Here is a 57,671-nt window from a genome sequence, read left to right on the forward strand (position 1 = left end):
GGCGGCGCCCCCCCCCCCCCCCCCGCCGACGCGGCACTAGCCGAGGTGCGCGGGCCCGAACGCCTGCGGCAGCATCTCGTCGAGCGTGCGGAAGCCGTCCGGCGTCTCCAGGACGAGTTCCGGTCCGCCGAACTCGTACAGCAGCTGCCGGCACCTGCCGCACGGCACCAGGACGTCGCCCGCCCCGTCCACACAGGTGAAGTGGGTCAGGCGGCCCCCGCCGGTGGCGTGCAGTTGGGAGACCAGTCCGCACTCGGCGCACAGCCCGATGCCGTACGAGGCGTTCTCGACGTTGCAGCCGACGATCGTGCGGCCGTCGTCGACGCGGGCGGCGACACCGACCGGGTAGCCCGAGTACGGGGCGTACGCCCGGGCCATCGCGTCCCGGGCGGCCGTACGCAGCGCCTCCCAGTCGGCCGGGGCCATGACGCCCGCGGTCACTTGCCCTCGCCCTTGCGGTACGGCACACCGTCCGCCTTGGGCATCCGCAGGCGCTGCGACGAGAGCGCGAGCACGAGCAGCGTGGTGACGTACGGGGCGGCGTCGACGAACTGGCTGGGGACCTGGTCCGTGAGCGCGTACCAGGTGAACAGCAGGGCGGAGCAGGCCGCCGAGATCACCGCGGCCACGTACTTCTTCCGGTACAGCTGCCAGAAGGCGACGATCACCAGCAGGATCGCCAGGAGCAGCAGCATGGCGTGGACGTTCTCCGCGCCGCCGCGCAGCTTGAGGCTGTCGGTGAAGCCGAAGAGTCCGGCGCCCAGGGCCATGCCGCCGGGCATCCAGTTACCGAAGATCATCGCGGCGAGACCGATGTAGCCGCGCCCGCCGGTCTGGCCCTCCTGGTAGATGCTGGTGGCGACGATGGAGAGGAAGGCACCGCCGAGGCCGGCGAGGCCGCCGGAGATGGTGACGGCGATGTACTTGTACTTGTAGACGTTCACGCCGAGGGTCTCGGCGGCCACCGGGCTCTCGCCGCAGGAGCGCAGCCGCAGACCGAACGCCGTGCGCCACAGCACCCACCAGGTGATGGGGATCAGCAGCAGGGCGACGACGGTCAGGAGCGACAGGCCGGTGACGAGCCCGCCGATGATGCCGGCGAGGTCGGAGACGAAGAACCAGTGGTGTTGCTGGAGGTCCTGCAACCAGTCGGAGAGCCCCGGGATGGTGATCTTGTCGATCTCCTCCAGACGGGGGGACTGCTTGGAGGAGCCGCCCGGGTCGTTGGCGAAGGTGAAGTTCGAGAGGTAGCGGGTGACGCCGACGGCGAGGATGTTGATGGCCACACCGGAGACGATGTGGTTCACGCCGAAGGTGACCGTCATGACCGCGTGCAGCAGACCGCCGAGCGCACCGCCGATGATGCCGAACAGGACGCCCACCCACGGGCCCCACTGGAATCCGGCCCAGGCACCGAACCAGGTGCCGAGGATCATCATGCCTTCGAGCCCGATGTTGACGACACCGGCCCGCTCGGCCCACAGACCGCCGAGGCCGGCGAGGCCGATGGGAACGGCCAGTTCCAGGGCGCCCGAGACCTGGCCGACGGAGGTCACGTCGTTCGCGCCGCTGATCAGCCGGACCAGCGAGACGAGCGCGAGCGCGCCAGCCACGATCAGCAGGACGACAGGCACGGAGAGCTTGCGGCGGCCGCCCCTCTTGGGGGCGACGCGTGCGGCGGAGACTTTGCTGGTGCTCACAGGGCCGCCTCCTTCTCGGTCGTGAGGGCGTGGCCGGCGGCGAGCTCTTCGCCGACCTTCTGCTGCTGACGGCGGGTCCCGTAACGGCGGACCAGTTCGTAGCTGATGACGACGGAGATCACGATCAGGCCCTGCATGATCGTGGCGATCTCCTTCTCGAACCCGAACTGGTCGAGCGGGGAGGACGCCTTGTCCAGGAACGCGATCAGCAGGGCGCTGAGGGCGATGCCCACCGGGTGGTTCCGCCCGAGCAGCGCGATGGTGATGCCGGTGAAGCCGATGCCGACCGGGAAGTCGAGGCTGTACGTGTGGGTGTCGCCGAGCAGCGTCGGCATGCCCGCCAGGCCTGCGACCGCGCCGGAGATCAGCATCGAGGTGAGGATCATCCTCTTGGCGTCCACGCCGGACGCCTGGGCGGCGCTCTCACTGGCACCGGTGGCCCGCAGGTCGAAACCGAAGCGGGTGCGGTTGAGGACGAACCAGTACACGAGTCCGCAGCCGGCTGCGACGAAGGTGAAGCCGTAGATCTCTCCGGACTCGGCCCCCAGGGACAGCCCCGGGAACCAGCCGGACTCGTGGATCTCGCCCGTCGTCAGGTTGTTGGAACCGGCCGCCTGGTCACCGAAGTTCTTCGGCAGGATCAGCCACGCGATCAGCGAGGTCGCGATGGAGTTGAGCATGATCGTCGAGACGACCTCGCTCACTCCCCGGGTGGTCTTGAGGATGCCCGCGATGCCCGCCCAGAACGCGCCCACCAGCATCGCCACGACGACGATCAGGGCGATCTGGAGCGGTCCGGGGAGGCTGACGCTCGCGCCGACGAGGGCGGCCATCATCGCCGCGAGGCGGTACTGGCCGTCGACGCCGATGTTGAAGAGGTTCATGCGGAAGCCGACCGCGACCGCGAGAGCGGCGAGGTAGTACGTACCGGCCTGATTGATGATCAGTACCTGTACGTCGGAGTACGACGCCTGCTCGAACAGCAGCCGGTACAGCTCGAACGGATCGCGGTTCGACACGAGCAGCACCAGGGTGCTGAGCGCGAACGCGACGACGAGGGCGAGTGCCGGCCCGGCGAAGCCGAGGATCAGCCGGTCCTTGTCGAGTTTCTTCATCAGGCCTCGTCCTCCGGTGCTGCTTCGAGGTGACCTGCGGCGGCTCCGGTCATGGCCGAGCCCAGTTCCTCGGGGGTGATGGTGGCGGGGTCGGCGTCCGCGACGAACTGTCCGCGGTACATGACGCGCAGGGTGTCGGAGAGCCCGATGAGCTCGTCCAGGTCCGCCGAGATGAGCAGGACGGCGAGTCCTTCACGGCGGGCGTCGCGGATCTGGTCCCAGATCTGCGCCTGTGCGCCGACGTCCACGCCACGGGTGGGGTGGGCGGCGATCAGGAGCTTGGGCGCGTGGCTCATCTCGCGGCCGACGATCAGCTTCTGCTGGTTGCCGCCGGACAGGGAGCCGGCCGTGACCTCGATGCCGGGGGTGCGGACGTCGTACTCGCGCACGATCCGCACGGTGTCGTGGCGGGCCGCCTTGGGGTCCAGCAGGAAGCCGCGGCTGTTCGGCTTCTCGGTGACGTGGCCGAGGATGCGGTTCTCCCACAGCGGAGCGTCCAGCAGGACTCCGTGGCGGTGCCGGTCCTCGGGGATGTATCCGATGCCGCTCTCGCGCCGCTTGCGGGTGGGCACGCGGGAGATGTCCTCGTCGCCCAGGGTGATCACTCCGCTGTCCGCGGCCTTCATCCCGATGAGTGCGTCGATCAGCTCGGTCTGGCCGTTGCCCTCGACGCCCGCGATGCCGAGGACTTCGCCCTTGTGGATGGTGAAGCCGACATCGGACAGGACGTCGCGGACGACTCCGTCCGGGTCCGTCATGGTCAGGGAGAGGCCCTCGACGCGGAGCATCGGCACATCCGTCACCGTGGACTCACGGGTCTCGGGCGACGGCAGTTCGCTGCCGACCATGAGCTCGGCGAGCTGCTTGGTCGTGGTGTGTGCCGGATCGGCGGTGCCCACGGTCGTACCGCGCCGGATCACCGTGATGTCGTCGGCGACGGAGAGGACCTCGCCGAGCTTGTGCGAGATGAAGATGACGGTGAGGCCCTCGGCCTTGAGCTCGCGGAGGTTCGCGAAGAGCGCGTCCACCTCCTGCGGGACGAGCACCGCGGTCGGCTCGTCGAGGATGAGGATGCGGGCGCCCCGGTAGAGGACCTTGAGGATCTCCACCCGCTGCCGGTCGGCTACCCCGAGGTCCTCCACGAGCGCGTCGGGCCGGACACCCAGGCCGTACGCGTCGGAGATCTCCTTGATCTTCTTCCGTGCGGCGGAACCGATGCCGTGCAGCTTCTCGCCGCCGAGAACGACGTTCTCCAGGACGGTGAAGTTGTCGGCGAGCATGAAGTGCTGGTGCACCATGCCGATGCCGCGCGCGATGGCGTCGCCCGGATTGCCGAACGAGACCTGCTCGCCGTCCACGGCGATGGTCCCCTCGTCCGGCTTCTGCATGCCGTAGAGGATCTTCATCAGGGTCGACTTGCCGGCACCGTTCTCGCCGACGAGGGCGTGCACCGTGCCCTTGCGGACGGTGATGCCGATGTCGTGGTTGGCGACGACGCCGGGGAAACGCTTGGTGATGCCGTGCAGTTCTACGGCGGGGGGACTGCTGGACGCGTTGATGACGCACTCTCCTTGGCCGGACAGGAGCGGGAGCGGAGGGGCAGGGGGTGTCCCTGGGGGCGGGGTGAAGTTATCGCGCCTGAAGGCTGTCTACACGCGTAGCGTTGCCGAATCGTCAAACGCATGTGCACAGCGCGGCCCGAACGCCGGGTTCGAGGCCTGTCCGAGAGGGCAGTGCAACGGGCGGAACTACTTCGCGGAGTACCCCGCGGGCCCGGAGCAGCGACGCTGCGCGCTCCGGGCCCACGGAAATACAGCCGTACGACCGGGGTCGTTACGGGGTGGTCTTGACGGTGATCTTGCCGTCGATGATCTCCTGCTTGGCCTTGTTCACGGCGTCGACGACATCGGTCATCGCGGTGAACTTCGGGTTCGACATGGCCAGGCCGACGCCGTCCTTGTCGAGGCCGTAGCGGATCTCACCGGTCTGCGGCTTGCCGTCCACCACGGACTTGATCAGGTTGAAGACCGAGTCCTCGACGTCCTTGGTGACCGAGGTCAGGATGGACTCCTTGTAGGCGGCGAGGCCCTTCTGGTTGTACTGGTCGGAGTCGACGCCGATGTTCCACTTGCCGGCCTTGGAGACGGCCTCGATCGCACCGGAACCGGCCAGACCGGCCGCCGAGTAGATCACGTCGGCGCCCTTGTCGAGCTGCCCCTGGGCCGCGGCCTTGCCGAGGTCGGGCTTGGAGAAGCCGTCGAAGTTCGGCGGCTGGGTCAGGTACTGGGGGATCACCTTCACCGCGGAGTTGGTGTCCTTGACGCCCTGCGTGAAGCCCGCCTCGAACTTCTTGATCAGCGGGGTCTCGACACCACCGATGAAGCCGACCGTCTTGGTCTTGGTGACCTTGGCGGCGGCGACACCCGCGAGGTAGGAGCCCTGCTCCTCGTTGAAGACGATGTTGGCGATGTTGGGGCCGGTCACCGAGGCGTCGTCGATGATGCCGAAGGTGATCTTCGGGAACTTCGGCGCGACCTTCTTGATGGCGGGCGCGTACGCGAAGCCGACACCGATGACCGGGTTGTTCCCGGCGCGGGCCAGGGACGTGAGGCGCTGGACCTTGTCCGCGTCCGACTCACCGTCGGAGGGCTCGGCCTCGGTGCCCTTGACCCCGAGCTCCTTCTCGGCCTTGGCCAGACCTGCGTACGCGGCGTCGTTGAACGACTGGTCGCCGCGGCCGCCGATGTCGTACGCGAGGGCGGTCTTCTTTTCCTTCGAGTCGGAGCTGCTGCTCGACGAGGAGGACGAGTCGCCACACGCTGTAACGCTGAGCGCGAGTGCCGCGGACATGACGCCCACAGCGGCAATCCTAGTGATCCGGCGCAAGGGAAGGCTCCTTCAAACCTGACCGAAGCGCCTCTTCCGGCGCTGGTTTCGCCGCGATCGTAACGCGCGTAGATGTCAGATAAAGCCCTGTACGGAAGCCGTTATCGGATCGTCGTGAACCGGGGGCGACCTGTCCGGTTACGGATGGTTGCCGTGGAGCAGAGCGGAAGCGGTGAAGAGTTCCACCCCTACGGTGATCGCCTCCTCGTCCGCGTCGAAGTTGCCACGGTGCAGGTCGAGCCCGCGCGTGTCGCCGGGCGTGCGCACACCGAGGCGCGCCATCGCGCCCGGCACGTGCTCCAGGTACCAGGAGAAGTCCTCCCCGCCCAGGCTCTGTTCGGTGTCCTCGATCGCATACGAACCGCGGCGGGCGGCCATCGCGCCACCGAGCAGGTCGATCGCGGCCGCGTCATTGACCACGGGCGGAACGCCCCGGATGTAGTTGATCACCGTCTTGGCCCCGTACATTCCGGCCACCTCGTCGATCGCGGCGTGCACCAGGTCCGGCGCGTCGCGCCACGCCGCCAGATCCAGGCAGCGAACCGTGCCCGACAGCTCGGCGTGTTGCGGGATCACATTGCACGCGTGACCGGTCTCCAGGCGCCCCCAGGTCACCGCGAGCCCGGCCCGGGCGTCGACCCGGCGGGACAGCAGCGCGGGCACCTCCGTGACGACCCTGGCGGCGGCGGTGACCAGGTCCGTGGTCAGGTGCGGGCGGGCGGTGTGGCCACCGGGGCCGTCCAGGGACAGCTCCAGGCGGTCGCAGGCGGAGGTGATCGCCCCGACCCGCAGCCCGATCCGGCCCGCGTCGACCTTCGGGTCGCAGTGCACCCCGATGATCCGGCCGACGCCCTCCAGCACCCCGGACTCGATCGCGTCGGGCGCCCCGCCGGGCAGCACCTCCTCGGCCGGCTGGAAGATCAGCCGCACCGGGTCGGGCAGCATCCCCTGCCGGTCGAGCTCGGCGAGCACGAGGCCGGCGCCCAGGACGGTGGTGGTGTGCACGTCATGCCCACAGGCGTGCGCACGGTCGGGCACGGTGGAGCGGTACGGGACGCCCGCCTTGGTGTCCGGGATCGGCAGCGCGTCGATGTCGGCCCGCAGCGCCAGCATGGGCCGCGTGCCCTCGCGCCGGGTCCCGACGTCACACATGAGGCCGGTCCCGGAGGCGAGCACCCGCGGCTCGAGGCCGGCCTGTTCCAGCCGGGCCTTGATGGCCGCGGTGGTGCGGAACTCCTGGTTGCCGAGCTCGGGGTGCATGTGGAGATCGCGGCGGAACGCGATGAGCTCGGCGCGCAAGGACGCGGACAGCGTGCCGGGCAGGGCCTCTCCGGGGAGGGGGCGGTCTTCGCGGTCGCGGGGCGTCGAGTGGTTCACTGGTGAAGGGTAAGTCCGTTCCCCCTCCAACTGACCATGAAACAAGAAAAGTTCAGCCACATAGACGAATAAATGACTGCGTTACGGCGTGTGGGGTAGGCGCGGGGTGGGTAAACTCGCCGCCCGACTGGGCCGGCACCCGCGGCCGGCACTGCGGCGCACGCTCGTCCCCGTCGGCGATCAGCGGGCCGCCCAGGCTCCGGCACGACCTCGGCCGATGCCTACGGGGTGCGCTGCCGGGGTCCGTTCCCGGCCCCGACGACACTCCGCCCACGTCCGCCCCCGCCCTCACGCCTCCGTCGTCACCGCCGTAACGCGCCACGGTGCCAGCCGCTGGACGTCGCGGGCCGTCTCCGTGACGCCCGCCAGGAAGCCCTGCGCCCTCGGGGACGCCGTTTCGCGGAGCCATTCCGGGGCGATGTCGCAGACCGCGACCTTGACCTCGGTGCCGACCAGGGCCAGGGGGAGGGTGTGGACCACCGTGGAGGGGAAGCTCAGGACCGTGCGGCCGATGGGCCCGCGGCGGGCGATGAGTTCCAGGGGGAGGTCGGGGCGGACGATCTCCAGGCCGGTGGCCGCCTCCAGGGCGTGGAGCTTCTCGGTGGACTCGCGGCGGTGGGCGAAGTAGCGCCTGGCGCCGTGCGTACGGGCCAGGGCCGCGACCGCCTCCAGGTAGGGCGCGCGCTCGACGACGCCCGTCTCGACCAGCGAGGTGCCGACCATGTCCGCGCCCTTGGTGAGCAGCGGCGGGCCGAACCGGGAGCGGGTCCAGGAGAAGGTGTTGGGGATGAGGGTGATGCCGGGCGGCGGGACGACCGGCATCGCGGTGAAGAGCTCGACCTCACGCGCCGCGGACGGTGTGAAGCGGCGGCGCGCGGTGGCGGTGACCGGGGCCAGGGCCAGGTCGCGCGGGCCGGAGCCGCCGCGGCGGTGCCAGCGCACCAGGCGCTCGCCGTGCGTCAGCAGGGCGACGAACTCCATGGTGGCGGTGCCGTCGTCGACCACGGTGAGCCGACGGGGGCGGACCAGGGAGAGCAGGAGCTGTACGTAGCGGGAGAACGGGTCCCCGATGACGATGTGGTCGGCGTTGCGCACGAGCCCGGTGAGGGCGCGCAGCGACTTCAGGGGCGTCCCCGAGTCGCCGCGCGCCTCCTGCCAGCGCACGGTGATGCCCTCGTCGCGGGCCAGCTCCGCCATCCGGCGCAGCTGACCGCGCGACATCGGGTCGACCGGAGGGAGGACGACGACGGTGACGTCCGCGACGACACGGCCGCCGCCTCCCTCTGTGTAGGCCCACTCCAGGACGTTCAGGAGCTGGACCGGGCTCTCGACGAAGGCGAGGTTCACCGGTCTGCCCGTCAGACCGCGACCGGCTCGGCGGCCTGGGCCGTCTCGCCGCTCTCTGCCACGACGCCCGGGACCCGGCGGAGCTTCTTCATCGGGCCGAGCTCCGACTCGTACACCTTCTTGACGCCGTCGCCGAGGGACGCCTCGATGGTGCGGATGTCGCGGACCAGGCGGGTCAGGCCCTGGGGCTCGACGGACGCGGCCTGGTCGGAGCCCCACATGGCACGGTCGAGCGTGATGTGGCGCTCGACGAACGCGGCGCCGAGCGCGACGGCGGCGAGGGTGGTCTGCAGGCCCGTCTCGTGGCCGCTGTAGCCGATCGGGACGTTGGGGTACTCCTGCTGGAGGGTGTTGATGACGCGGAGGTTCAGCTCCTCGGCCTTGGCAGGGTACGTCGACGTGGCGTGGCAGAGCAGGATGTTGTCCGAGCCGAGGACCTCGACGGCGTGCCGGATCTGGCGCGGGGTCGACATGCCGGTGGAGAGGATCACCGTGCGGCCGGTGGCGCGCAGGGAGCGCAGGAGCTCGTCGTCGGTGAGCGAGGCGGAGGCGACCTTGTGTGCGGGGACGTCGAACTTCTCCAGGAAGGCGACGGCCTCGGTGTCCCACGGGGAGGCGAACCAGTCGATGCCGCGCCCGGCGCAGTGCTCGGAGATGGCGCGGTACTCGGTCTCGCCGAACTCGACACGGTGGCGGTAGTCGATGTACGTCATGCGGCCCCAGGGGGTGTCGCGCTCGATGTCCCACTGGTCGCGCGGGGTGCAGATCTCCGGGGTGCGCTTCTGGAACTTGACGGCGTCGCAGCCGGCATCGGCGGCCACGTCGATGAGCGCGATCGCGTTGTCGAGGTCGCCGTTGTGGTTGATGCCGATCTCGCCGGTGACGTAGACGGGGTGGCCGGGGCCCGCGGTGCGGTCGCCGAGGGTGCGCAGTCGGGAGGTGCTCATGGTGCGTTTCCTTACTTGGGGAGGGGGGTGTTGACGGTGAGGGTGGGGCCCAGCAGCCAGGCCGCGATCTCGCGGATGGCCCCGAAGCCGCCGGGGGTGGTCGTCACGGCGCGCGCCGCGGCGCGTACCGAGTCGTGCGCGCTCGCGACGGCCACGGGCCATCCGGCGAGTGCGAAGCAGGGGAGGTCGTTGACGTCGTTGCCGACGTACAGGACCCGTTCGGGGGCGATGGACTGCTCGTCGCACCACTGCTTGAGCGCCAGGTCCTTGCGGTCGATGCCGTGCAGGACGGGGACGCGGAGCTTGTGGGCGCGGGCGGCGACGACCGGGTTCTGTTCCGTGGAGAGGATCAGCAGCGGCAGTCCCGCCCTGCGAAGGGCGGCGATGCCGAGCCCGTCGCCGCGGTGGACGGCGACGGTCTCGCGGCCGTCGGAGTCGATGAGGACCCGGTCGTCGGTCTGGGTGCCGTCGAAGTCGAGGACGACCGCGTCGATGTCGTCGCGGGTGGGCAGCGGTGCCGGGTCCAGGAGCGGGGCCAGGGCGCGGGCGCGGGCCAGGTCGTGCGGGTCGTCGATCTCCAGGACGCGGGCCGGGTCGGTGCGCACCAGCGCGGTGTGGCCGAAGAAGCGGTGGCGGTGGGTGCGGAATCCTGCCGCGTCCATCGCGTAGGCGGCGCCGGTCTCCAGGAGGTCCTCCGGGCGGTCCTGGCGGCGAGGTCGGACGGCCTTGTCGTGGTTGACGCCGTAGTTGTGGTCCTCGACGGCGCTGCCGTCGCGCCACAGGAAGCCGTGGAACGGGGCCACGGTGACGGCCGTGTCGGCGCCTTCCCGGGCAACCGCGGCGGCGACACCGTCGATGTCCTCGCGGGTGATGAAGGGGCTGGTGCACTGGACGAGCAGGACCACGTCCACGGTCCGGCCGTGTTCCGCCTCGTACGTGTCCAGCGCGTGCAGGACGGCGGCCTCGCTGGTCGCGGTGTCGCCCGCGATGGCTTCGGGGCGCTGGACGCAGTGCAGCCGGCCGGTCTCGCCGAGCGCGTCGCCCGCTGCCCGGGCCGTCTCCGCGACGGCCGGGGCGTCGGTCGTCACGACCACGTCCGTCACCTCGCTCGACGCGAGGCAGGCGCGGACCGCGCGCACGACGAGCGGTACGCCGCCAACCTGGGCGAGGTTCTTGGCGGGTACGCCCTTGGATCCGCCGCGGGCGGGGATCACGGCGAGCACGGTGGGCTGCGTCATCGCTGCTCCAGGAGGGGTTGGGGTGGTGGTGTTCACAGCTCGCCCATCCGTCGGATGACCGGGGCGACCCGCTGGACGCCGTGGCGGTACGCACCCCGGGCGGCGTCGCGGACCGCCTCGCGCACCGCTCCCCTGACCCGGCCGGCCTCCTTGGGCGCGGCGGCGCCCGGGAGCGGGTGGCCGTCGGGGGCCAGGTGGTGGCGGGCGAGGATGCCGGGGAGGTAGCCGGGGGCGGTGGCGGGTGTGTAGTAGGGCGCGAGGTGCGGCAGCCGGTCCTGGGCCAGCAGGGCGGCGACCCGGGCCCGGGCGGTGTCGTAGGCCGAGTCGTACGTGCCGTCGGCGGCGACGCCCTGTCCGGCCAGCCACTCGGCGTCGGGCTCCGGGTGGGCGCCGCCGTCGAGGTGGTCCCAGGAGGTGAGCAGGCCGGAGCCGATGAAGTGGTGGTTGCCGAGGGTCTCGCGCACCCCGAGGTCGGTGAGGACGGCGGTGGGGATGCGCCGGTGCAGGGACTCCAGGGCGGCGGTCGAGGAGACGGTGACCAGCAGGTCGGTGCGGTCCAGGACCTCGCCCATGTGCCCGTACACGAGGTGGAAGTTGGGCGGGAGGCCGCCGGGCAGCTTCTCGGCGAGGCGCTGGTACGGGAGTTCCTCGATGTGCGTGGTGTGCTCACCGGGCTTGGAGCGCAGCTTGAGGAGCACCTCGCGCCGCGGGTGCAGCCGGGCGTGTTCGACGAGCCTGCGCAGCAGGTACGTACGGTCGGCGCGGGAGGCCGGTACGGAGGGCTGGGCGGCGAAGACGACGGTGTCGCGGCCCGGTTCGGGGCGGTGCGGGGCACCGCCGAGGAACGGCAGCGCGGCCTCCGCGACGGCCGAGGCGTCGGCGCCCACTCCCCCGTACACGGCACGGAAACGCTCCGCGTCGTGGCGGGAGTTGGCGAGGACGACGTCGGCACCGTGCCGCAGCAGCAGTCCGTCGGCGAGCTTCTCGTAGACGACGCCGACGTAGCCGGTGACGACGGCGGGCCGGGCCGGCAGCCGGAGCGCGGCGAGGCCGTGCAGCATCGCCTGGACGGCACCGCCGACGAGGGCGAGGACCACGAGGTCGTATCCCTCGTCGCGCACGGTGTCGAGGAACTCGAGTGCCGTCACCTCGCGGACGCGTTCGGTGTCGATACCGACGTCGCCGACCTCGGCGAGCTGGCGGGGCGTCGGTGTCGCCCGGCCGCGCAGCAGCAGTCCGCTGATCTCCGCGCGGGGCATGGATGCGCCGCCGTCACCCGTGGTCAGCCGGCGCGCGGTGAGCGCGCCCCACTTCCATCGGGTGTCGGAGTCGGCGAGCACGGCTACCCGGAGGGCGGTCGTCTTTTCGGTACGTGGGGGCACGTCCCAAAACTTAGGAAGGCATTCGGATTCGCAGCCCAACGTGGCGGCAACAGCGGGTTAACAGCCCGCCGACGCTTGGCGAATCACCCTCACAAATGCCCCACTTACGGCGAGGAATGGACCTGGTTCATCACTTCGCCATTCTTCGTTCACCTGCTGTCCCCGTCGGGGCCAGGGCAAATGCCGGACCTCCGCCTAGCGTGTGACGCGTGGTTAAGCTCTCCGTCATCGTGCCGTTCTACAACGTACGGGCCTATGCCCCCGATACCTTGCGAAGTCTGCGGGCCAATGCCCGTGATGATTTCGAATTCATCTTCGTCGACGACTGTTCGACCGACGGGACTCTGGAGATCCTCCAGCGCGCCGAGCGCGAGATCCCGGGTGCCGTCCTGGTCCGGCATGAGAGGAACGGGGGCCTGGCCACCGCACGCAACACGGGTATCGATGCGGCGCGCGGCGAGTACCTCACCTTCCTCGACGGCGACGACTGGGTCGTTCCCGGCCACTACGAACGGCTGCTGGCCGCCATCACGGGGCTGGGGTGCGACTTCGTCCGTACGGACCATGTGCAGTTCACGGACCGGGTGCGCACCGTGCACCGGGTCCCGCACGGTCTGCGGGACACCGTCCTGCGCCCGCGCGACGTGATCCTGCCCTCCGACCGGTCGACGCCGGTGGACTACGCGTACGCGTGGGCCGGCGCCTATCACCGCAGGCTCGCGGACTCGGGGCTGCTGCGGTTCCGGGACGGGCTGCGCACGGCGGAGGACCGGCCCTGGATCTGGCGTCTGCACCGGGAGGCCGAATCGTTCGCGGTGGTGGGCCTGCCGGGCGTCTTCTACCGGCGCGGGGTCGCGTCCTCGCTCACCCAGATCGGCGATGTGCGCCAGCTCGACTTCATCCGGGCCTTCGACCAGGTTCTCGAAGAAACGTCCCGGGACCCGGAGGCCGACCGTCTGCTGCCGAAGGCGGTGCGCACCTATTGCGCGGTCATGGCCCATCATCTGGAATCCATCGAAAGGTTCGAACCCGCAGTGGCACGGAAATTGCGCTCCATGAGCGCGGCTTCCCTGCGGCGCATGCCTCAGGAAGTTCTCGCCGATACGCTGAATTCGCTGGGCGACCGCCGCGCGGGCCAGCTGCGGCGGGTACGCCGCCGCTCCGTCTCCCGGGAGGTCGCGGCCTGATGCCCGGCACGTACACCGCGCCGGTCGGCCGGTCCACCACTCAGATCTTCTCGGCGTGCACGCAGTACGCCGCTGCCACACTGGTCGCCGCCCTGCGCGCGGGACAGTTCGGTCCGCGCGACGAACACCGGCGCATCCTCGTCGTGAGCGACACCTCTCCCTCGCCGGAGCTGGGCACGCCGCTCCACCGGAGGCCGGGATTCGGTGCGCTGGCGGCCGAGTTCGACACGGTGCGGTCCTGGAACGATTTCATCCGGCCGTTCCACCCGGCGGGCTGGTCTCCCAGGGATCAGGACGCCTCCCTGTGGGAGCGGGCCGTACGCCAGGCCTGGGACCTCGGCGACGAACCGGTCGAGATCGCCTGCGAGTCCATCCAGGCCAACCCCGCCCAGGCCCTCACCGTGATCTTCGGCAGCAGCCCGGTGCACATCTACGCCGACGGGCTGATGAGCTACGGCCCGACCCGCAGCCGGCTCGACCAGTTGGTCGGCACCCGCATCCGCCGGCTGCTCCACCTCGACCTGGTGCCGGGTCTGCGGCCGCTGCTGCTCACCGAGTTCGGCGTCGAGTCGGAGATCGTGCCGACCGAGGCCTTCCTGAAGGTGCTGGGCGAGCTCGCCGGTTCCGTGGACCTCCCCGATGCCCCCGGCGGGCCCGGGCCGGCGCTGCTGCTCGGCCAGTACCTGTCCACGCTGGGCATTCTCACGCCGCGGCAGGAGGAGGACCAGCACGCACGGATGCTGCGCGGGGCGGTCGCCCTCGGGCACACCCGGATCGTCTTCAAGCCGCACCCCAGCGCACCGGCCCACTGGGCCCGTTCGCTGGAGCAGGAGGCGGAACGGCTCGGCGCGGACCTCACCGTGCTCGACAGCCCGGTCCTCGCCGAGACGCTGTTCGAAACGATGCGCCCCGCCCTGGTCGTCGGCTGCTTCTCCACCGCGCTGCTGACCGCCGCCTCGTTCTACGGGCTCCCGGTCGCCCGCGTCGGCACCGGCCCTCTGCTGGAGCAGCTCACCCCGTACCAGAACAGCAACCGCATCCCCCTGACGATCGTCGACGCGCTGCTGCCCGATCTGGAGGACCCGTCCGCGGTCACCGGCTGGTCGCTGCCGTCCGCGGAAGAGGTCCGGGGTGAGCCCACCGCTCTCGTCGCCGCAGTCGGCTACGCCATGCAGCCGCAGATCCAGGCCGCCCTGCGCCCCGACGCCGAGCGCTACCTCAGCCGGCAGCGCGACACCCTCTGGCGGTACTTCAAGAGGCGCCGGCTGACCGCGCTGGGGCTGCCCGGCGCCGTTCCCGCACAGCTCGCGTTCATCCCGCGCAACGCGACGGTCCGCCGCCTCGCCCGCAGGGCCCGGACGCTGAAACGGGCTGCGGCGGGCTGAGCCCCTGGCCGCGCACGGGCCGTCCACCGGCCCCGGGGCACGCCCCTGCGGGTGGCCCCGGGGCGGGGGCACGGGCCCGTGCGTTCGCGCGTCCGGGGAGGGGGAGGCCCAAGGCCTCCGCGCCCACGGCCGCACGGTCCGCAGGCCGCTCACCGGGAGACCCGTGCCGGACGGCCGTCACAGCCCGCCGGCGAAACGGCGGACGCGCTCCTGATGGTCGGCGATCCAGCCCTCTTCGAGGGCGATCGGGATGCGGACGATCACCATGGAGATCGATTCGTCCTCCACCACGACCTCGGGACAGTCCCGCTCGCCTTCCAGCTGGACGCTCACCGTGGGTCCGCGGTCGGGTTGCATCCACGTGACGTCCTCGCCCAGGGCGAGTCGTTCCAGCGCCCGGTCCCACGCCTCCAGCTTGGCGCGGGACAGTACGAGGAGGGTGCTGCCCTTGACGAACAGGCTGGTGACTGCGATCTCCGCCTCCCAGAACGCGGAGTCGATCGCCGACAGCACCGTGATCCTGACCTCGTTCTCGTCGTCGGTCAGTCGTACCAGTTCGAAGGGGAGCACGTCCTTCGACACCTTTCAGTCGACGAGGAATTGAGCAGCGGTGGACCAGCCGTTGTCGTCGTAGGCGTGGATGTCCACTCTGAAGGGGACGTTCGACCCTTCCAGGTACCGTGGCGTCGCCTGGAAGAGCACGGTGTTGCCCTTGGCCACATGGGCGGCTATCGAGTCACCGAACGTCGCCATGGCCCCATTGTCCACCTTGGAGTTGGTGCGGACGATGTTCGCCTCGACCTTGCCGTCACCGCCCAGGGACTGCGGGAGGAGATGCCCCCTCGTATGGCCGGGGGAGTTCTTCACGAAGCCGGGGGGCAGGATCCTGCGGCCGGCCTTGGTCCCCTTGGTGAAGCCCGGGGAGACGATGGCCGTCACTCCCGTGCGGCGCCCACCGGGAAGCACCTTGCCGTAGTCGACGTCACCGCAGTTGTGCACCAGGACCGGAGTGGCGCCCGCTGCCACGAAGTACGTGTGCGCCCGGGCGACGCTCAGGTTGTAGACCGCCGCCTGCTGTGTCCAGGCGCGGACCGCCGCCACCTGGACGCGGGTGCCCGAGCCGGTCTCCAGCCACTGGCCCGGCTTCAGTTCCCCGGCGGTGAGCCACTTGCGCGCGGACGGGACCCAGAACGGGTGGCCGGCGGTCGCGGTCAGGGTGTCGGTGGCGTCGCCCTTGTCACCGTCCGTGTCGATGGTGACCCGGACCAGCTTCTTCAGGCCCTTGCCCTTGACCGTGGCCGTGACCTCCTGCGTGGATGTCCTGCCGGTGGTGGGGTCGGTGGCCCGGACCTCGTCGCCGGGTTCGACCTGTTCGATCGGCTGCCGGCTGCCGTCGGCCATCACCACTTCGGTGCCGGGCACGAAGCTGTTGCCCACCAGGTCGGAGGCGAGCTGGACGCATTCGACCGCCGACTCGACCCGGTCGAGAGTGTCGTCGGCCTTCTTGGCGGCCTTCGCGATGTCGTCCGCGTACTTCGCGGCCTTCGTCGCCATCCGGCCCGCCTTGGCGGCCCGGACCGCGCCCGCGCCGACCCCGCCGAGGGCCACGCCCGCGACCGTCGCGACGGCCCAGGCGCAGGCCTCCATGTCACCGGTGGTGACGCAGTCCCTGATGTCGTTGAAGCCGGTGACATCGCCGACGACGTCACCGACCGTCTTGACGCCCTCCCACACCGCGCCCCAGTCGACGGAGTCGCGGACCGTCTCGACGACGGCCCCGACCTGTTCGACCACGGCCTCGCGAATCGCGTCCGTCGCCTTCGCCACGTCCGCGATCACGTCGCGGGCCGCGCCGACAAGGATCGCCGGCAGGTTGGGATCGGCCGTCACGATCGCCTTGGCCACCGCCATGAGCGGCCGGGCCGCGGCCACGATGTCGGGGATCGGGTTGTGCTTGGCGACGAACGCGGCCGCCTCCCGCGCCTTGCGGCTGACCGCGGCCCGGGTCTCGTGGTAGATCCTGCGGGCCTCGGCCGCCTTCTCCCGGGCCCATTGGGTGGCCCCGGTACTGCGTCCGACGCTCTTCGCGATCCGCACGCCGGCGTCGACGATCGTCTTGAGCCCGGACTTGCGGTAGACGTAGCTCGCCACCTTGCCCGCGTAGCTGAGGGCCTTCTTCAGTGCGGACACCGGGTGGCGGACGGTGTAGACGACCGCCTTGGCGATGTTCTTGGCGGTCTTGACGGCGGCACGGACGTACTTGTTCTTCTTGATCTTGTTGTACGCCTTCTTGCACCAGCCGCAGCTGGGCCAGTGGCCGTCCGGGTCCGTGTAGTCCATCGGGGATCCCGCCCCGTAGGTGTACCGGTTCGCGAGGATCGAGGCTCCGGAGGCGTACGAGTAGGAGTCACGGGAGTCGAAGGCACCGGTGCCCGGGTCGTACCAGCGTGCCCCCATGTTCACCTGCTCGGTGTCGGGGTCGGTCCAGTCGCCCTGGTAGCCGGCGTTGCCCGCCGTGCCCGGCTGCGCCTCGCTCGCCGCGGACGGCTGCCCGAACGGGTCGAACGCCGTGGATCCGGTGAGCGCGGTGGCCGCCCCGTCCGTCGCCGACAGGTCCCCGACCACGTCGCCGTGCTTGTCCGTCACCGTCAGCTGCGCGGCCCCCGTGCCCTCGGCGACGGACAGCAGTTCGTCCGAAGCGCCTCTGCCGTAGGTGGAGTTGTTGTCCTGGACCGGGTCGGGGGCCAGGCCCGCGTAGCTGAAGTCGGCCCCGTTGCGGGAAGCCACCCGGTCCAGCGAGTCGTAGGTGTACTCGGTCCCCGACTCCCCCGCCTTCGTCAGCCGGTCGAAGGCGTCGAAGGTGAAGTCCTCCGTCATGCCGGAGCTGGTGCGACTGGCCAGGGTGCCGCGCGCCGTGTGGTCGTAGGTGTAGTCCCCGTCGGACAGCAGCCGGTTGCGTTCGTCGAAGGAAGCGGCCTTGTCCCCGTTCCTGACGCGGTTGCCGCTCTTGTCCCAGGCGTACGCGGTGGTGGCGCCGTTCTCCGTCCAGGAGGTGAGGCGTCCCGCGTCGTCGTACCCGTAGGCGTTGTCACCGGCCCCGGCGGTTCCGGTGGTCTTCTTGGAGGTGAGGTGGTCGTCGGAGTCGTACCCGTAGTCGGTCGCCGCGATCGTGGCGCCGCCGCTGCTCGTGACCGTGTCCGCGTCGATCCGGCCCAGGTCGTCGTAGGCGAAGGTGCGCGACTGGCCGGCGGCGTAGTCGATCTGCTCGACGGAGCCCGCCCCGTCGTAGCGGTAGGTCTGGGCGGCGCCGGTGAGCGGGTCGGTGGCGGAGGTCAGCTGTCCGCGGGCGTAGCCGAAGTTCGCCGTTCCCGCCGCGTCGGTGCGGGAGGTGAGCAGACCGTCCGCGTCGTACGTGTACGTCGCGTCGCCGGACGGCCCCTTCGCCTCGGTCAGCGAGCCGCGGTCGTTGTACGCGTAGGTGTTGTCGCCCTCGGGGGACGACGCCCGGGTCAGCCGCCCCGCCAGGTCGTAGCCGAAGTCCTTCTCCGCGGTGGCGGCCTCGGCGCCGCTGCCGGTCTCACGGACGAGCAGGCCGGCCCGGTCGTAGCCGCGTTCGCGCACGACGCCGCCGGGCGCCGTGAGCCTGACCGCCTGGCCCGCGGTGTCGTACGCGGTGGTCCAGGTGCGGTCCTGCGGGGCGGGGTCGCGGCTGGTCTCCGGTTCGACGACGGACTCGGGCAGGCCGAGGGTGTTGACCGTGTAGAGGGTCCGGTTGCCGCGGCCGTCGGTGTAGCGGGTGCGGTTGCCCACCGCGTCGTATCCGAAGGAGGTGGTGATCGACTCGGTGGCGGAGACCGGTTCGGTCTGTCCGGTGAGTCTGCCGAGCGGGTCGTACGCGTAGTGCGTGGTGCGGCCCAGCGGGTCGGTGGAGGTGGTGAGGTTGCCGGCCGTGTCGTAGCCGTAGTCGACCGCGCGCAGGGGGCTGTTGTCGGCGTCCAGGTCGGAGTCGCGGACCAGTTGACCGAAGGCGTCGAAGAGCTTGGCCGAGGTCCGGCCCATGCCGTCGGTGCTGCGGACCTCGCGGCCGCTCATGTCGTAGCCGAACTGGGTGACCACGCCGCCCGGGTCGGTCGCCCGGGTGAGCTGACCCAGGGCGTCGTAGCCGTACAGGCTGACGCCGCCGCCGGGTTCGGTCTGCCTGACCACGTTGCCCGCGTCGTCGTACTCGCTGCGGGAGGTGAACGCGGCGGGCAGCGGCTCGCGTTCGATGCGGGTGGTCGTGACGGGCCGGTCGAGGTCGTCGTAGGTGCTCTCGGCGCGGGCGCCGTTCGGGTCGGTGACCGAGAGGAGTTCACCGGTCCGGGTGTAGGTGTACGACCACCGGGCGTGCTCGTCGTCCTCGCCGACGGGAACGTCCTTGGTGGTGAGCCGGTTCTGCCGGTCGTAGCCGAACGCGGAGACCCGGCCGAGCGCGTCCGTCTCGGTGACCACGTTGCCCAGCGCGTCGTAGCTCCGGGAGGTCGTCGGGGTGACGGTCGTGGTGGCGCCGGGTGCCCGGTAGGCGGGCGCGGTCGCGGTGAGGGCGCGGCCCAGCCGGTCGTAGGTGGTGCGGTTGGTGTTGCCGAGCGCGTCGACGGATTCGGTGACCGCGCCGAAGGTGTCGTAGCCGGTGTAGGTGGTGGGGCGGGAGCTGACGGGGGCGGCGCCGCCGGACTCGGTCGCCACGGGGGGCGAGGTCGCCGACAGCGGCCGGCCGACCTCGTCGTAGGCGTAGTCGGTGCGGTTGCCCGCCGGGTCCGTGCGGGAGGTGACGAGGCCGCGCTGGTCGTACCCGTAGACCGTGGCGCGGCTCTCCGCGCCGTTCTGGACGATCTCCTGCTCGGCGTTGCCCGCGTTGTCGTAGACGTACCGGACGGTCTCGGGGGTGGCGCTCGTGGGCCACGGCACGTTGGACGGGGCCCCGTTGGACGTGGTGGTCTCCACGTTGCCCGCGAGGTCGTAGCTGTACGTGGTGCGGCGGGCGAGTCCGGCCGGATCGGTGACCTCGGACCTGGTGCGGCCGACGGCGTCGTAGGTGTAGTCGGTGACGAGCTCGCCGTTGTTCGCCTTCTCGGTCAGGACGTTGCCGGCGCCGTCGTAGGTGGTGGACTCGATGACGAGGTCGCGCCGGGTGCCGTCGGGGTTGTGGAAGCCCTTGAGCGTGAGGGACTTGAGCAGGTCGTCGCCGTAGTACTCGTAGACGAGGTCGCGTCCCATGGCGTCGGTGTTGCGGACGACGCGGCCGCCCATGTCGTAGGCGTAGGACTGCACCACGGTGTAGTCGGGGTCCCCGCCGTCGTCGTCCCAGTCGCGCATCCGGGTCTCTGCCATCATGTTGCGCGCCGTGTACACGTAGTCGAAGTGGTTGCCGTTGGCGTCGACCATCGAGGTCTTGTTGCCGAGGGAGTCGTAGCCGTACGTGGTCTCGCTGCCCTCGGCGTCCGTCACCTTCTCCGGCCGTCCGTAGGCGTCGTGCTCGAAGGTCATCACGCGTGAGGCGTCGCCCCCGAGCACGTCGGTGACCTCGGTGCGCACGGTGTTGCCGTCGGCGTCGTAGCCGGTGACGGTCCGCTGCTGGTGCCGGGAGAGGGTGACGACGTTGGTGGCGGCCGGTTCGGTGGTGGAGACGAGCCGGGACAGCTTGTCGTAGGCGAGGGTGACGGTGGCGCCGTCGGGCTGGGCGTCCGAGACGGCGGTCTCGGTGAGTCTGCGGCCCAGCGCGTCGTAGGTGAACTTCGTGACGAGGCCGGAGGGTTCGGTCACCTGGGCGAGATCGCCGCTGGTGAAGTACAGGTAGCGGGTGACCTTGCCGCGCGGGTCGGTGGAGGTCAGCGGGAGCCCGGTGGGGGTGTTGCCGCCGTTGACGGCCGGCTCGGCGCCGGTGGTGTACGTGTTCTTGACGGTGCCGCCGTCGGCTGCCGTCTGCAGGGTGAGCAGCCCTCGGGAGTCGTACTGGTACTGGGTGCGGAAGCGGGTGTCGGTGGGACCCGAGGACCGGCCGTCGAGGGTCTGCGAGGGCTGGTCGGCGCGCAGGTCGATGTCGCCGGCGGGGGCCGGATAGGTGGTGTACGTGGTCTGGCAGTCGTCCTTGGCCCGGCAGGTGGTCCGGGTGGTGACGTTGCCCCGGTCGTCGTATCCGAGGGTGACGCGGTCGCCGTTCTCGCTGGTGATGCCGGTCTGGAAGCCCCTGTCGTCGTAGCCGAAGAGGCGGATGGCCACACCGTCGGCGGGGTGCCGGACGAAGTCCGGTTCACCGCCCCCGTCGCCGGGCGGGTTGGTGCAGAACGCCGGGTCGCCCGGGTCGGGCTCGGTGCAGACCTCCTGCGGCGGGTCGGTGTCCGAGGGGCTCGGCGAGGGGCCGGAGTCGCGGGCGCCGAGCGCCATCGGCTCGCCGTAGCGCAGCATCCGGGAGGTCAGCCCGTCGTACTCGTAGAAGTACGGGGAGTCCACCGGGTCGTGGACCTCGACGGTGCGCCGCAGGTCGGTGTCGTCGCCGAAGACCGCGGGGGCGCCGATCTTCCAGGTGCCGCCGTTGCGGTCGGTGTACTCCTGGACGCGGTCGCGGGCGGTGTCGTACGCGACCTCGGAGGCGATGCGGCCGGAGGGCAGCGTCGTCCGGGTCAGCACGTCCGCGGTCCGGGTGCCCTCGCGGTAGTGGGCGGCGACGGCCGTGGCGCCCAGCGGGTGGTGGTAGACGGCGACGTCGTCGAGGGTGCCGGCGAAGGAGCGGGCCGCGGCGGCGCCCCAGCCGGGCCAGGAGGCCGGGGAGGTGGCGTGTGCGGCGCCTATCTGGTTGTAGGTCAGGTCGCCGGCGGCGAGCTGCTTCCCGGTGAGGGTGCCGGAGAGCTTCCCGTCCAGGTAGAGGCTCTGTGTGGAGCCCGAGGCGGAGAGCACGGCGTGGTGCCACTTGCCGTCGTTGACGTTCTTGGTGATGTCGGTGACCGGTGCGACGGTCCCGGTCCAGAACTGGCCGCGCAGCTTGCCGTCGTTGCCGACGTAGAGGGCGGGCACGCCGGTGCCGGGGGCGGTGCCCCAGGCCTTGTCCTGGTAGCCGAGGAGCGGACCGCCGACGCCGGAGGCCGGCGTCTTGAACCACACCTCGACGGCCGCGTCGCGGCTCTTCTTGAGCGTTCCGGTGGGCAGTACGACGCGGGAGGTGCTGCCGTTGAAACCGGCCGCGGTCCCCGGGTCGCCGGGGATCGCGCCGGCCGCACCGAGGGTGACGTCGGTGGAGACGCCGCGGTCCTTGGCGAGGTTGGCCTCGACGGCGCTGTCGGCCGCCGTGCCCTCGGCCTCACCCAGCTTCCAGTAGGACTCGGGGTGGGAGTCGAGCACGGTGGTGCCGTAGTGGCTGCCTGCCCCGTACGCGTACCGGGTGCAGCCGCCCGTCGGGTCGCAGACCTTGTCGAGCAGATCCCCGGTGTAGGTGTACGACCAGGTGAGCGGGGCGCCGGCGACCGGGTTCGTCGAGACGGCGGTGACGTGGGCGCCGGTCCAGGTGAAGGTCAGCGAGCGGCCGCTGCGGGGGTGCGCGGCGCTCTGGATCTTCCCGCCGGACCAGGTGTGGGCGACCACGTTGGACGAGGCGTCCGTGATCTTCGCGAGCATCCCGCCGGTGCTGAAGTCGTAGCTGGTGCCGGACTTGTCCTGGAGCCGGTACGTGGAGGTCGTGGGGTCGAGGGTGAGCTTGGCGTAGCGGCCGGGCGGCGGGGCGAAGGTGCCGTCCGGGTTCCTGCCGAAGCGGACGTCCTGGCCGTCGGGGTAGCGGATGACGACGTTGCCGCTGCCGTCGTCGTCGGGGGTGAGCCGCATGTCGTACCGGGTCGACCAGCCCGCGCCGAACGCCAGGTCGCGGCGGGGGTCGAGGCTGTTGTACGTGCGGACCAGGGTCAGGTCGGGCCCGGTCGTGGTCAGGGACGCGTCGATCGCGGAGGAGGTGAAGTTGCCGACGTTCGGGTCGAACTCCTTGCCCGGCGCTTCGGACAGCCGTGAGGTGATCTCGGGTTGCGGCACGGCCGCGACCAGTGCGGTCTGCGCGGTGGGGACCTCGTTGGACGCGTCCTTGACGAAGCCGCGCCACAGGTAGGTGACGCCCCACTTCAGCCGGCCGGCCGGGACGGGGTAGGCGGACGACGTCTGGTAGGCGGAGGTGGTGCAGCCGGTCGGCTTGCCGTCCTTGTCCGCCTCGCAGATCTCGTACTTGTACTGGAGGGCCGAGCCGGGCGGTGCGTCGATGTCGACCCCGGCGGCCCAGAGCTGCGGGGTGAGGGTCTGGGCCTGGTAGCCGTTGGGCGGGAACTGCTCCTTGACCACCGGGGCGATGTCGAAGACCTGGAGGGTGAGCCGGCCGGGCGGCACCTGTTCGTCGGTGAAGACCTTGCCGCCGGTGCGGACCATGGTGAAGTCGAGCAGGTAGGTGCCCGGGGGCAGCGCCTTGACGGTCGCGTCGAGCACGGTCCTCGCGCCGTGGGCGACGTTGCCGCCGAGGTTGGCAGCCCGCTGCTGGGTGACGAGCTTGCCCTTGCCGTTGTAGGCGCGGTACGCGAGGTAGTAGGTGCCGGGTGTCCAGGTCTCGGCGCCCGTGTTCGTCACCGCGACCTTGACCTTGCCCGCCTGGTTCTGGAGCACGGGCGGGTCGGGGACGGGTTTGGGGAAGGCGTACGAGGCGCTGTACGGGGAGTGCGTGACGTACAGCTTCGGCGGGTTCGCGGTGGCGTGGCCGGTGAGCTTCTTGAAGGAGAGCGTGTCGGTGGCGGAGGCCCGCAGCGACAGGCCGTAGTTGGCCTGGGTGCCGTCGGCCCAGCGCTGGACCAGGTCGCGGCCGCCCTTGCCGAGGTCGAAGAGCTCCCCGGCCGCCGGGCAGTTGGACTTCGAGGCGCCGAAGGCGACGTGCCCGTACGCGAACGACCTGGTGGCGAGCGCCCCGGCGACCGACGGCCCCGGGTAGGCGGTGGTGGTGCCCGCGGTCCAGGACTGGGTCACCGGGTGGACGGAGACCGGCCGCGCCGCGCAGGAGGCGGAGTCGAAGTTCACGATCTGGAGCTGCGCCCCGAAGATCCGGTGGTTGCGCAGCCGCTCGTCGAGGCCGGGGAAGCCGAGGTAGGAGTAGGTCGCGCCCGACGGGCCGCGGCCGACCTGGAGTTCGTCGGCGCCGACCACGGAGGGGCCGCCGTCCCTGACGTACATGGAGGTGGCGGCGGCGCCGGTGTCGACGGACGGGTCGACGCGGACGGGAAAGGCCCGGTCCGGGGCGGAGAGCCAGCCGCGGTCGGCGTTCACCTTGAGGGCCGGGTGGCCGTCGCGGTCGACGAGGGTGTAGCGGACCGCGTACGAGGTGACTCCGCGGGCGTCCGTCATGAATCCGGCCGGGATGACGGCTTCGGTACGGCCCTCGGAGCCCGTGAGCACGACGGCGCCGTCCCGGACGGTGGCGTCGAGGCCGTCGAGGGCGAGCGGGAAGACGAACTCGGCGGGGGCGGCCGCGGAGTGCAGGACGAGGGTCTCCTTGACCCCGCCGGCCTGCGAGTCCAGCCACAGATCGGTGTCGGGCAGGACCTTCTCGTAGCCGACCCTGGCGCCGTCCGCGCTTCCCGGTACGGGCGCGGCGCCGCTCAGTCCGTAGGAGAGCGACGCTCCGGACGGGAGGGTGAGGGCGGCGAGCCGCGGGGAGTCGGCGCGTGCGGCCAGGGCAAGGCCGACGGAGTCGGCGGTGTTGGTCCACCCGGTGCCCGCGCCGTTCGCGCGGGCGGTTCCGGCAGTGTTCTCGCGCCCGGCCAGCCGGGAGTCGATCGGACGCCAGTCGCCGTCAGCGTCACGGTAGTTGAGGGGCGTGGTGGAGATCTCGGTGGTGCGGGTGCCGTCCTGGTTGGCGTAGGTGCGGCTGCGGGCATCCCGCTCGGAGACGAGTTCCCTGCTGGTCGCGCGGTCGAACCCGGTGGTCCGCGCGGCGGGCGGTGCGGTGACCTCGGCGACGTTGTACCGGGCCGCAGGCCGGGCCGGCTGCGGGGCCGTGAGCGGGTACTTGGCGCGCGTCGACACCGGCGCGTCGGTGTTGCCCGGCCCGCCCGCGGCATGGTCGCGCCCTTCGGCGCTCCCCCACTGCTGGCCGGGCCCCTCAGCGGCCCCGGGCCTGTCCGGGAACAGCGGGAATCCGGCGCCCGCCAGGGCCAGTGAGCCGACGGCCAGCGTCATGGCGACGGCCAGGCCGACACCCGCGCCCCAGATCCCGCGTACCGCGCGAAGCATCAGCAGACGTCGCGCGATTCTTCGGTACGCGGGCACGGCTCCCCCAAGTGCGTGATGGATCGGACCTGTTGATGTTGGAGAGCGTGAGGGAGGCGTGTCGACGGAAGCACCGACTGTTCATGTACCCGTCAATTGCGGTCAGGTCTTCTTCACCCGGCCGCTACCGCCCCGTTCACCGCCGCTCGCCTAGCGTCCGACTTCATGACTTCTCACACCACGCGACGTACGGCCCGTTGGGCCGCCGTCGCGACCGCCGCCCTCACCGCGTTCCCGCTGCTCGTGGCCCTGCCCGGCACCGCACAGGCGGCGGACTCCGCCACCTGCACGGCCACGGGCCCCGTCTACGCACTGGACTCCGCCGGCAAGCTGCTGCGGTACGACATGCCGACCCCGGTCAGCGGCGGCAACCTCGCCTCCCCCAGCACGATCGACACGGGCTGGACCGGATACGGCCGGATGCTGGCCGGGCAGGGCGCGCGCTTCTACGGCATCAAGGCGGACGGCCTCTATCTGAGCCACCGGGTCAGCGCGACCGGCGTCTGGGACATCCACCACAAGAAGATCAGCCCCAACTTCGGCTGGCTGACCAAGGCCGCGGACCGCGACCAGGTCACGATCGACCGGGGTGACCGGATCTGGGTGCTGGACAACGAGGGCGCGCTGCGCACGTACAAGTACGACGTGGCCGCCGAGTCCTTCACCGCCGACAGCGGGAAGATCATCGACCAGGACTGGCAGCGCTACGACCTGATCGTCGCCGCCGATTCCGGCGTGGTCTACGGCCGTTCGGCGACCGACGGCAAGCTCTACCGGTCGCGCTACGACTTCACCAGCCAGCGCTGGATCGAGCGGCACGTCGTGGAGAGCCTCGCCGACTGGCGCCAGTACAGCAGGGGGATCACCTCGATCGGTGGGGACACCCTGGTCGGCGTGAACGCGGCGGGCGTCGCCGACTACTACCGCTTCGACGAGAACATCCGCGACTTCCCGGTCTACAACAAGACCGTCGGCAACGCGGGCTGGCAGAACTACTCCAATGTGTCGGGGGCCCCGGACGCCTGCCGCATCACGACGAACCACACCCCGGCGTCCCCCGCGGCGCCGCTGGAGAACTTCACCCCGGCCGCGGTGACCCAGTCCGCCACCGGATCGCTGGAGTTCGCGTACACGGACAACATCGGCCGTCTGGTGCACGGCCGGATGGCCGACGCCTCGGACTTCAACGGCGTGCAGTGGACCACCGTCTCAGGCAACGAGGCCTTCACGGGGCGCCCCACCCTCACCGGGCACGCCGACGGCCGCGTCGTCCTCACCGCGCAGAACACCTCCGGCAGCGTCTGGCAGCGCAACCAGACCGCCAAGGCCTCCGCGGACTGGAGCGACTGGATCGACCTGGCCGGCGCCATGGCCCACCACCCGGTCACCGCGAAGACCCCGGACGGGCTGATCGCGCAGTTCGCCGTCGACGGCGCCGGCAAGCCCTGGTACCGCATCCAGCAGCGGGCCAACGTGGACTTCATGGGCTGGATGCCCCTCAGCGGCGCCGGGCTCTCCGGCACCCTCCAGGCGGTCACCGTGCGCGACGGCGTCCGGCTCTTCGCCACGACCACCGCGGGGACGCTGACCACGGCCACGTTCTCCGCCGACGGGTCCCTCACCGCCTGGACCGGGCTCGGCGCGCAGAACGTCAGCGGGACGCCCTCGGTCGTCGTCTACCCCGGCTATCGCATCCGGGTGTTCGCCAACGACGGCCAGGGCCACATCGTCACCGCGGCCCAGTCCGCCGAGAACGGCGCCTACGGCACCTGGGACGCCGTCGCCGGGCTGACCGCCGACGGGGAGCCCTCCGCCGTCATCTCGCCCCTGACCGGCCTCACCGAGATAGCCGCACGCGGCGCCGACGGCTACATCCACAACACCGGGGAGACGACCCAGGGCAGCGGCGTCTGGCGCGCCTGGCAGCAGGCGTCCTTCGAGGCAGCCGCCACCGTGCCGACCGCCTTCACCTACACCAACGCCGCCGGCCCGACCTGGGCCTACACCTTCCGTACCGCCGACAACCAGACCCGCGTCTACCAGGTCCAGCAGAGCTTCGCCGCGCGCGCGGCCGTGAACACGGTTGGCACCGCACCGGCGTTCGAGGACCGGGCGCTGCCCGAGCCGTCCGGCAGCTGATCCGAGCACGGGGCGGGGCCGCGGCATCGGCTCCGCCCCCGTACCGGCGCGGTGCGCGACCGGCCGGGGACGGCTGTGTGAAGCCCGGCCGTCCATTGGGTGAACCGGCCGTCTCCGCCCGTGATTTCACGATGTTCGATGACATATTCGACTCATCATGAGAACTCCGTCGATGCTCCGATCGCCGCGCGGCCGGGGTGCCGCGCTGGCCGCCCTGCTCACCGTCGCGATCGTCTGCGCCGGGGACGCGGTGGCCCGCAGCTACCCCTTCGGCCCGCACACCCGCAGCGTGAACGACCTGGGCAACCAGTTCGTCCCGTTCCACACCAGGCTGTGGGACCTGCTGCACGGGCAGGCGGACGGCGGGCTGCTGCTGAACTGGCAGTCCGGCTTCGGCAGCAGCTTCCTCCCGGACTTCGGTACGTACCTGAGCAGCCCGTTCGCCCTGCTGGTCGCGGTCTTCCCGCGGGACCGGATCGATCTGGCGGTATACGCGGTCACGCTGGTGAAGACCGGGGTGGCCGCGGCGGCCATGACCTGGCTGCTCACCGCCCTGCGCAGGGGGCGCGGCCGGGAGTGGCTGGCAGCCGTGCTCGGCGCCTCGTACGCGCTGTGCGGCTGGTCGGTGGTCGAGGCCGTGTACAACCCGATGTGGCTGGACGGGCTGATCGCCTTCCCGCTGCTGTGCCTGGCCGGTGAGTGGGCGCGCACCGGGCGGCGTCCGGTGCTGGGGACGCTTCTGGTGACGCTCGCCTGGGTGTCGAACTTCTACACCGCGTACATGGCCACGCTCGGGGCGGCCCTGGTGCTGGTGGTGCGACTGCTGCTGGAGGACGGGACGTCGCGGGAACGGGTCCGGGGCCTGGTGCGAGCGGTTCGGACGGTGCTGATCGGCATCGGGCTGGCCGCGCCGGTCCTGGTGCCGGTGTACCTCGGCACGCGGCACGCCTACCCGGGGTGGAACCGGGCGTTCGCCCCGGCCGCCTGGCCCGATGTCGCCGCCCGGCTGCTGCCCGCCACGTACAGCTTCTTCAGTCCGGCGCTGTTCCTGGGGACCGGATCCCTGCTGCTGGCCTGCGCGCTCGCCTTCCACCGTGCCGTGCCGCGCGCCGACCGGTTCGTGTGGCCGGGGCTGGTGGCCGCGGTCGCGCTGTCGTTGCAGTGGGGGCCGACCCATCTGCTGTGGCATGCCTTCGCCACTCCCAACGGCAGCCCGTACCGGCAGACGTTCGTGCTGTCCGGGCTCGTGGTCATCGCCGCCTGGACGGCCGTCGCCACCGCCTGGCCGGACCGGCGGACCCTGCTCGGCGGGGGCGGGGTGCTCGTGCTGATCGCGGCCGGGGCCGCGTCCAGCTCCCTGGTCACCGGGTGGACGTATCCGCTGTTCGCGGCGGGCCTGGTGGCCGTGACCGGGGCGCTGGTCCTGGCCCGCAGCGGCAGGTTCGCCGTGCTCGCGGCGCTGCTGCTGGTCGGGGCGCAGGCCGGTCAGGCCGCCGCGACGACCGCGTACGCGGACCGCCAGCGGCTGAACCGGCTCGACGACTACGCCCCCTGGGGCGAGCGACAGGAGCTCCAGAGGGACGCCGTCGCCGGAGCGGACGGCTGGCCGGACTACCGCACCGACCCCGGCCTGGAGCAGTCCACCGCCAACGACCCGCTACTGGTGGGCGGACAGGGCGGCGCGTACTACAGCAGCCACACCCCCGACGTGCTGACCCGCACGTTCCTCGCGCTGGGCGCCGGCTGGACCTCGAACGGCCGCGCCCTGCACAGCCTGGACAATCCGGTGACCGACGCGGTGTTCTCGGTCGGTGCCCGGGTCCATGTGCCGCGCGATCCGCACCAGGGCTGGAACCGCCCCGACGACCGGCAGGTAACGGTCACCCGGCAGGACGTGCCGCCGCTGGTGACGGTGCGGCCGGCGGACGGCGCCGGTGCACGGCTGGGCCGCTCGCCGTTCCGCAACCAGGAGAAGCTGCTGGGCGCGTCCGTGTACACGGTGCCCGTGACCGGCCTGCGCGCCGCGGACGGCACGGCGGCCCCGGACGAGGGGGCGTACGACTACCGGGTGCGGCCCGGTGCGTACACGCTGAGCGCGAGCTGTCCCGCGGGCAGCGAGACATATCTGTGGGCCCCCGACCTCTTCGGCCGGGCGCAGCTCGGGCCCTCCGGCGAACAGGTCGATTTCCGGGGGAAGTTGCCTGGACGGCGGGCCGGGATGCGGATGCTGGGCGCGGGCGGCGGGCAGCTCGAGGTGTCGCTGCGGGTGGCCCGGCCCGGCACCGTTCCGCACGAGGCCCTCGGGTGCCTGGACCGGGGGCGCCTGGCCGACGCCGTGTCCGGCCTGCAGCGGACCGGCGCGACGCACGTCGATGTCACCGGCGACGGCGTGCGGGCCGAACTGCCGCCGCGCACCGAAGGGATGGCGGTGCTGGCCGCACCCCGGATCGCGGGCTGGAGCTGCGAGGGCCGTCCGGCCGACTCGTATCTCGGCCTGGTCGCCGTGCCGGTGAGCGGCGGGAGGACGACGGTGGACTGCACGTTCCGGCCGCCGGGGCTGCGGGCCGGGGCCTTCGCCGGGGCGGGGGCGCTGGCGGCGCTGCTGGCGACGGTCCTGATCCCCTGGACGCTGACGCGGGTGCGGCGGCGGACGGCGCGGCCGCCCGCGTAGCCGCGACGACACCGAGACTTCATCTGCGCGTGGTGGGAGGTGCCCGCTCCGCGCGCGTACGTTCCGTCCCATGCCCTCCCTCCTGAACAACCGTCTGACGAAACGCGCCCTGCGCCCCGCCATCACCCTGGTCGACCGCCGCATCCGGCAGCGGGCGGAACGTGCCGCCGAACCGCTGCGGAGCGAACTCGCCGCACTGCGGCGGGACACCGAGGAGATGCGTCGGGGCCAGTACGCCCTGGGCCTGCTGCTCGACGGCACGGGGCGGGGCGCGCACCGGATTCCGCCCGCCCGGGAGATCGACGAACTGGTCCGTCAGATCAGCGTGTTGAGCGGAGACGGGGCACAGGCCCGGCGCAGTGTCGTCTCCGCCTACCGGACCGTGGTGGCACTGGAGGCGCTCGGCGTGGGCCGGCTGGCCGGCTCCACGTCCAATGTGTGCGGAAAGCTGGCGACGGTTCCGCTGCTCGCCCCGCCGAACGGAAGCATCCTCGAGATCGGGACGCTGTACGGGCTGTTCGCCGCGGCGCTGACCCGGATGGTGCACCGTGCGGGCATCGAGCCCGACCTGACGATCGTCGACCCGCTGGCGGGGTCCCAGCTCCAGCCGGGCACCTCCGAGCCCGCCGACCCCACGGGGACGCCTGTGCGCGGGGACGTCGTCCGGGCCAACCTGGCGCTGACCGGCAGCGGTTCGACGCACCACCCCCGCATCCGGCAGGGGTTCTCCTCCGATCCGGAAGTGCGTGCCGAGGTCGCCGACCGGAAGTACGGGGTGATCGTCGTGGACGGGGACCACTCGATGGAGGGGGTGGCCGCCGACCTGGAGTGGGTCGAGGACATCGCGGCCCCGGGCGGCGTCGTGGTGCTGGACGACTACGGCGACGTGTCCTGGCCGGGGGTCCAGGAGGCCCTGGACAAGCACCTGGCCGGCGGCTCCTCGCGCCTGCGGCTGCTGGGACGGGTCTCGACGTCGGCGTACCTGCGGGCGGAGTGACGCCGCCTCACGCCCCCTTCCCGTAACGCACCTCGATGCCCGCGACGATCAGCCGCAGGCCGTCCTCGAAGCGTTCGTCGTAGTGGGCGAAGATCTCCGCGCCGGCCGCCGCGGCCAGTGGGTAGCGGGCCATGCGCTCCGCCCGTTCGCCGATGTCGAAGCCCTCGCGCTGCTGGTCCGGCATCGGGCGGACGCCCTGTTCCTCGCTGACGAAACCCATCGTGTAGGAGTACGCGGTGGTGCCCGCCCGGACGGCCTGCCACAGCTCGAAGCCCGCGTCGACCATGGTCCGCAGATGACTTTCGAGCCCGTCGGCGTGGTCGGTGCCGGTGAATCTCGCGCCGCTGTAGACCTTGGCGCCGTCGCGGTAGCGCAGCAGCGCGGTCCGCAGTCCGCTGTTGTACGCGACGAGCTGGTCCTGCCAGCGCTCCGGGGTCGGGCCCGGGAGCCCCTCGTCGAGCATCCTGCGGTACATGACCGTGGCCATCTCGTCGAGCAGCGCCTGCTTGTCCTTGAAATGCCAGTAGAGGGCGGGCGCCTTGACGTCCAGCTCCCTGGCGATGGCGCGCAGGCTGAGCCCGTCCAGGCCCACCTCGTTCAGCAGCCGCAGTGCCGTGTCGGCCACTCGGGACCGGTCGATCTTCGTCGTACCCACCACGACAAGTTAACAGCCCCTCCTTGACAACTTAACAGCGTTAAGTACACACTCCGGAACATGGAACTTAACAGCGTTAAGGGAAATGTCGGAGAGACCTCGGTCCTCATCGTCGGCGCGGGTCCCTGCGGCCTCGTCCTGGCCTGCGACCTCGCTCGTCGCGGCGTCCCCGCACTCCTCGTCGAGCAGGCCCCCACGCTCTTCCCGGGCTCGCGCGGCAAGGGCATCCAGCCCCGCACCCGGGAGGTCCTCGACGACCTCGGCGCCGGCGACGCGGTCCGCGAGCACGGCGGCCCGGCGCCGGTCGGGATGGTCTGGCAGGGCGGTGAGCGGATGGGCGAGCACCGCATGTTCCGGGTCGCGGCGCCGACGGACGCGGAGCCCTACGGGGAGCCGTGGATGATGCCGCAGTGGCGCACCCAGGAGATCCTGCTGGCCCGGCTGCGCGAACTGGGCGGCGACGTGGCGTTCTCGACCGCGCTCACCGGCCTCGCCCAGGACGCCGACGGGGTCACCGCACAGCTGTCCACCGGCCCCGTCCGCGCCTCCTACGTGGTCGCGGCCGACGGCGGGCGCTCCACCGTGCGGCGGGCCCTGGGCATCGCGATGACCGGGGAGACGGTCGACCCGGCGCCGATGCTGGTGGCGGACGTCCGGGTCGCCGAGGACGCGCTCGACCGGCTCAACTGGCACATGATGAACACCGACGCGGGGTTCATCACGCTCTGCCCGCTGCCCGGCACCGCGGACTTCCAGCTGGTCGCCCAGTTCAAGGAGGGCGTACCGGACACCTCCCCGGAGGGCGTACGGGCCGTCGTCGCCGAGCGCACCCACCTGGAGGCGCGGGACGTCACCGAGGTGCGCTGGGCATCCGACTTCCGCCCGCGCGCCGCGCTCGCCGACCGGTTCCGCCTCGGGCGGGTCTTCCTCGCCGGGGACGCCGCCCACGTCCACTCCCCCGCGGGCGGCCAGGGGCTCAACACCAGCGTCCAGGACGCGTACAACCTGGGCTGGAAGCTCGGCCAGGTGCTGGGCCACGGGGCACCGGCGGCCCTGCTCGACAGTTACGAGGTGGAGCGTCGCCCGATCGCCGCCGAGGTGCTCGGCCTGTCCACCCGGATCCACCGCGGTGAGCAGGAGCGGGGCGCGGCCGCCCAGCAACTGGGCCTCGGCTACCGCGAGGGGCCGCTGTCTGCGGGCCGGGCGGGCGCCCTGGAAGCCGGCGACCGGGCACCCGACGGCCCCTCGGGCGACCGGCGGCTGTTCGACGTCTTCCGGGGCCCGCACTTCACGCTGCTGGCGGTCGGCACCGACGCGGAGCTGCCGGAGTTCGCGGGGCCGGCCGTACGGGTGCACCGCATGGACGCCTACGAGGCATACGGCAAGGGGCTGTTCCTCGTCCGGCCGGACGGGTACGTCGGCTGGGCGGGCGAGGACACGGCGGGGCTGGCGGAGTACGTCGCGCCGCTGGGCCTCGGCCTGAGGGCCGGCTGAGAGCGCCGGCCCGGGTCAGACGCTGCTGAACGAGAGCTTCGCCGCGAAGCCGAGGAACAGCAGGCCGGCCGCCGACGTGGCTCCCGCCGAGAGCCGCCTGCGGCGGCGGAAGGCGGCGGACAGCCGGGTACCACCGAATATCAGTGCCGACAGGTACAGGAAGCTCGCGATCTGGAGCAGGGTGCCCAGCAGCAGGAAGGAGAGCGCCGGGTAGGCGTACCCCGGGTCGACGAACTGCACGAAGAACGAGATCAGGAACAGGATCGCCTTCGGGTTGAACAGGCTGACCACCAACGCCCGGCGGTACGGCCGCTCCATGGCCGCCGACGCCCCGGCCCCGTCCGCCGCCTCGCCAGTGATCTCGGCCACTCTCCGGTGCCGCTCGCGCCACATCGACACCGCGGTCCGCAGCATCCCGATCGCCATCCAGGTCAGATAGCCCGCGCCGGCGTACTTCACCACGGCGAAGAGCACGGGCGTCGTCTGCAGCAGGGACGAGGCCCCGAGCGCGGACAGGGTCATCAGCACGGTGTCCCCGGTCCAGACGCCGGCCGCGGCCACATAACCGGTCCGTACGCCGCGCCGGGCGGCGACGGACAGCACGTACAGCGAATTCGGCCCCGGCAGCAGAACGATCAGCACGAGGCCGGCGAGATAGGTCGGAAGGTCGGTGACACCCAGCATGGAACGGAGTCTCGCACGGAGGTACGACGCTCAGGACGCGGGGGCGCCGGTGCGATCGGGGCCGCCCGTCGGTCGCCGCCGCCGTGTGCCGTCGGGCAAGCGGCCCGACGAGAGCTCCATCGCCCGGCCTCGGCGTCTCATCCCACCAGGTTCGCGATGGGGTACGACGGGTCCCGGCCGGGTCAGCGGCCGGACACCGCCGTGCAGCGGCGCATGAGGACGAAGCCCAGGCCCGCCGCGCCCACCGCTGCCGCCCCGCCGACGGCGATCAGCACCGGGCTGTCCGCCTACCTCACCTCACGACTGACGTCGCGGGGCGGCGCATCGATGCCCCGTGCCCTACCCGGGCCCTTCGTCTCAGAACGCGTCCGTCGGCACGTACGCCCCCCACACCTCCCGGAGCTCGTTGCACACCTCGCCCACCGTCGCGCGCGCCCGCAGCGCGTCCTTCATCGGGTAGAGCACGTTGTCCGTGCCCTCCGCCGCCCTGCGCAGGGCGGCGAGCGCCGTGTCCACCGCTCCCTGGTCGCGTTCGGCGCGGAGCTTCGCCAGCCGGGCCGCCTGCTGGGCCTCGATCGCCGGGTCGACGCGGAGCGGCTCGTACGGCTCCTCCTCGTCGAGCTGGAAGCGGTTGACGCCGACGACGACCCGTTCGGCGCTGTCCGTCTCCAGGGCGACGCGGTAGGCGCTGCGCTCGATCTCGTCCTTCTGGAAGCCGCGCTCGATCGCGTGGACGGCGCCGCCCATGTCCTCGATCCTGAGCATCAGTTCCACGGCCGCGGCCTCGACGTCGTCGGTCATCCTCTCGACGACGTAACTGCCGGCGAACGGGTCGACGGTGGCCGTCACGTCCGTCTCGTACGCGAGGACCTGCTGGGTGCGCAGCGCGAGGCGGGCGGACTTGTCGGTGGGGAGGGCGATCGCCTCGTCGAAGGAGTTGGTGTGCAGGGACTGCGTGCCGCCCAGGACCGCGGCCAGGCCCTGCACCGCGACGCGCACCAGGTTGACCTCGGGCTGCTGGGCGGTGAGCTGGACGCCGGCGGTCTGGGTGTGGAAGCGGAGCATCAGCGACTTGGGGTTCGTGGCGCCGAACTCCTCCTTCATCACCTTCGCCCAGATCCGGCGGGCGGCGCGGAACTTGGCGACCTCCTCCAGGATCGTCGTGCGCGAGACGAAGAAGAAGGAGAGCCGCGGGGCGAAGTCGTCGACGTCCATGCCGGCCGCTACGGCGGTACGGACGTACTCGATGCCGTCCGCGAGCGTGAAGGCGATCTCCTGCGCGGGCGAGGCCCCGGCCTCCGCCATGTGGTAGCCGGAGATCGAGATGGTGTTCCACTTCGGGATCTCGGCCCGGCAGTACTTGAAGATGTCGGCGGTCAGCCGCAGGGAGGGCGCCGGAGGAAAGATGTACGTGCCCCGGGCGATGTACTCCTTGAGCACGTCGTTCTGGATGGTGCCCGTGAGCTGCCGCGCCGGGACGCCCTGTTCCTCCGCGACCAGCTGGTAGAGGAGCAGCAGGAGGGAGGCGGGGGCGTTGATCGTCATGGAGGTGGAGACCTGGCCCAGCGGGATGCCGTCGAACAGCACACGCATGTCGTCGAGCGAGTCGATCGCCACCCCGACCTTGCCGACCTCTCCGGACGCGATCTCCGCGTCGGAGTCGTGGCCCATCTGGGTGGGCAGGTCGAAGGCGACGGACAGGCCCGTCGTGCCGTTGGCGATGAGCTGCTTGTAGCGGGCGTTGGACTCGGTGGCCGTGCCGAAGCCGGCGTACTGGCGCATCGTCCACGGGCGTCCGGTGTACATCGACGGATACACGCCGCGCGTGAAGGGGTAGGCGCCCGGCTCGCCGAGCTTCTCGGCGGGGTCCCATCCGTCGAGCGTGTCCGGCCCGTAGACCGGCTCGATCGGCAGTCCCGATTCCGACTCACGCGTCATCTGCTGTGCCTCCCGCTGAAGCTTCGTTGGTAACCACTGGCTCTCGCGACGGACTGCGGCGGCGGGCCCGCAGCCGTAGGAGGGGGCCGGGCCGGGGCCTTGCTCACAGCCCCGATGCCTGACATCCTCCGGTCCTCGATGCCGCTTCCCCATCATGCGCAGGATTCGGCAACCGGGCAGAGCGGGAATCCGTCCCATGAGATACCGCAGATTCAGGGGGCCGAGATGATACGCAGCAGGACCGGGCGCGGCCACGCGCCCAGAGGCGGCCGGGGAGCCGGCACGGCCTCCGCCGTCGCCGTACTGGCACTGGTCGCCGTGACCGCAGGATGCAAGGCGGAGCCCGCAGGCGGCGAGTCGGCCGCTCCGTCGTCGCCGGCGAGCAGCGCGCCGGCCGACGACGCCAAGCCCGGCACGGACACGACGCAGTCGGCGACGCCGTCCCCCGGCACGAAGCCCAGCTCGACGCCGAAGGCCACACCGAAGGCCGAGCCGTCGGCCGACCCGCAGGCCAAGGTGCTGATGGCGAGCGGCTCACAGGGCAAGCAGGTGCGCGAGCTGCAGGCCCGGCTGCGTCAGATCGGTCACTTCGACCGCAGCCCCACGGGCTACTACGGCTCCGTCACGGTCACCGCCGTGCAGTCGTTCCAGGGCAAGCGCGGGCTGTCCCGCACGGGGAAGGCGGACACGCTCACCTGGCAGAAGCTGCTCGGCATGACGCGCACGCCGACGGCCGCGGAGCTGACCCCGCCGACCACCCGTCCGGCCGCGAAGCCGGACAAGCGCTGCATGACGGGCCGGGTGATCTGCATCAGCAAGAACAGCCGGTCGCTGTCCTGGATGATCGACGGCAAGGTCGTCTCGTCGATGGACGTACGGTTCGGCTCGCAGTACACGCCGACCCGTGAAGGCACCTTCTCCGTCTACTGGAAGTCCCGGCACCACGTGTCGTCGATTTACCACACGGCCATGCCGTACGCGATGTTCTTCAGCGGCGGCCAGGCGGTGCACTACTCGTCGGACTTCGCGGCCCGCGGCTACAACGGCGCCTCGCACGGCTGCGTCAACGTCCGGGACGAGGGAAAGATCGCCTCGCTGTTCGCCCAGGTCCGCAACGGCGACAAGGTCGTCATCTACAAGTGAGGTCCTGGATGAGGGGCGCGGGCGGGACCGGGGGAACGTGTCCCGCCCGCGCCAGTGCGCCGAGCCGTAGGTACGGGGGGAACCCCGGCTCCGGGCGCTGCCGATGACCAGTCGGCTCACTCAGTACTGCGCCACCAGGCCGAAAAACGTCACACCCGGTGGTGGCCGGCGGCGCGAAGGGCCGATCGGGAGGGTGCGGAGCCTGCGCCGGAAGGCATGCGCGGACCGTCAGCGCGCCGCGAGCGAGGGCGACGTGGAGGACGCGGACCGGGAGGCCGGGGCTCCGGCGGTGGTCGAGGGGGTCGGGGAAGCGGTGGAGAACCCGATCGACGGCAGGGTGCCCGAGCCGCCCGAGGAGCCGTTGTTGCCGGACGGTTCGTCGTCACCCTCGCCGCTCTGGCCGTCGCCCTTCTTCCCTCCGGCCTGGTCGAGCACCCGGTCACAGAACCGGTCGAGGTTGCGGGCCCCCTTGGCCAGCGCTTCGAGACGGCTCCTGCGCTCGTCGTCGAGCGTGCCGTCGCGGTAGTCGCGGCAGGCCTTCAAGGTCTTGGCGTACCAGGTGGACGTCTCGTCGCCGGACGTCCCGTCACCGTCCTGACCGCCCGGCTTCTTCGTCTCGCCGGAGCCGTCCGCCGGCTTGTCCTCGGCACCGCCGGCCCGGTCGTCGCCGGTGTCGTCCTTGCCGTCGGCCGCGCGGTCCTCATCAGCGGTGCGGCCGCCCTCGTCGGGGCGGTCGCTCTCCGGCCCGCCGTCCCGGCCGGTGCCGGACGTGTCCGGCGACGCGGAGTGGTCACCCGGGGCGCCGGGCGGCGGGGCGGACGTCTCGTCGTCGGTGGCGAGGTCGGAGCCCAGCTCCTCGGGGGACGCGGCGGCCGACACCGAGGTGGCCGGTGTCGGCGCGTGCCGGCTGAAGGGGCCGGGCAGCATCCCGGTCCCGGCGGCCACGGCCACTCCGCCGATCGCGCAGCAGGCGAGGGAGGCGACCAGACCGAAGCGGATGGGCCGGCTCCAGCGCATGGGCCGGGGGCCGCGGGAACCCGCGGCCCCCGGCGCCGCACCGGAACCGGCCGGGCGTATGTGCACGGGAGCGAGCATCCCGGACTCGGCGGACCCGTCCGCGCCCGCGGTACGGGCGGCACGCACCGGGTCCGCCGGTACGGATAGGGCAGCGGGGCGGCGGGCGATGCGGAAGGCGGCCAGTGCCGCGGCCTCGCCGGGCAGTTCTCCGGCGGCGGGGCGGGCGGTGCGGGCCGCGGCGTCCAGGGCGGCCGAGAGCATTTCGGCCTCGTGCCGGGACCGGCCGTCGGAAGGGTCGACCGGTTCGCGGCGGAGCATTTTCTCCGCCGCTTCCTTGTCAAGCCATTCGTGCTGCTCGTCGGCCATCACATGTCCTTCTGCGTCCACAGACGCGAATGCGTCACACCGGCGGGCGCCACCAGGCCGGTGCGGGAGGGGCGTTGCGCGGGGACGGCGCCGAGCTCCACCGTCCGGCCCGCCCCGTTGTTCCGCGGGGCCTGCGCCGGGGACTGGTCACCGGCCGGCCCTCTGGGCGGGCCGACTCCACCGGCCGGCGCCTCGCCGCCCGGACGGCTCCCTTCCGCGGAGCCGGCCGACGTCAGCCCTCCTTCGCCGCCCGGGTTCCCGGCACCGTCCGCGCGGCCGGCGTCGTCCGCCCGCAGCAGCTCGGCGAGCCGCTTCAGCCCGCGGTGCGCGGCGGTCCGGACGGCGCCGGGCCGCTTGCCCAGCGTCTGCGCCGCGCTCTTGGCGTCGAGACCGACCACCACCCGCAGCACCACGGCCTCGGCCTGGTCCTGCGGCAGCTGGGCGATGAGCGACATGGTGCGGCCGGTGGCCAGCGCCTCGATCGCCTCGTCGGCCGTGTCGGACCCGGCCGGTTTCTCGGTCAGTTCGGTCTCGTCGCCGCCGGTGGCGGGCCGCCTGCCGCGCATCCGCAGATGATCCAGGGCACGGTTGCGCGCTATCCGCGCCGCCCAGCCCCGGAACCGGTCGGCGTCACCGCTGAACCGGTCGAGGTCCCTGGCTATCTGCAGCCACGCCTCGGACGCCACGTCCTCGGCGTCCGGCTCCCCCACGAGCGTTCGTATGTAGCCCAGCAGCCGCGGCTGCACAGCGCGGTACACAGTACGGAAGGCGTCCTCGTCCCCGTCCTGCGCCGCGAGCACCGCGGCAGTAAGCCCCGCGTCGTCCCCCAGCACTCCCTCAACCTGCCCTGCTGTCCTGAATCGCAGCTGGTCACCACTGCCGCGCCACCCTGCGCGACTCAGCACGCTACGTGCTCGGCGGGCATCACGTCCATGACTTGTACAACCCGCAACATTCTTCGGACACCGCGCGGTGTGACAGAAAACGCAGTCGCGGCGCTGAGATGAGTACGGGGTCGTCCTGCGGCCCCGCGGAAGACGACCGGGGCCTCTCCTGTGGGGGGTGGCGGCCCCGGTCGTCCTCTTTACCTCTCCGGTGCCGTAGGCCCACGGGGCCCGGAATTCCCCGGAAGCCGACCCCCCGCAGGCCCGGCACCGGGTCAGCCGCGCACCCGGGCCCGTCGTGAGACCGCGGCGCGCAGGACCCGCTGGCCCTCGGTCGAGACGTCGAGCACCTGGCGCAGCCCGGCTCCCGTGGGGGCGCCGTCCCCGATCTCCGCCAGCATCTCCAGGATGCGGACCTGCCGGGCGGCCTCCCCGGACAGCAGCGGGCCCGCCCCCGCCGGATCGCCGGTGCGGCAGCGGCCCACCAGCTCGGTGGCGTCGGCGCGGGCGGCGTCGTGCCCGCGGTGGATGTCGAGGGCCAGCACCGAGCAGGCGTCCGCCCACGCGCGCAGCCCCTCGCCCGCGCGGTCCGCGGGTGCCTCGCCGAGGAGTTTCCCGATCCGCACGACGCTCTCCGGCGGATCCGGCAGGGCGTCCAGCGCCGCGCGGGCCTCCGCCAGCCGGCCCGGCCAGTCCTGCGGGTCCGCGCAGCCGGCCCAGAGCGGTCGCAGCGGATCCGGATCGGCCCCCTCGGCGGGCTGGGGCAGGCACCGGTCGAGGCAGGCGGTCGCGCTCGCGGCGAGCCCTCGGGCGTCAGCGGCAGCGATCAGTTCGAGCAGGCTCATCGGCGTCTCCCGTCGGCCTCCCCGTATCCGGACGGACGGGGACGCAGCGCATCGTCTTATCGCGTTCAGCGCCGAATGGCCGAAAATCGTCACTGCCTCCGTCTGATTACCGCCCTTCGCTCTGGATCCGGAAGCCGCCTCTCGGCAGAGCAGCACCATCCGCCAGGCATGCGGCAGCCCGCACGGAGCGCGCGTCCCACCCCGGCTCGCGCGGCAAGCGGTACGTGGCCCCCCTGCCGCGCCGGCCACGGTCCGGGCGCTCAGCCCTGGTCGATCTCCTTCGCCAGGGCCTTGAAACCGTCCCAGCTGAGTTCCGGTTTGCCCGGGTCCCACAGCTTCTGGGAGGTCGCCCGCAGCGGCATCCGGATGCCCTCGGCCACCTGTGCGGCGGTCTGGGCGTTCGGGAAGTCGCCCCAGACCGCGAACCGGCCACCGAGGATCTGGTCCGAGTACTGCTCCGGGACCGGGCTCGTGCCGCGCAGCACGAGAGGCGTCCACTGTTCGTAGATGCGCTTGCCCGTGGGGTAGACGAAGGCGTTGGGCTGGCCGAGCACGTAATAGAGGAACTCGTCGTTGAGGTTCAGCATCTTGAACCCCTCACGGAGGTACTGCTCCGGCGGCCGGGCGCCGTACTCCTTGCCCGTCCAGTACTCGATCTCGATGTCCTTGTCGGCCCGGACGGTGCTGTCGCGGAAGAGGCCGTCGTTCCACGCCTTGGGCTTCATGCCGTGCGGCCGGACCACCGCCGCCCGGTCGTTGAGCCAGCCGGTGGCGAGGTCCTCGATGCCGGCCTGGGCCCCGTACTTCTTCACGGCCGCGCGCTGGAGCTGCGGATACGAGGCAGCGGGATCCCGCACCGTGAGTGCCTGGTACTCGTCGGCGCCCAGATGCCAGTAGGCCCCGCCGAACAGCTCGGTGTACTCGCCGAGGAGTTCGTCGAGGAGTTTCGCCGCGCCCGGCTTCGAGATGTCGAGCGATCCCTTCGAGGGCACGCCCGAGACGTTGAGCAGCTGGAGGTCGGGGTGGGCTCTCAGGACCGCCCCGAGGTGGCCCGGGGAGTCGATCTCGGGGACGACCTCGATGTGCAGCCTGCGGGCCAGGGCGACGATGCGCCGCACCTCGGCCTTGGTCAGGTGCTCGGGCGACACCACCTCGGGGTGGGTGTCGGACTCGATACGGAAGGCCTGGTCGTCGGAGAAGTGCAGGCCCAGCTGGTTGAGCTTGAGGTCGGCCATGCCGCGCAGCCGGTCCTCGATCCAGCCGGCACTGTAGTGCTTGCGCGCGATGTCCAGGTTGAGACCGCGCTGAGGGCGGTCGGGGCGGTCGCGCACCTCGCCCTCGGGCATGGTGCCGTCGGCACGCACGGACTGCTTGAGGGTGCGGGTCCCGTAGAAGACCCCCGCCTCCGCCGGACCGCTGATCGTGACGCGTCCGTCGTGGGTCCGCAGGGTGTACGACTCGGGTCCGCCGCCGCCCTTGGGGTTCAGGGCCAGTTCCACGTCACCCGCACGGGCCGGGACCTCGCCCCGGTAGCGGATCCTCAGCTCACCGGCGAGCAGCCTTCCTTCGTCGGCGAGCTGCTTGTCGCCCTTTTCGATCACCACACCGCTGCTCTTCCCGGGCCGCCATCCGGGGCCGCGGGCCGGGGTGTGCTCCCGTACGGCGGGGATGGTGCGGGGCGTCCTCGAGAGCGGGTAGCTCCGGGTCGGGGACGGCTTGGGGGACGCGGACGGAGACGACGACGAGGGGGGCGTCCCGGAGCCGTTCCGGTGCTCGGTGCCGGAGCCGTCGCAGGCCGCGACGGTGACGGTCGCCGCGACCACCGCCGTCACGGCCATGAGGGCGCCGCGTGAGGGTGCCATCAGTCAGAAACCTCCGGTTTCAGGGGGAAAGAGAGCAGAAGAGAGAGGAAACAGGGTAAATGCGGTAGATAGCCGGGCATTCTCCTCGCTCATTCGTCCCTCAGACATCGAGAAACTCTCCCGTCCGGGTGAAATTCGCGCATCCGTCGGACGGCCGTTGCCCGGCGTCGCTAGCTTTGAGGCACATTCGTCTCTCCCTTCACCCTGCATCCACCTGGTCTCTCCTGTTCCTCCCCACTCCAGGTTCACAGATGCCGTTGATTCCAGGAGCCCACGCTGTCCAGGTCCAGCGAGTCCCACGCCGGCCTCCCCGCGCAGCCGCCCCCGTCCGCCCGGCGGACCACCGTGCCCCTGCAGACCTGCGCATCCGTACCCGGCCGCCCCGTTTCGGGCCTCCACGGCCTTCCCCGGTTCAACGCCGCGCCCGCCGCCGAGGCCGAGGCCGCGCTGCTGGAGTGTTACGGCAGCCGCCGCTGGGCCAAGCGGCTGGCCGACCACCGCCCCTACCCGGACCTAGGGGCGCTGCTCGCCGCCGCCGACGAGGCGGGCTACGACCTCTCCCCCTCCGACCGGGCCGAGGCGCTGGCCGTCGAGGTCTCCCCTGGGCTGCCCCCGGACGCGCCGGGCTCCGCCCATCTCGCGCTGGCCGCCGCGCACGCCGCGTACGAGAGCAGGTTCGGCCATGTCCTCGTGATCTGCCTGGACGGCTTGCGGCCCGCCGAGCGTGCCGACCAGTTGCTGGCCGGCATCCGGGCCCGGCTGGCGCACGACCCCGAACACGAGCGGGTGGTGACGGCCGACGAGATGCGGCGACTCGCCCGGGGCCGCATCATCGAGCTGGTATCGAGTCAGTAACGGCTTGGCGGCGGGCCCCAGTGGGGGGATTCCCTCTCACAGGCGGGCAAACAGGCCCGTCGGCGCCTGTCCATAGCCCGTCCGTGCCTGATTCATTGCCACTTTGATCACACCAGAGGCCCCCGCGCGATCGAACCGACAATCCGTCGCTACGATGGCCGGGGCCGGTGGACCGTACCCGGCCGGGTCAGACCGACAGTCAAGCCGGCCGACCCCAATCCCCGCTCCCGGAGGGTTCTTCCGTGCCGGCTGGAACGCTGTACCGCGGCCGGGAAGGCATGTGGTCCTGGGTGGCTCATCGAGTCACCGGTGTCCTCATTTTCTTCTTCCTGTTCGTACATGTCCTGGACACCGCTCTCGTCCGCGTCTCCCCCGAGGCATACGACGACGTCGTGTCCACGTACAAGACGCCGATCGTCGCGCTCCTCGAATACGGCCTGGTGGCCGCGATTCTCTTCCACGCGCTGAACGGTCTGCGCATCGTCGCCGTGGACTTCTGGGCCAAGGGCCCGCGCGTTCAGAAGCAGATGCTCTGGGCCGTGCTGGGCATCTGGATCGTGCTGATGGTCGGGGCCCTGTACCCCGTCCTCGGCCACGCCGTACGCGAAGTATTCGGGAGCTGAGGCCAATGTCCACCGAGACTTCCGCGATCGGCGACGTCGAGGGTGTCAGCCCTGTGAGCCGATATGACGCCGACAACCCGGCGCCCGTGATCGAGCCGCCGCGCAAGCGGACCGGCAAGACCCCCAAGGGCTCGCGCACCAACTTCGAGATGTACGCCTGGCTCTTCATGCGCCTGTCGGGCATCGTGCTGGTCGTCCTCGTCATCGGCCACCTGCTGATCCAGCTGGTGCTGGACGGCGGCGTCTCCAAGATCGGCTTCGCCTTCGTGGCGGGCCGCTGGGCCTCGCCGTTCTGGCAGATGTGGGACCTGGCGATGCTGTGGCTGGCCATGCTGCACGGCGCCAACGGTCTCCGTACGGTCATCAACGACTACGCCGAACGGGACAACACCCGCTTCTGGCTGAAGATGCTGCTGTACACCGCCACGGTGTTCACCGTCCTGCTGGGCACGCTGGTGATCTTCACCTTCGACCCGAACATCCGCTAGGCGCCGGGCCCGAAGGACCAGAGGTAAACCATGCAGATCCACAAGTACGACACCGTCATCGTCGGCGCCGGCGGCGCCGGCATGCGCGCGGCCATCGAGTCGACCAAGCGCAGCCGCACCGCCGTGCTGACCAAGCTCTACCCCACCCGCTCCCACACGGGCGCGGCGCAGGGCGGCATGGCCGCCGCGCTCGCCAACGTGGAGGAGGACAACTGGGAGTGGCACACCTTCGACACGATCAAGGGCGGCGACTACCTGGTCGACCAGGACGCCGCCGAGATCCTGGCGAAGGAGGCCATCGACTCCGTTCTCGACCTGGAGAAGATGGGCCTGCCGTTCAACCGCACGCCCGAGGGCAAGATCGACCAGCGCCGTTTCGGCGGCCACAGCCGTAACCACGGCGAGGCCCCGGTCCGCCGGTCCTGCTACGCCTCGGACCGCACCGGCCACATGATCCTCCAGACGCTCTATCAGAACTGCGTCAAGGAGGGTGTGGAGTTCTTCAACGAGTTCTACGTCCTGGACCTCCTGCTCCAGGACGTCGACGGCGTCAAGAAGTCCGCCGGCGTCGTCGCGTACGAGCTGGCGACCGGCGAGATCCACGTCTTCCAGGCGAAGTCGATCATCTTCGCCTCCGGCGGCACCGGCAAGTTCTTCAAGGTGACGTCGAACGCGCACACCCTGACCGGTGACGGCCAGGCCGCCGCGTACCGCCGCGGTCTGCCGCTGGAGGACATGGAGTTCTTCCAGTTCCACCCGACGGGCATCTGGCGCATGGGCATCCTGCTGACGGAGGGCGCCCGCGGTGAGGGCGGCATCCTCCGCAACAAGGACGGCGAGCGCTTCATGGAGAAGTACGCGCCCGTCATGAAGGACCTCGCGTCCCGTGACGTCGTGTCCCGCTCCATCTACACGGAGATCCGTGAGGGCCGCGGCTGCGGTCCCGAGGGCGACCACGTCTACCTCGACCTCACGCACCTCCCGCCGGAGCAGCTGGACGCCAAGCTCCCGGACATCACGGAGTTCGCGCGTACGTACCTCGGCATCGAGCCCTACACGGACCCGATCCCGATCCAGCCGACCGCGCACTACGCCATGGGCGGCATCCCGACCAACGTCGAGGGCGAGGTGCTGGCCGACAACACCACCGTCGTCCCGGGCCTGTACGCCGCCGGCGAGGTCGCCTGCGTCTCCGTGCACGGCGCCAACCGCCTCGGCACCAACTCGCTGCTCGACATCAACGTCTTCGGACGCCGGTCGGGCATCGCCGCCGCCGAGTACTCCGCGAAGAACGACTTCGTCGAGCTTCCCGAGAACCCGGCGCAGCTGGTCGTCGACCAGGTCGAGCGGCTGCGCAACTCCACGGGCACCGAGCGCGTCTCGGCGATCCGCCTGGAGCTGCAGGAGTGCATGGACGCCAACGTGATGGTGTTCCGCACCGAGCAGACGATCAAGACCGCGGTGGACAAGATCGCGGAGCTGCGCAAGCGCTACCTCAACGTGTCCATCCAGGACAAGGGCAAGCGGTTCAACACGGACCTGCTGGAGGCCGTCGAGCTGGGCAACCTGCTCGACCTCGCCGAGGTCATGGCGACTTCGGCGCTGGCGCGCAAGGAGTCCCGCGGCGGTCACTACCGCGAGGACTACCCGAACCGCGACGACGTCAACTTCATGCGCCACACCATGGCGTACCGCGAGGTCGCCGACGACGGCACCGAGTCGATCCGGCTGGACTACAAGCCGGTCGTCCAGACCCGCTACCAGCCGATGGAGCGTAAGTACTGATGGCTACCCCCACCTTGGAAAAGGCCGACAAGGCGCCCGAGCCCGAGGCCGGTTTCGCCGACTCGCCGTACATCACGGCGACCTTCCGGATCCGCCGGTTCAACCCGGAGGTCTCCGACGAGGCGCAGTGGCAGGACTTCCAGATCGAGATCGACCCGAAGGAGCGTGTACTCGACGCCCTTCACAAGATCAAGTGGGAGACCGACGGCACGCTGACGTTCCGCCGCTCGTGCGCGCACGGCATCTGCGGTTCCGACGCCATGCGGATCAACGGCAAGAACAGGCTCGCCTGCAAGACGCTGATCAAGGACCTGAACCCGGAGAAGCCGATCACGGTCGAGGCCATCAAGGGCCTCACGGTCCTCAAGGACCTCGTGGTCGACATGGACCCGTTCTTCCAGGCCTACCGCGACGTCATGCCCTTCCTCATCACCAAGGGGAACGAGCCGACCCGCGAGCGTCTGCAGTCCGCCGAGGACCGCGAGCGTTTCGACGACACCACCAAGTGCATCCTGTGCGCCGCGTGCACGTCCTCGTGCCCGGTGTTCTGGAACGACGGCCAGTACTTCGGCCCGGCGGCGATCGTCAACGCGCACCGCTTCATCTTCGACTCGCGCGACGAGGGCGGCGAGCAGCGCCTGGAGATCCTCAACGACCGTGACGGCGTGTGGCGTTGCCGCACCACGTTCAACTGCACGGACGCCTGCCCGCGTGGCATCGAGGTCACGAAGGCGATCCAGGAGGTCAAGCGCGCGCTGATCACGCGTCGCTTCTGATCCCCGAGCACATCAGAGGCCCCGTCCTTCGCAGTGACACTGCGGGAGGCGGGGCCTCTTGCCTTGCCCGGTCGCGGGCTCAGTCCCAGTCCGCGCCGCCCCTGTGCTCGGCGACGACCATGATGCGCCGCAGCATGTCGTTGAGCAGGGCGCGTTCGTCCTTGGCGAGGACGCCCAGCAGGCGGTCCTCCTCGTTGCCGAGGAACTTCATCGCACCGGTCCAGGTCGAGCGGCCGTCGTCGGTCAGCTCCACGTCGACGCGGCGCCGGTCGGTGACGGAGGGCGTGCGGCGGACGAACCCACGGCGCTCCAGCGCGTCCAGCCGGCCGGTGACGGAGGCGGGGGCGAGGTCGAGGTCGGCGGCGAGCTCGGAGGGGGCGGCCTTGCCGCCGCGGCCGGCCAGCTTGTGCAGGGTGTCGAACTCCTGACGGTCCAGGTCGAAGTCGACCAGGGACTGCTCACGCACCCGGCGCAGATGGACGGAGAGCTTCTTCATCCGGGTCACCGCGCCCTCGACATCGGGGTCGAGCTCCGGGAGGACCGGCTTCCACCGCTCCACGTGGCCGTCGGTCCAGTCGTGTTGCTGCATGGGCCACAGCCTACGCCGGGCCCTTACATGTTTCGGAAGCTTATATTTCGTTGACGAATAGTTCGGTGGCGAAATAGATTTCCGCCCATGCCTCACCCCTTACACACCCGGTCCTTCCGTCTGCTCTTCGTCGGGCGCGGCCTCTCACTCCTCGGTGACGCCGCGATTCCCGCCGCCCTCACCCTCGCCGTCTACCTCGCCACCGGCTCGACCGGCGCCCTCGCCCTGGTGCTCGCCTGCGCGATGGTGCCCAAGCTGCTCCTGCTCCCCCTCGGCGGCGTGGTCGGTGACCGCTTCAACGCCCGTACGGTCGCGCTGACCACCGATCTCGTACGGTGCGTCACCCAGCTCTTCGTCGGCGCCGAACTGCTCTCCGGAACGCCGGCGCTGTGGCAGATCGCCCTGGCCGAGGCACTCGGCGGCGCCGCCGGCGCCTTCTCGATGCCGACCGTCTCACCACTGATCCGCGGCACCGTGGCCGAGTCGGAACTACTGCGCGCCAACGCCCTCATGTCGGTGGTCAGCAGCGCGACGCGGATCGGCGGCCCGGCCGTCGCCGGGGCCCTGGTGTTCACCGCGGGGCCCGGCTGGGCCTTCGTCCTGGACGGCGCGAGCTTCGCGGTGAGCGCAGCGCTGCTCGCCGCGATCGAGGTACGGCACGTCCCCATCCCGAAGCGTTCGCTGCTCAGTGACCTCAAGGAGGGCTGGGGTGAGGTCCGGGGCCGCGACTGGTACTGGACGAGCCTGATCGCCCACGCCGTCTGGAACGGGGCCGCCGCCGTCCTGATGACGGTGGGCCCGGCCCTCTTCCTCCACGACCTGGGCGGCAAGGGCGTCTGGGTCCTCTTCCTCCAGACCGGCGCCGTGGGACTGCTCATCGGCTCGCTGGTGGCCGGCCGGGCCAGGCCGCGCCGCCCGGTCCTGACCGCCAATCTGGGTCTCGCCCTCTACGCGCTGCCGCTCTGCCTGCTGGCCGCGCACGCCCCCGTCGCCGTGTCCGTCGTCGCGTACGGGATCGCCCTGGCCGGTCTCGGCTTCCTCAACCCGGTCTGGGAGACCGCCGTCCAGTCCGCCGTCCCCGCGCACGCGCTCGCCCGGGTGACCTCGTACGACTGGCTGCTCTCGCTCGGCGCGATGCCCCTGGGGTACGCCCTGGCTCCGCTCGCCGCCTCCGCGTGGGGCGCCGAAGTCCCGCTCGCCGCCGCCGGATTGCTGGTGGGCGGAGCCTGCCTGGCCACCGCGGCCGTGCCGGGCGTACGTCACTTCAAGTCCCCCGCCGCGCCCGCCGAGACGGTGACGCGGGCCACCGAGGCTTCGGCTTGAACATGTTCAAAGGGAGGTCTACAGTCCATGACAACAGCATTTGAACGCGTTCAAGGGAGGGTGGGGCATGGACCTCACTGTTGTCGCGTACGTCATCTATCTGCTCATCAGCGTGGCGCTCACCATCTGGGTCGCCCGCACGCTGAGCCGCAACGGCAAGGTGTTCCTCGCCGATGTGCTGCACGGGAACGAGAAGCTCGCCGATGCGGTCAACCACCTGCTGGTGGTGGGCTTCTACCTGGTCAACCTGGGCTTCGTGACGCTCTACCTGAAGAACTCCGACGGAGTCGCCGACGCCCGTGAGCTCTTCGAGGCCCTGTCGGTCAAGGTCGGCGTCGTCCTGCTCGTCCTCGGGGTCATGCACCTCGGCAACGTCTACGTACTCAACAAGATCCGTCGCCGGGGCATGATGGAGCGCGAGCAGACGCCGCCCGTCGCTCCGCAGGGCTGGGCCGGTCCGGGCCCGTGGGCCGCGCCCGCCCCCAGGGCGTGAGGGCCGGCCATGACGCCCCGGACCGGTGGAGGGCGGTGGTCCGTCGAACGCCTCACCGTGCTCTACGACGCGCAGTGCTCGCTCTGCGTCCATCTGCGCCAGTGGCTGATGAACCAGCGTCAGCTGATCCCGCTCGATCTCGTTCCGGCGGACTCGGCCGAGGCGCACCGCCGCTTCCCCGGCCTCGACCACGCCGGGACCTTGGAGGAGATCACGGTCATCGGTGACCGGGGGCAGATCTACCGCTCCACCTCCGCGTGGATCGTCTGCCTCTGGGCGCTGGCCGACCACCGGCCGAAGGCCCACTGGCTGACCACCCCGGCCGGTCGCCCGTTCGCCCGGGCGACCGTCCTCGCGGCCGCCAAGTACCGTTCGCTGACGGCCGGGCCGTGCCGCGCGGACGGGGGCGGCGGCGAGGACGGCACCTGCCGGGCCCCGGGCCCCGGCCCGGCGACGTAGCCGGTCCGGATACCCTCGGGACCGTGGTGAAGGAAGAGAAGGCCGTGAAGGAAGACAAGGCTCCCAAGAGCGAGCAGACCCGCACACTCATCCTCGAAACCGCGCTCCGGCTCTTCCAGGAACGCGGGTACGACAAGACGACGATGCGGGCCATCGCCCAGGAGGCCGGCGTCTCCGTGGGGAACGCGTACTACTACTTCTCGTCCAAGGAACACCTGGTCCAGGGCTTCTACGACCGGATCGCCGCCGAGCACGAGGTGGCGGTGCAGTCGGTGCTGGCCGGCGACAAGGACCTCGCGGTACGCATCCGCGGGGTCCTGCTCGGCTGGCTCGACGTGGCGGAGCCGTACCACCGCTTCGCCGCCCAGTTCTTCAAGAACGCCGCCGACCCCGAAAGCCCGCTCAGCCCGTTCTCGCGCGACTCGGTCTCCGCGCGGGAGGCGGCGATCTCCATCCACGAGCGCTGCCTGGCGGGCTCCGGCACCAAGGTCGACCCCGAACTTGCCGGCCTGCTGCCCCAGCTCATGTGGCTGAACCAGATGGGACTGGTGCTGTACTGGGTCTACGACCGTACGGACGACGCCGAACGCAGCCGCCGCCTCGTCGAGCGCACCGCCCCGATCGTCGCACGGGCCATCGCCCTGTCGCGGTTCCGGGTGCTGAGGCCGCTGGTGCGCCAGGTGTACGAGGTGCTGGAGGAGTTCCTGCCCGCAGTGGCGGGCCGTGCGCCGGCCAAGTAGCGCGGGAAACAGCCGAGCGGCCGTCCCGGGATCCTCTCCCGGGACGGCCGCTCGGCGTTGCGCTGTGACGCCGGATCAGATCCAGCCCAGTTCCCACAGCCGCCAGATGCCGGTGCCGTCGGAGAGGTACTGCGATCCGGAGACGTCGGGCTTGGCGACGACGTAGTCCTTCTTCTGCCACAGCGGCACGAGCGGCACGTCCTTGCCGACCAGCTTCTGCAGTTCCTTGAAGTCGGCCGAGGTGCGGCTGCGGTCGCTGTACTCCAGCGTGGAGCTGATCAGCTGGTCCATCTTCTTGCTGGTGTAGCCGTTGTGAAGGCTGCTCTCGCGGCCGACGAGCGGCTGGCTGAAGGTGTCGGGGTCCGGGTAGTCGGGAAGCCAGCCGACGGTGTACATGTCGTACTTACCGGCGGCGTAACCCTTCTGGAAGGCCTGCCACTCGACGGCCTTCACCGTGACCTTGAAGAGCCCGTCCGCCTCCAGCTGGCGGCGGATCTCCGCCGTCTCCTTCGTGTACTCGTCGTCGTCGCGGTAGGCGAAGGTCACGGGGAGCGGCAGCTGTACGCCGGCTTCCTGCATCAGCTTCTTGGCCCGCTCGGCGTCCGGCGACGGGTACGCGTCGAAGAAGGGGGTGCTGTGCCCGATGTAGCCCTGCGGAATCAGCGAGTAGAGCGGTTCGACGGTGCCCTTGTAGACGTCGGTCACCAGCGGCGCGCGGTCGATGATCGCCGCGATGGCCTGGCGGACCTTCCGGTCGGCGAGCGGCGAGCCGTCGCGGACGTTGAAGACCAGGTTGCGGATCTCGGCGCTGTCGGCCTCCGTCACGTGCTGGTCGATGGCGCCCGGGTCCAGCGCGGCGAGCGTGGACGACGGGAGCTGACGGTGCGTGACATCCACCTGGCCGGACTTCCAGGCCGCCAGCAGATCGTCCGACTGCTTGTAGTAGCGCACGGTGACCGGTCCGCCGGTGCTCTTCAGCGCACCGTTGTACTTCGTGTTCGGGACGAGTTCGGCGGTGACGCCCGCCTCGTACGACTTCAGGACGTACGGCCCCGAACCGGTCACATGGCCGTCGTTGCGCAGCTTGTGCTCGGCGTAGGCGTCCCGCTCGACGATCGAACCCGCTCCGGTGGCGAGCTTCTGCGGGAAGGTCGCGTCACGCGAGGAGAGGTTGAAGGTGATCGTCCGGCCTTCGGCCACCACGTTCTTCAGGCTGGGGAAGAGGACCGAGGGACCGACGTCCGTCTTGATCTCCATCATCCGGTCGAAGGAGTACTTGACGTCCTCCGCGGTGATCTCCTTGCCGTCGGAGAAGGTCAGGTCGTCACGGAGCTTGCACTGGTACGTCTGCAGCTTCGCGCCGATGAACCCACAGCTTTCCGCCGCGTCGGGCTCGGGAACGATGGCCCCGGACTTGAACGTCATGAGCGACTGGTAGACGTTGCTGTACATCGCCCACGAACCCGCGTCGTACGCACCCGCCGGGTCGAGCGAGGTCACCTCGTCGGTCGTGCCGACCGTGACCGGATCACTGTTCCCCTCGTCCGAGGGAAGCAACTGCCAGGCGCCGACGCCTGCGATGACCAAAACCGCGAGAATCGCGAGAATCCGTAGCCGGATCGACCGCATTGCCGTGCTCTCCCTTACCAGCCCCACCTCGGTGTCGCGCTCAGATACGCAGATCACCGCACGTTCGCGCTCAGCCAATCACACGATTTTCACATCTGGAAGAGGAAATCAGAGGCTCATAGCCTTTTGTTCGTTAGTTGAAACCTTGGGCGGATACGCCGGATACAGAGGGTTCACGACCAGTCACCCGATTGCCTGACCGGGCGGCACTCGGCGGTGACTACGCCTGGCGGGACGCGAGCTGGACGACCGTGATGTCGGAGGGGGCACCCACCCGCACGGGCGGACCCCAGGCCCCCGCGCCGCGCGTGACGTACAGCTGGGTGTCGCCGTAACGCTCGAGCCCCGCGACCGTGGGATTGGACAGTTCCGCGATGTGGTTGCCCGGCCAGAGCTGGCCGCCGTGGGTGTGGCCGGAGAGCTGGAGGTCCACGCCGTGCTCGACGGCCTCGTCGATGACGACGGGCTGGTGGGCCATCAGGACGGCGGCGCGGGTACGGTCCCGGTCGCCGAGCGCCCGGCCGAAATCCGGCCCCTGTCCTTCGCTCTCGCCCGCGATGTCATTGACCCCGGCGAGATCGAATCCGTCGATCTCGACCCGGGCGTTCTCCAGCGGATGCAGGCCCAATTCCCGTACGTGATCGACCCATTCGGCGGCCCCCGAGTAGTACTCGTGATTGCCGGTCACGAAGAACGCGCCGTGCCGCGACCGGAGCCCGGCGAGCGGTTCGGCGGCCGGCCCCAGGTCCTCGACCGATCCGTCGACCAGGTCCCCGACGACCGCGATCAGGTCGGGCTGGGTCCGGTTGACGGCGTCGACGATCCGCCGGGTGTGGGCCCGGCCCAGGATCGGGCCCAGGTGGATGTCGCTGACGACGGCGATCCGGAAGCCGTGGGCGGACCGGGGCAGCCTGGCCAGGGGGACGGTGACGCGCTTGACGCGCGGGCCGCGCAGCACCCCGTAGGCGCCGTAGCCGGTGGTGCCGAACCCGGCGACGGCAGCGGCGCCCCCGACGGCCCGCGCGACGAAGAGGCGGCGCGAGGGGGTGGGGGCGGCGGCGGGGGGCTCGGTGGCCGGCGGGGCTGCGGTCGTGACGGCGGAGCCGTGTGCGGCGGTGACCGGTTCGGCGGGAACGGTCCCGGCCGCCGCTGCCGTCGCGTCCCCGGCCCGGCGGGCGAGCAGTCGGCGCAGCAGGGGGCGTACCAGTTCCCCGGCCAGCAGGGCGAGTGTCAGATAGAGCAGGGCGGCCAGCCACAGGTAGCCGGGCCAGGCCAGCACCTGCTGGAGCCGGAAGGGCGCGCCCGAGCGCCCGGAGACCAGGGCGCCGACGCTCAGCAGGGGCAGGAGGTACGCCGCCACGGTGCCGGCCCTGCGCGGCAGACTGCCCGCTGTCGTCGTGTCACCGACCAGGCGGCGCCACACGTAGCGGTGCACGACGGCCAGCAGCGCGAGCACCGCGGCCGCCAGCAGAGCGAAACCCAGGACCGCCATGTGCACTCCCCCGCCTTGTTCGTCCCCATGTGCACCAGATCCGGACCAGGCCGGAAGTCGACGTGTTACGCGTCCTTGCTGCGCAGGGCCCTGACGCCACGGAACCCGATCACGCCGACTGCCGTCCCCAGGAGAAAGGACGTGATGGCGAGCAGCAGATGCACCCAGAAGTAGGCGGTCGGGTCACCCGCGTCGTCGAAGGCGAGACCGCTGCCGTCCTTCCACAAGTTTTTAGCGAAAGTGACCCAGATGAACCAGCTCCACACCCCGAAGGCGAGCAGGAACCAGGAGACGGGGCGGCTGAGCTTCATGGAACCAGTATCTCCGTCACACTCCGGCAGCCTCGCCCGGGGTGGGCTGTCCCGGCGGTACGCACGGCGGGTCACACCTCCGGTATCCATATTCAGATCAACTGCATGTACGTTTTCGACCGTGTCAGCTCTCAAGAAGGCCGCACTGTCGGTCACCTCTGCCGCTTTGCTGTCCGTTTTTCTCGCCAGTCCCGCATCGGCGGTCAGCCAGGACACCACGGACGGCGAGCCGAAGCCGCCCGTCGGTATGTCGCAGGTCGGCGGTGCCCAGCTCGGTCTGAGCGGGACCCAGGTCAATCTCGGCGCCGGCGCCCCGGTCCTGCCGAAGGATCTGACCGGCAGGTCCTGGATCGTCTCCGACGCGGAGACCGGCGATGTGCTCGCCTCGCACAATCCGCACTGGCGGCTGCCGCCGGCCTCCACGCTGAAGATGCTCTTCGCCGACACCGTGATGCAGGCGCCTGCGCTCCAGCCGAAGACCCGTGAGTACACGGTGCAGGACGCGGACCTGGCCGATCTCGGCGAGGGCAGCAGCCTGGTCGGGGTCAAGGAGGACCTCAGCTACACGGTGCACGACCTGTGGCTCGGCGTCTTCCTGCGTTCGGGCAACGACGCGGTGCACGTACTGGCCTCGATGTACGGGGGCGTCCCCAAGACCGTCACCGACATGCAGGCGCACGCGGAGGAGCTCCAGGCCCTGGACACCACCGTCGTGTCGCCCGACGGGTACGACGCCCCCAGCCAGGTCTCCAGCGCGTACGACCTCACGCTGTTCGCCCGCAGCGGGCTGCAGAAGGCGGACTTCCGCGAATACTGCGCGACCGCGACGGCGCAGTTCCCCGGCAAGCAGGAGAAGGGCAAGGAGCGCGAGAGCTTCGGCATCCAGAACACCAACCGGCTGCTCACCGGGGCCGACGGCGTGACCGCGTACAAGGGCATCGCGGGCGTCAAGAACGGCTACACGACGCACGCCGGGAACACCTTCACCGGCGTCGCCGAGCGCAACGGCAAGGTGCTGCTCGTCACCGTCATGAACCCGTCGTCCGACGCGACGCACGCCGTCTACAAGGAAGCGGCGAGCCTGCTCGACTGGGGCTTCGCGGCCAGCGGCAAGGTCACCCCGGTCGGCGAACTCGTCCCGCCGAAGTCCGCCGGGACGGGCACGACGGGCAAGGGAGCTCAAGCCGACAAGCCTGCCTCGAACAAGGGCGGGGACGGCCCCGGGACCACGAAGACCACCGCGGCCGCCGAGGGCTCCAGCGGGGTCGGGATCGCCCTGGGGATCGCCGGCGGGGTGCTGGTGCTGGTCGCCGGGGCGGCGCTCCTGGTCAACCGGCGCTGGCCGCTGCCGGACCTGGTGCGCCGCCTTCCCCGCCGCTGAGGGTGCTGCCGCCGGTCTCCTTCCCGGAGGCGGACGGGGAATCATCTTCCGCGTCCGCCTCCGGCCCGGTTTCGCCCTTGCTCCGCGTGGCCGTCCAGGCGGCGCAGAACAGCAGGAGCTTCGCGGTGAAGTTGATCCACAGCAGCAGCGCGATCGGGACGCCGAAGGCGCCGTACATGCTCTTCGAGGCGACGCTCCTCATATAGCTGCCGAGCAGCAGCTTGAGGAGTTCGAAGCCGACCGCGCCGATGAGCCCGGCGACCACGAGCCGGCGCCGCGGCGGCTCGACACCGGGCAGCAGGGTCAGCAGGTAGAGCAGCAGCAGGAAGTCGGCGACCACCGCCACCAGCAGGGCCGCGACCCGCAGCAGCACGCCGCCCGCGCCGTCCGGCGGAATGTTGAGCAGATCGGCGACCCAGCCCACCGCCACGGAGCCGACCGAGGAGATCGCGAGCGTCACCAGGGCCGCGCCGCCCAGCCCGAACAGCACCCCGGCGTCCTTGAGTTTGCGCAGGACGGGGTTGCCCTGGTCCAGGTCGTCCCTCCCCCAGACGGCGCGCAGACAGTCCCGCATCGAGCCGATCCAGCCGATGCCGGTGAAGAGCAGCAGCGCACCGGCCACCAGCCCGACCGTCCCCGCATGCGCCACCAGGTTGTCGATGCCGAGCTGGTCGGAGATGCCGGGCACCTGGTCGGCGAGCTTGTCCTCGATCTTGTCGAGCTGCTTGTCGGAGAGCAACGCCGCACCGATCGCCGCGGCCACCGCGATGAGCGGGAAGAGCGCGAGGAAGCTGATGAACGTGATCGCTGCGGCGAGCCTCGCCCAGTGGACCCGTTCCAGCGTCTCGTAGCTGCGCCAGGCATGCGTCTCCATCAGCCGGGAGACGATCGGCCCGATGACGGGGAGTTTTTTCAGCCAGTCCATGACGTACGACTACCCTCCCCGGCGCCGAAAACCGGGGTCCCGTCTGGCGCGGAGGAGATGACACCCCCTCAATCACCCATTTCGGTGAGTGTTGTAACAAATCCCTCAAAGGTGTTTTCTCGGGCGATACGGTCACCCTCATGTCTGTCGACACCGTGTCCCTGACCGGCTGGGGCCGCACCGCCCCGACGGCCGCGCTGCGCTTCCACCCCCGTAGTCACGAGGAGGCGGTCGCCGCGGTGCGCGGCTGCGGGCCGCGCGGCTCGATCGCCCGAGGCCTGGGCCGGGCGCACGGCGACGCGGCGCAGAACGCCGGGGGTTCCGTCCTCGACATGACGGGGCTGGACCGGATCCGCACCATCGACGCCGGGGCCGGGGTCGTGGTGTGCGACGCGGGAGTGAGCCTGCACCGGCTGATGACGGTGCTGCTCCCGCTCGGCTGGTTCCTCCCCGTGACGCCCGGCAGCCGGTACATCACGGTGGGCGGGGCGATCGGCTCGGACGTCCACGGCCACAACCACCGCACGGCGGGCTCCTTCTCCCGCCACGTCGTCGAGTTCGAACTCCTCACCGCTGACGGCCGGGTCCGTACGGTCCACCCCGGTTCGGCGCTCTTCGACGCGACCACCGGCGGCCTGGGCCTGACGGGGGTGATCCTCTCGGCCACACTCCGGTTCCACCCCGTCACGACGTCCCTGATGTCCGTCGACACCGAACGAGCCCTCGATCTGGACGATTTGATGACGCGGCTCGCCGCCGGAAGCCGCCGCTACCGCTACGCGTCCGCCTGGGTCGACCTGACCGCCCGCGGCCGGTCGACGGGACGCGGCGTCCTGACCCGGGGGGAGCACGCGCCCCTCCACGTGCTCCCGGCGCACGCCCGGCGCACACCACTGGTCTTCCGCCCCGCCCCCCTGCCCCCCGTCCAGTCCATCGTGTCGGACCTGGCCCCCGGAGGGCTGTTCGGCCGGGCGTCCGCAGCCGCGTTCAACGAGCTCCGCTACCGCCGCGCACCCCGGTCCCGCACCGGTGAACTCCAGCGCATCGCCACGTTCTTCCACCCCCTGGACGCCGCGCCGCACACGGCCCGGATCCGCGGCCGGGGCGGCTTCGTGCACTACGAGTTCGCCGTCGGGGACAAGCGGGCGGACACGTTGCGCCGGATCGTCGGGAGGATCTCCCAGCGGCGCTGCCCGTCGTTCCTCGCCGTGCTCAAACGGTTCGGCCCGGCCGGTCCCGGCTGGCTGTCGTTCCCGGAGCCCGGCTGGAGCCTCGCTCTCGATCTGCCCGCGGCCCTGCCGGGACTGGGCGGCTTCCTCGACCGCCTGGACGAGGAGGTGGCGGCGGCGGGCGGCCGGGTCTGCCTGACGGCCGACTCCCGGCTGCGCCCCGACATGCTGGCAGCGATGTACCCCCGGCTGGGTGAATTCCGACAGCTCCGGGGCGAGTTGGACCCGGACGGGGCGTTCCGCTCGGACCTTTCGCGCCGGCTCTCCCTCTGACGGCACGACGGCCCGACCCGCCGCCGAGCCAGCCCCCTCGTCCGCCTTCCGCCCTTCCGCCTTTAAGGAGCGTTCCCGTGAAGGATGCCTTCGGTGCCCCGCAGTCCCTGCTCATCCTCGGCGGCACATCGGAGATCGGGCTGGCCACCGCACGCCGCCTGATCGCCCGCCGCACCCGCACGGTCTGGCTGGCCGGCCGGCCCTCCCCCGCCCTGGAGTCGGCCGCTGCCGAACTGCGCGGCCGGGGAGCCTACGTCCGTACCGTCGACTTCGACGCGCTGGACACCGAGTCCCACGAAACCGGTCTCGGCAAGATCTTCACCGAGGGGGACATCGACATGGTGCTCCTCGCCTTCGGTATCCCCGGCGACCAGGAGCGGGACGAGGAGGAACCGCTCGCGGCGGTCCGGGTCGCCCAGACGAACTACACGGGGGCCGTCTCCGCCGGCCTGGTGTGCGCCGGCGCACTCCAGGCGCAGGGGCATGGCTCCCTGGTGGTGCTCTCCTCGGTGGCGGGGGAGCGCGCCCGGCGTGCGGACTTCATCTACGGGTCGAGCAAGGCGGGCCTGGACGCGTTCGCGCAGGGCCTCGGGGACGCCCTGCACGGGACGGGGGTGCACGTGATGGTCGTACGCCCCGGCCTCGTCCGGCCCGGGACCGCACCGGCCGGGTCCGGGGCCGCGGCGGCCGGGGCGCCGCTCGCGATGATCCCCTTCACCCG

General features: G+C 71.1%; 43 protein-coding genes (1 of these 43 running past the window's edge). 19 read left to right on the forward strand and 24 right to left on the reverse strand.

Going from position 1 to position 57,671, the window contains the following annotated elements; all coding sequences use genetic code 11:
- Positions 1-36 precede the first annotated feature (36 nt).
- The 10 genes from ABZ434_RS27980 to ABZ434_RS28025 form a co-directional block, all read right to left on the reverse strand.
- Positions 37-426, reverse strand: a complete 390-nt coding sequence (locus ABZ434_RS27980; protein WP_359142499.1) for a cytidine deaminase — start codon at positions 424-426, stop codon at positions 37-39.
- A gap of 11 nt (positions 427-437) precedes the next feature.
- Complete coding sequence (locus ABZ434_RS27985) at positions 438-1,700, reverse strand: ABC transporter permease (protein ID WP_359142394.1); 1,263 nt, start codon at positions 1,698-1,700, stop codon at positions 438-440.
- Positions 1,697-2,815, reverse strand: coding sequence for an ABC transporter permease (locus ABZ434_RS27990; RefSeq protein WP_359142396.1), 1,119 nt, complete (start codon positions 2,813-2,815; stop codon positions 1,697-1,699). The genes ABZ434_RS27985 and ABZ434_RS27990 overlap by 4 nt, the downstream gene beginning before the upstream one ends.
- Positions 2,815-4,398: an ABC transporter ATP-binding protein gene (locus ABZ434_RS27995; RefSeq protein ID WP_359142501.1), complete on the reverse strand. Its 1,584-nt coding sequence runs from the start codon at positions 4,396-4,398 to the stop codon at positions 2,815-2,817. Before ABZ434_RS27995 ends, ABZ434_RS27990 begins: the two co-directional genes overlap by 1 nt.
- A 250-nt stretch (positions 4,399-4,648) precedes the next feature.
- Entirely contained in the window at positions 4,649-5,701 is a 1,053-nt protein-coding gene (locus ABZ434_RS28000) for a BMP family ABC transporter substrate-binding protein (protein WP_359142398.1), read from the reverse strand.
- Positions 5,702-5,839: 138 nt separating this feature from the next.
- The gene (locus tag ABZ434_RS28005; RefSeq protein ID WP_359142400.1) at positions 5,840-7,078 is read right to left on the reverse strand and encodes an amidohydrolase; all 1,239 of its coding nucleotides are present in this window, start codon (positions 7,076-7,078) and stop codon (positions 5,840-5,842) included.
- Between the two features lie 288 nt (positions 7,079-7,366).
- Complete coding sequence (locus ABZ434_RS28010; RefSeq protein ID WP_359142402.1) at positions 7,367-8,425, reverse strand: hypothetical protein; 1,059 nt, start codon at positions 8,423-8,425, stop codon at positions 7,367-7,369.
- 11 nt (positions 8,426-8,436) lie between these two features.
- Complete coding sequence (locus ABZ434_RS28015; RefSeq protein ID WP_359142404.1) at positions 8,437-9,372, reverse strand: N-acetylneuraminate synthase family protein; 936 nt, start codon at positions 9,370-9,372, stop codon at positions 8,437-8,439.
- A gap of 11 nt (positions 9,373-9,383) precedes the next feature.
- On the reverse strand, positions 9,384-10,610 hold the full coding sequence (locus tag ABZ434_RS28020; RefSeq protein ID WP_359142406.1) for an acylneuraminate cytidylyltransferase: 1,227 nt from the start codon (positions 10,608-10,610) through the stop codon (positions 9,384-9,386).
- 32 nt (positions 10,611-10,642) lie between these two features.
- Entirely contained in the window at positions 10,643-11,992 is a 1,350-nt protein-coding gene (locus ABZ434_RS28025; protein ID WP_359142408.1) for a DUF6716 putative glycosyltransferase, read from the reverse strand.
- Positions 11,993-12,201: 209 nt separating this feature from the next.
- On the opposite strand from ABZ434_RS28025, the gene ABZ434_RS28030 reads away from it, so the two are divergent.
- Together ABZ434_RS28030 and ABZ434_RS28035 are read left to right on the forward strand one after the other, a co-directional pair.
- Positions 12,202-13,179, forward strand: coding sequence for a glycosyltransferase family 2 protein (locus ABZ434_RS28030; protein WP_359142410.1), 978 nt, complete (start codon positions 12,202-12,204; stop codon positions 13,177-13,179).
- The gene (locus ABZ434_RS28035; RefSeq protein WP_359142412.1) at positions 13,179-14,564 is read left to right on the forward strand and encodes a polysialyltransferase family glycosyltransferase; all 1,386 of its coding nucleotides are present in this window, start codon (positions 13,179-13,181) and stop codon (positions 14,562-14,564) included. Before ABZ434_RS28030 ends, ABZ434_RS28035 begins: the two co-directional genes overlap by 1 nt.
- A gap of 177 nt (positions 14,565-14,741) precedes the next feature.
- On the opposite strand, the gene ABZ434_RS28040 is transcribed toward ABZ434_RS28035, so the two are convergent.
- Positions 14,742-15,134, reverse strand: coding sequence for a DUF5959 family protein (locus ABZ434_RS28040; protein ID WP_359142414.1), 393 nt, complete (start codon positions 15,132-15,134; stop codon positions 14,742-14,744).
- Positions 15,135-15,149: 15 nt separating this feature from the next.
- Entirely contained in the window at positions 15,150-24,848 is a 9,699-nt protein-coding gene (locus ABZ434_RS28045) for a polymorphic toxin-type HINT domain-containing protein (protein ID WP_359142416.1), read from the reverse strand.
- Positions 24,849-25,049: 201 nt separating this feature from the next.
- Between ABZ434_RS28045 and ABZ434_RS28050 the strand changes: the two genes are divergently transcribed.
- The 3 genes from ABZ434_RS28050 to ABZ434_RS28060 all read left to right on the forward strand — a co-directional run bounded on the left by ABZ434_RS28050 (position 25,050) and on the right by ABZ434_RS28060 (position 30,691).
- Positions 25,050-27,023, forward strand: coding sequence for a tachylectin-related carbohydrate-binding protein (locus ABZ434_RS28050; protein ID WP_359142418.1), 1,974 nt, complete (start codon positions 25,050-25,052; stop codon positions 27,021-27,023).
- A gap of 157 nt (positions 27,024-27,180) precedes the next feature.
- Positions 27,181-29,694 (forward strand): YfhO family protein, encoded by a 2,514-nt coding sequence (locus tag ABZ434_RS28055; protein ID WP_359142420.1) that lies wholly within the window; start codon positions 27,181-27,183, stop codon positions 29,692-29,694.
- A 70-nt stretch (positions 29,695-29,764) separates the two neighbouring features.
- The gene (locus ABZ434_RS28060; protein ID WP_359142422.1) at positions 29,765-30,691 is read left to right on the forward strand and encodes a class I SAM-dependent methyltransferase; all 927 of its coding nucleotides are present in this window, start codon (positions 29,765-29,767) and stop codon (positions 30,689-30,691) included.
- A 7-nt stretch (positions 30,692-30,698) separates the two neighbouring features.
- On the opposite strand, the gene ABZ434_RS28065 is transcribed toward ABZ434_RS28060, so the two are convergent.
- Positions 30,699-31,346: a TetR/AcrR family transcriptional regulator C-terminal domain-containing protein gene (locus ABZ434_RS28065; RefSeq protein ID WP_359142424.1), complete on the reverse strand. Its 648-nt coding sequence runs from the start codon at positions 31,344-31,346 to the stop codon at positions 30,699-30,701.
- 60 nt (positions 31,347-31,406) lie between these two features.
- Between ABZ434_RS28065 and ABZ434_RS28070 the strand changes: the two genes are divergently transcribed.
- A complete protein-coding gene (locus tag ABZ434_RS28070) occupies positions 31,407-32,840 on the forward strand; it encodes an FAD-dependent monooxygenase (protein ID WP_359142426.1) in 1,434 nt (477 codons plus the stop codon).
- Positions 32,841-32,855: 15 nt separating this feature from the next.
- Here the strand turns inward: ABZ434_RS28070 and leuE are convergent, their stop codons facing one another.
- Together leuE and ABZ434_RS28080 are read right to left on the reverse strand one after the other, a co-directional pair.
- On the reverse strand, positions 32,856-33,524 hold the full coding sequence (gene leuE / locus ABZ434_RS28075) for a leucine efflux protein LeuE (RefSeq protein ID WP_359142428.1): 669 nt from the start codon (positions 33,522-33,524) through the stop codon (positions 32,856-32,858).
- A gap of 357 nt (positions 33,525-33,881) precedes the next feature.
- Complete coding sequence (locus ABZ434_RS28080; protein WP_359142430.1) at positions 33,882-35,462, reverse strand: methylmalonyl-CoA mutase family protein; 1,581 nt, start codon at positions 35,460-35,462, stop codon at positions 33,882-33,884.
- Between the two features lie 225 nt (positions 35,463-35,687).
- On the opposite strand from ABZ434_RS28080, the gene ABZ434_RS28085 reads away from it, so the two are divergent.
- Positions 35,688-36,605, forward strand: a complete 918-nt coding sequence (locus tag ABZ434_RS28085) for a L,D-transpeptidase family protein (protein ID WP_359142432.1) — start codon at positions 35,688-35,690, stop codon at positions 36,603-36,605.
- Between the two features lie 228 nt (positions 36,606-36,833).
- Here ABZ434_RS28085 and ABZ434_RS28090 read toward each other — a convergent pair whose 3' ends face one another.
- From ABZ434_RS28090 to ABZ434_RS28105, 4 genes are all read right to left on the reverse strand, one after another.
- On the reverse strand, positions 36,834-37,988 hold the full coding sequence (locus ABZ434_RS28090) for a hypothetical protein (protein WP_359142434.1): 1,155 nt from the start codon (positions 37,986-37,988) through the stop codon (positions 36,834-36,836).
- Positions 37,988-38,821: an RNA polymerase sigma factor gene (locus tag ABZ434_RS28095; protein ID WP_359142436.1), complete on the reverse strand. Its 834-nt coding sequence runs from the start codon at positions 38,819-38,821 to the stop codon at positions 37,988-37,990. Before ABZ434_RS28095 ends, ABZ434_RS28090 begins: the two co-directional genes overlap by 1 nt.
- A gap of 326 nt (positions 38,822-39,147) precedes the next feature.
- Positions 39,148-39,717, reverse strand: a complete 570-nt coding sequence (locus ABZ434_RS28100) for a hypothetical protein (RefSeq protein WP_359142438.1) — start codon at positions 39,715-39,717, stop codon at positions 39,148-39,150.
- Positions 39,718-39,977: 260 nt separating this feature from the next.
- Positions 39,978-41,579, reverse strand: a complete 1,602-nt coding sequence (locus ABZ434_RS28105) for a glycoside hydrolase family 20 protein (RefSeq protein WP_359142440.1) — start codon at positions 41,577-41,579, stop codon at positions 39,978-39,980.
- Positions 41,580-41,924: 345 nt separating this feature from the next.
- On the opposite strand from ABZ434_RS28105, the gene ABZ434_RS28110 reads away from it, so the two are divergent.
- The 5 genes from ABZ434_RS28110 to ABZ434_RS28130 all read left to right on the forward strand — a co-directional run bounded on the left by ABZ434_RS28110 (position 41,925) and on the right by ABZ434_RS28130 (position 46,106).
- Positions 41,925-42,434: a 2-oxo-4-hydroxy-4-carboxy-5-ureidoimidazoline decarboxylase gene (locus ABZ434_RS28110; protein ID WP_359142442.1), complete on the forward strand. Its 510-nt coding sequence runs from the start codon at positions 41,925-41,927 to the stop codon at positions 42,432-42,434.
- 242 nt (positions 42,435-42,676) lie between these two features.
- On the forward strand, positions 42,677-43,057 hold the full coding sequence (gene sdhC / locus ABZ434_RS28115) for a succinate dehydrogenase, cytochrome b556 subunit (RefSeq protein WP_026249405.1): 381 nt from the start codon (positions 42,677-42,679) through the stop codon (positions 43,055-43,057).
- Between the two features lie 5 nt (positions 43,058-43,062).
- On the forward strand, positions 43,063-43,545 hold the full coding sequence (locus tag ABZ434_RS28120) for a succinate dehydrogenase hydrophobic membrane anchor subunit (RefSeq protein ID WP_359142444.1): 483 nt from the start codon (positions 43,063-43,065) through the stop codon (positions 43,543-43,545).
- Between the two features lie 30 nt (positions 43,546-43,575).
- Entirely contained in the window at positions 43,576-45,330 is a 1,755-nt protein-coding gene (sdhA, locus tag ABZ434_RS28125) for a succinate dehydrogenase flavoprotein subunit (protein WP_359142446.1), read from the forward strand.
- Positions 45,330-46,106 (forward strand): succinate dehydrogenase iron-sulfur subunit, encoded by a 777-nt coding sequence (locus ABZ434_RS28130; protein WP_356315482.1) that lies wholly within the window; start codon positions 45,330-45,332, stop codon positions 46,104-46,106. The genes sdhA and ABZ434_RS28130 overlap by 1 nt, the downstream gene beginning before the upstream one ends.
- A gap of 79 nt (positions 46,107-46,185) precedes the next feature.
- Here ABZ434_RS28130 and ABZ434_RS28135 read toward each other — a convergent pair whose 3' ends face one another.
- A complete protein-coding gene (locus tag ABZ434_RS28135) occupies positions 46,186-46,695 on the reverse strand; it encodes a MarR family transcriptional regulator (RefSeq protein ID WP_359142449.1) in 510 nt (169 codons plus the stop codon).
- An 87-nt stretch (positions 46,696-46,782) separates the two neighbouring features.
- Here ABZ434_RS28135 and ABZ434_RS28140 point away from each other — a divergent pair, with 87 nt between their 5' ends.
- The 4 genes from ABZ434_RS28140 (at position 46,783) to ABZ434_RS28155 (ending at position 49,710) form a co-directional block, all read left to right on the forward strand.
- Complete coding sequence (locus ABZ434_RS28140; protein ID WP_359142451.1) at positions 46,783-48,018, forward strand: MFS transporter; 1,236 nt, start codon at positions 46,783-46,785, stop codon at positions 48,016-48,018.
- Positions 48,019-48,085: 67 nt separating this feature from the next.
- The gene (locus ABZ434_RS28145) at positions 48,086-48,511 is read left to right on the forward strand and encodes a hypothetical protein (protein ID WP_359142453.1); all 426 of its coding nucleotides are present in this window, start codon (positions 48,086-48,088) and stop codon (positions 48,509-48,511) included.
- 9 nt (positions 48,512-48,520) lie between these two features.
- Positions 48,521-48,970 (forward strand): DCC1-like thiol-disulfide oxidoreductase family protein, encoded by a 450-nt coding sequence (locus ABZ434_RS28150; RefSeq protein ID WP_359142455.1) that lies wholly within the window; start codon positions 48,521-48,523, stop codon positions 48,968-48,970.
- Positions 48,971-48,993: 23 nt separating this feature from the next.
- Positions 48,994-49,710: a TetR family transcriptional regulator gene (locus ABZ434_RS28155; RefSeq protein WP_359142457.1), complete on the forward strand. Its 717-nt coding sequence runs from the start codon at positions 48,994-48,996 to the stop codon at positions 49,708-49,710.
- A gap of 75 nt (positions 49,711-49,785) precedes the next feature.
- On the opposite strand, the gene ABZ434_RS28160 is transcribed toward ABZ434_RS28155, so the two are convergent.
- The 3 genes from ABZ434_RS28160 to ABZ434_RS28170 all read right to left on the reverse strand — a co-directional run bounded on the left by ABZ434_RS28160 (position 49,786) and on the right by ABZ434_RS28170 (position 53,142).
- Positions 49,786-51,339 carry an ABC transporter substrate-binding protein gene (locus tag ABZ434_RS28160; RefSeq protein WP_359142503.1) on the reverse strand — a complete coding sequence of 518 codons (1,554 nt, stop codon included), beginning with the start codon at positions 51,337-51,339 and terminating at the stop codon, positions 49,786-49,788.
- Positions 51,340-51,559: 220 nt separating this feature from the next.
- On the reverse strand, positions 51,560-52,831 hold the full coding sequence (locus tag ABZ434_RS28165) for a metallophosphoesterase (protein ID WP_359142460.1): 1,272 nt from the start codon (positions 52,829-52,831) through the stop codon (positions 51,560-51,562).
- A gap of 65 nt (positions 52,832-52,896) precedes the next feature.
- Positions 52,897-53,142 (reverse strand): hypothetical protein, encoded by a 246-nt coding sequence (locus tag ABZ434_RS28170; protein WP_359142462.1) that lies wholly within the window; start codon positions 53,140-53,142, stop codon positions 52,897-52,899.
- A 121-nt stretch (positions 53,143-53,263) separates the two neighbouring features.
- Here ABZ434_RS28170 and ABZ434_RS28175 point away from each other — a divergent pair, with 121 nt between their 5' ends.
- Positions 53,264-54,523 (forward strand): D-alanyl-D-alanine carboxypeptidase, encoded by a 1,260-nt coding sequence (locus ABZ434_RS28175; protein WP_359142464.1) that lies wholly within the window; start codon positions 53,264-53,266, stop codon positions 54,521-54,523.
- Here ABZ434_RS28175 and ABZ434_RS28180 read toward each other — a convergent pair.
- Complete coding sequence (locus ABZ434_RS28180) at positions 54,471-55,448, reverse strand: YihY/virulence factor BrkB family protein (RefSeq protein WP_359142466.1); 978 nt, start codon at positions 55,446-55,448, stop codon at positions 54,471-54,473. The two genes, ABZ434_RS28175 and ABZ434_RS28180, sit on opposite strands and share 53 nt — an antisense overlap.
- A gap of 140 nt (positions 55,449-55,588) precedes the next feature.
- Here ABZ434_RS28180 and ABZ434_RS28185 point away from each other — a divergent pair, with 140 nt between their 5' ends.
- Positions 55,589-56,950 carry an FAD-binding oxidoreductase gene (locus ABZ434_RS28185; RefSeq protein WP_359142468.1) on the forward strand — a complete coding sequence of 454 codons (1,362 nt, stop codon included), beginning with the start codon at positions 55,589-55,591 and terminating at the stop codon, positions 56,948-56,950.
- Between the two features lie 77 nt (positions 56,951-57,027).
- A protein-coding gene (locus ABZ434_RS28190) for a decaprenylphospho-beta-D-erythro-pentofuranosid-2-ulose 2-reductase (RefSeq protein ID WP_359142470.1) crosses the window boundary here: on the forward strand, positions 57,028-57,671 show its 5' portion. It continues 157 nt past the right edge of the window; 644 of the gene's 801 nt are visible here — the first part of the coding sequence; the start codon lies at positions 57,028-57,030; the stop codon falls past the right edge of the window.

The sequence above is a fragment of the Streptomyces sp. NPDC005761 genome, assembly GCF_040630635.1.
GTDB lineage: Bacteria > Actinomycetota > Actinomycetes > Streptomycetales > Streptomycetaceae > Streptomyces.

What these genes read in the sequence shown, in the direction of transcription:
- ABZ434_RS27980 (WP_359142499.1), bottom strand. Translation starts at nt 426, where the DNA reads ATGGCCCCGGCCGACTGGGAGGCGCTGCGTACGGCCGCCCGGGACGCG.
- ABZ434_RS27990 (WP_359142396.1), bottom strand. Translation starts at nt 2,815, where the DNA reads ATGAAGAAACTCGACAAGGACCGGCTGATCCTCGGCTTCGCCGGGCCG.
- ABZ434_RS28015 (WP_359142404.1), bottom strand. Translation starts at nt 9,372, where the DNA reads ATGAGCACCTCCCGACTGCGCACCCTCGGCGACCGCACCGCGGGCCCC.
- ABZ434_RS28020 (WP_359142406.1), bottom strand. Translation starts at nt 10,610, where the DNA reads ATGACGCAGCCCACCGTGCTCGCCGTGATCCCCGCCCGCGGCGGATCC.
- ABZ434_RS28035 (WP_359142412.1), top strand. Translation starts at nt 13,179, where the DNA reads ATGCCCGGCACGTACACCGCGCCGGTCGGCCGGTCCACCACTCAGATC.
- ABZ434_RS28045 (WP_359142416.1), bottom strand. Translation starts at nt 24,848, where the DNA reads ATGCTTCGCGCGGTACGCGGGATCTGGGGCGCGGGTGTCGGCCTGGCC.
- ABZ434_RS28050 (WP_359142418.1), top strand. Translation starts at nt 25,050, where the DNA reads ATGACTTCTCACACCACGCGACGTACGGCCCGTTGGGCCGCCGTCGCG.
- ABZ434_RS28055 (WP_359142420.1), top strand. Translation starts at nt 27,181, where the DNA reads ATGAGAACTCCGTCGATGCTCCGATCGCCGCGCGGCCGGGGTGCCGCG.
- ABZ434_RS28060 (WP_359142422.1), top strand. Translation starts at nt 29,765, where the DNA reads ATGCCCTCCCTCCTGAACAACCGTCTGACGAAACGCGCCCTGCGCCCC.
- ABZ434_RS28070 (WP_359142426.1), top strand. Translation starts at nt 31,407, where the DNA reads ATGGAACTTAACAGCGTTAAGGGAAATGTCGGAGAGACCTCGGTCCTC.
- leuE (WP_359142428.1), bottom strand. Translation starts at nt 33,524, where the DNA reads ATGCTGGGTGTCACCGACCTTCCGACCTATCTCGCCGGCCTCGTGCTG.
- ABZ434_RS28080 (WP_359142430.1), bottom strand. Translation starts at nt 35,462, where the DNA reads ATGACGCGTGAGTCGGAATCGGGACTGCCGATCGAGCCGGTCTACGGG.
- ABZ434_RS28085 (WP_359142432.1), top strand. Translation starts at nt 35,688, where the DNA reads ATGATACGCAGCAGGACCGGGCGCGGCCACGCGCCCAGAGGCGGCCGG.
- ABZ434_RS28090 (WP_359142434.1), bottom strand. Translation starts at nt 37,988, where the DNA reads ATGGCCGACGAGCAGCACGAATGGCTTGACAAGGAAGCGGCGGAGAAA.
- ABZ434_RS28100 (WP_359142438.1), bottom strand. Translation starts at nt 39,717, where the DNA reads ATGAGCCTGCTCGAACTGATCGCTGCCGCTGACGCCCGAGGGCTCGCC.
- ABZ434_RS28105 (WP_359142440.1), bottom strand. Translation starts at nt 41,579, where the DNA reads ATGGCACCCTCACGCGGCGCCCTCATGGCCGTGACGGCGGTGGTCGCG.
- ABZ434_RS28120 (WP_359142444.1), top strand. Translation starts at nt 43,063, where the DNA reads ATGTCCACCGAGACTTCCGCGATCGGCGACGTCGAGGGTGTCAGCCCT.
- sdhA (WP_359142446.1), top strand. Translation starts at nt 43,576, where the DNA reads ATGCAGATCCACAAGTACGACACCGTCATCGTCGGCGCCGGCGGCGCC.
- ABZ434_RS28130 (WP_356315482.1), top strand. Translation starts at nt 45,330, where the DNA reads ATGGCTACCCCCACCTTGGAAAAGGCCGACAAGGCGCCCGAGCCCGAG.
- ABZ434_RS28135 (WP_359142449.1), bottom strand. Translation starts at nt 46,695, where the DNA reads ATGCAGCAACACGACTGGACCGACGGCCACGTGGAGCGGTGGAAGCCG.
- ABZ434_RS28140 (WP_359142451.1), top strand. Translation starts at nt 46,783, where the DNA reads ATGCCTCACCCCTTACACACCCGGTCCTTCCGTCTGCTCTTCGTCGGG.
- ABZ434_RS28145 (WP_359142453.1), top strand. Translation starts at nt 48,086, where the DNA reads ATGGACCTCACTGTTGTCGCGTACGTCATCTATCTGCTCATCAGCGTG.
- ABZ434_RS28150 (WP_359142455.1), top strand. Translation starts at nt 48,521, where the DNA reads ATGACGCCCCGGACCGGTGGAGGGCGGTGGTCCGTCGAACGCCTCACC.
- ABZ434_RS28160 (WP_359142503.1), bottom strand. Translation starts at nt 51,339, where the DNA reads ATGCGGTCGATCCGGCTACGGATTCTCGCGATTCTCGCGGTTTTGGTC.
- ABZ434_RS28165 (WP_359142460.1), bottom strand. Translation starts at nt 52,831, where the DNA reads ATGGCGGTCCTGGGTTTCGCTCTGCTGGCGGCCGCGGTGCTCGCGCTG.
- ABZ434_RS28170 (WP_359142462.1), bottom strand. Translation starts at nt 53,142, where the DNA reads ATGAAGCTCAGCCGCCCCGTCTCCTGGTTCCTGCTCGCCTTCGGGGTG.
- ABZ434_RS28180 (WP_359142466.1), bottom strand. Translation starts at nt 55,448, where the DNA reads ATGGACTGGCTGAAAAAACTCCCCGTCATCGGGCCGATCGTCTCCCGG.
- ABZ434_RS28185 (WP_359142468.1), top strand. Translation starts at nt 55,589, where the DNA reads ATGTCTGTCGACACCGTGTCCCTGACCGGCTGGGGCCGCACCGCCCCG.